This window comes from Streptomyces durhamensis, assembly GCF_000725475.1.
In the GTDB taxonomy this organism is placed as follows: Bacteria; Actinomycetota; Actinomycetes; order Streptomycetales; family Streptomycetaceae; genus Streptomyces; species Streptomyces filipinensis.
This window is the reverse complement of the sequence record NZ_JNXR01000008.1, coordinates 1-57,671: the sequence shown is the minus strand read 5'-3', so window position 1 is coordinate 57,671 and position 57,671 is coordinate 1. Positions and strand designations below refer to the sequence as shown.

General features: G+C 71.7%; 48 protein-coding genes and 3 tRNA genes (1 of these 51 running past the window's edge). 33 read left to right on the top strand and 18 right to left on the bottom strand.

Annotated features, from left to right (window positions below; translation table 11 throughout):
• From gnd to IO33_RS0113775, 7 genes are all read left to right on the top strand, one after another.
• Nucleotides 1-763: the 3' portion of a phosphogluconate dehydrogenase (NAD(+)-dependent, decarboxylating) gene (gene gnd, locus IO33_RS0113805; protein WP_031164323.1), read on the top strand. The gene continues 119 nt to the left of window position 1, outside the view; only the last 763 of its 882 coding nucleotides appear in the window; the start codon falls outside the window, past its left edge; its stop codon occupies nt 761-763.
• Between the two features lie 95 nt (nt 764-858).
• Nucleotides 859-1,980: a DNA replication/repair protein RecF gene (gene recF / locus IO33_RS0113800; protein WP_031164321.1), complete on the top strand. Its 1,122-nt coding sequence runs from the start codon at nt 859-861 to the stop codon at nt 1,978-1,980.
• Complete coding sequence (locus IO33_RS0113795; RefSeq protein ID WP_031164319.1) at nt 1,977-2,552, top strand: DciA family protein; 576 nt, start codon at nt 1,977-1,979, stop codon at nt 2,550-2,552. The genes recF and IO33_RS0113795 overlap by 4 nt, the downstream gene beginning before the upstream one ends.
• Before the next feature lie 375 nt (nt 2,553-2,927).
• A complete protein-coding gene (gyrB, locus tag IO33_RS0113790; RefSeq protein WP_031164316.1) occupies nt 2,928-5,036 on the top strand; it encodes a DNA topoisomerase (ATP-hydrolyzing) subunit B in 2,109 nt (702 codons plus the stop codon).
• A gap of 42 nt (nt 5,037-5,078) precedes the next feature.
• Nucleotides 5,079-7,676, top strand: a complete 2,598-nt coding sequence (gene gyrA / locus IO33_RS0113785) for a DNA gyrase subunit A (protein ID WP_031164314.1) — start codon at nt 5,079-5,081, stop codon at nt 7,674-7,676.
• A gap of 19 nt (nt 7,677-7,695) precedes the next feature.
• A complete protein-coding gene (locus IO33_RS0113780; protein WP_031164311.1) occupies nt 7,696-8,433 on the top strand; it encodes a DUF3566 domain-containing protein in 738 nt (245 codons plus the stop codon).
• 110 nt (nt 8,434-8,543) lie between these two features.
• Nucleotides 8,544-8,620 (top strand) — tRNA-Ile (locus IO33_RS0113775).
• Nucleotides 8,621-8,825: 205 nt separating this feature from the next.
• On the opposite strand, the gene IO33_RS0113770 is transcribed toward IO33_RS0113775, so the two are convergent.
• Complete coding sequence (locus IO33_RS0113770) at nt 8,826-12,890, bottom strand: WD40 repeat domain-containing protein (RefSeq protein ID WP_031164309.1); 4,065 nt, start codon at nt 12,888-12,890, stop codon at nt 8,826-8,828.
• 433 nt (nt 12,891-13,323) lie between these two features.
• Nucleotides 13,324-13,887 (bottom strand): hypothetical protein, encoded by a 564-nt coding sequence (locus IO33_RS44120; protein WP_037685385.1) that lies wholly within the window; start codon nt 13,885-13,887, stop codon nt 13,324-13,326.
• Between the two features lie 175 nt (nt 13,888-14,062).
• On the opposite strand from IO33_RS44120, the gene IO33_RS0113760 reads away from it, so the two are divergent.
• Both IO33_RS0113760 and IO33_RS0113755 read left to right on the top strand, forming a co-directional pair.
• Nucleotides 14,063-14,545, top strand: coding sequence for a hypothetical protein (locus tag IO33_RS0113760; protein ID WP_031164307.1), 483 nt, complete (start codon nt 14,063-14,065; stop codon nt 14,543-14,545).
• Between the two features lie 300 nt (nt 14,546-14,845).
• Entirely contained in the window at nt 14,846-15,034 is a 189-nt protein-coding gene (locus tag IO33_RS0113755; RefSeq protein ID WP_031164305.1) for a ferredoxin, read from the top strand.
• 21 nt (nt 15,035-15,055) lie between these two features.
• Here the strand turns inward: IO33_RS0113755 and IO33_RS0113750 are convergent, their stop codons facing one another.
• A complete protein-coding gene (locus tag IO33_RS0113750; RefSeq protein ID WP_031164303.1) occupies nt 15,056-15,835 on the bottom strand; it encodes a glycosyltransferase family 2 protein in 780 nt (259 codons plus the stop codon).
• 188 nt (nt 15,836-16,023) lie between these two features.
• Complete coding sequence (locus tag IO33_RS0113745; RefSeq protein ID WP_031164302.1) at nt 16,024-16,380, bottom strand: DUF6344 domain-containing protein; 357 nt, start codon at nt 16,378-16,380, stop codon at nt 16,024-16,026.
• 349 nt (nt 16,381-16,729) lie between these two features.
• Between IO33_RS0113745 and IO33_RS51695 the strand changes: the two genes are divergently transcribed.
• Together IO33_RS51695 and IO33_RS0113735 are read left to right on the top strand one after the other, a co-directional pair.
• Entirely contained in the window at nt 16,730-16,858 is a 129-nt protein-coding gene (locus tag IO33_RS51695; protein WP_003999697.1) for a DLW-39 family protein, read from the top strand.
• Between the two features lie 331 nt (nt 16,859-17,189).
• Nucleotides 17,190-18,479 (top strand): hypothetical protein, encoded by a 1,290-nt coding sequence (locus IO33_RS0113735; protein ID WP_245235781.1) that lies wholly within the window; start codon nt 17,190-17,192, stop codon nt 18,477-18,479.
• Here the strand turns inward: IO33_RS0113735 and IO33_RS0113730 are convergent.
• Nucleotides 18,443-19,921 (bottom strand): serine/threonine-protein kinase, encoded by a 1,479-nt coding sequence (locus IO33_RS0113730; protein WP_031164298.1) that lies wholly within the window; start codon nt 19,919-19,921, stop codon nt 18,443-18,445. The genes IO33_RS0113735 and IO33_RS0113730 overlap by 37 nt on opposite strands.
• Before the next feature lie 196 nt (nt 19,922-20,117).
• Complete coding sequence (locus IO33_RS0113725; RefSeq protein WP_031164296.1) at nt 20,118-20,666, bottom strand: helix-turn-helix domain-containing protein; 549 nt, start codon at nt 20,664-20,666, stop codon at nt 20,118-20,120.
• Between the two features lie 182 nt (nt 20,667-20,848).
• Between IO33_RS0113725 and IO33_RS0113720 the strand changes: the two genes are divergently transcribed.
• Nucleotides 20,849-20,921: transfer RNA gene (locus IO33_RS0113720), tRNA-Ala, on the top strand.
• A 52-nt stretch (nt 20,922-20,973) separates the two neighbouring features.
• Here IO33_RS0113720 and IO33_RS0113715 read toward each other — a convergent pair.
• Entirely contained in the window at nt 20,974-22,599 is a 1,626-nt protein-coding gene (locus IO33_RS0113715) for an ABC-F family ATP-binding cassette domain-containing protein (RefSeq protein ID WP_031164294.1), read from the bottom strand.
• 46 nt (nt 22,600-22,645) lie between these two features.
• Nucleotides 22,646-25,774: a class I adenylate-forming enzyme family protein gene (locus IO33_RS45925; protein ID WP_051926700.1), complete on the bottom strand. Its 3,129-nt coding sequence runs from the start codon at nt 25,772-25,774 to the stop codon at nt 22,646-22,648.
• A gap of 459 nt (nt 25,775-26,233) precedes the next feature.
• Between IO33_RS45925 and blsE the strand changes: the two genes are divergently transcribed.
• The 8 genes from blsE to IO33_RS0113670 all read left to right on the top strand — a co-directional run bounded on the left by blsE (nt 26,234) and on the right by IO33_RS0113670 (nt 35,128).
• A complete protein-coding gene (gene blsE / locus IO33_RS0113705) occupies nt 26,234-27,220 on the top strand; it encodes a cytosylglucuronate decarboxylase (RefSeq protein ID WP_031164290.1) in 987 nt (328 codons plus the stop codon).
• Between the two features lie 103 nt (nt 27,221-27,323).
• The gene (locus IO33_RS0113700) at nt 27,324-29,369 is read left to right on the top strand and encodes a hypothetical protein (protein ID WP_031164288.1); all 2,046 of its coding nucleotides are present in this window, start codon (nt 27,324-27,326) and stop codon (nt 29,367-29,369) included.
• A complete protein-coding gene (locus IO33_RS45920; protein WP_157857849.1) occupies nt 29,360-30,601 on the top strand; it encodes an aminotransferase class I/II-fold pyridoxal phosphate-dependent enzyme in 1,242 nt (413 codons plus the stop codon). Before IO33_RS0113700 ends, IO33_RS45920 begins: the two co-directional genes overlap by 10 nt.
• Complete coding sequence (locus tag IO33_RS49330) at nt 30,598-31,647, top strand: GNAT family N-acetyltransferase (protein WP_031164284.1); 1,050 nt, start codon at nt 30,598-30,600, stop codon at nt 31,645-31,647. The genes IO33_RS45920 and IO33_RS49330 overlap by 4 nt, the downstream gene beginning before the upstream one ends.
• Nucleotides 31,644-32,201 carry a non-canonical purine NTP pyrophosphatase gene (locus IO33_RS45915; protein WP_051926696.1) on the top strand — a complete coding sequence of 186 codons (558 nt, stop codon included), beginning with the start codon at nt 31,644-31,646 and terminating at the stop codon, nt 32,199-32,201. The genes IO33_RS49330 and IO33_RS45915 overlap by 4 nt, the downstream gene beginning before the upstream one ends.
• A complete protein-coding gene (locus IO33_RS0113680; protein ID WP_051926694.1) occupies nt 32,198-33,481 on the top strand; it encodes an MFS transporter in 1,284 nt (427 codons plus the stop codon). The genes IO33_RS45915 and IO33_RS0113680 overlap by 4 nt, the downstream gene beginning before the upstream one ends.
• 1 nt (nt 33,482) lies before the next feature.
• Nucleotides 33,483-34,010, top strand: coding sequence for a nucleoside 2-deoxyribosyltransferase (locus IO33_RS0113675; protein ID WP_051926692.1), 528 nt, complete (start codon nt 33,483-33,485; stop codon nt 34,008-34,010).
• Complete coding sequence (locus IO33_RS0113670) at nt 34,007-35,128, top strand: hypothetical protein (RefSeq protein ID WP_031164276.1); 1,122 nt, start codon at nt 34,007-34,009, stop codon at nt 35,126-35,128. Before IO33_RS0113675 ends, IO33_RS0113670 begins: the two co-directional genes overlap by 4 nt.
• 6 nt (nt 35,129-35,134) lie before the next feature.
• On the opposite strand, the gene IO33_RS0113665 is transcribed toward IO33_RS0113670, so the two are convergent.
• Complete coding sequence (locus IO33_RS0113665; protein WP_051926689.1) at nt 35,135-36,178, bottom strand: helix-turn-helix domain-containing protein; 1,044 nt, start codon at nt 36,176-36,178, stop codon at nt 35,135-35,137.
• Nucleotides 36,179-36,336: 158 nt separating this feature from the next.
• Here IO33_RS0113665 and IO33_RS50385 point away from each other — a divergent pair, with 158 nt between their 5' ends.
• A complete protein-coding gene (locus IO33_RS50385; protein WP_157857848.1) occupies nt 36,337-36,495 on the top strand; it encodes a hypothetical protein in 159 nt (52 codons plus the stop codon).
• Between the two features lie 108 nt (nt 36,496-36,603).
• Here IO33_RS50385 and IO33_RS0113655 read toward each other — a convergent pair whose 3' ends face one another.
• On the bottom strand, nt 36,604-37,305 hold the full coding sequence (locus tag IO33_RS0113655; RefSeq protein ID WP_031164274.1) for a DUF5324 family protein: 702 nt from the start codon (nt 37,303-37,305) through the stop codon (nt 36,604-36,606).
• A gap of 280 nt (nt 37,306-37,585) precedes the next feature.
• Here IO33_RS0113655 and IO33_RS0113650 point away from each other — a divergent pair, with 280 nt between their 5' ends.
• Entirely contained in the window at nt 37,586-38,116 is a 531-nt protein-coding gene (locus tag IO33_RS0113650) for a peptidylprolyl isomerase (protein WP_031164272.1), read from the top strand.
• A gap of 121 nt (nt 38,117-38,237) precedes the next feature.
• Complete coding sequence (locus IO33_RS0113645) at nt 38,238-39,128, top strand: rhomboid family intramembrane serine protease (RefSeq protein ID WP_031164271.1); 891 nt, start codon at nt 38,238-38,240, stop codon at nt 39,126-39,128.
• Between the two features lie 280 nt (nt 39,129-39,408).
• Here IO33_RS0113645 and crgA read toward each other — a convergent pair whose 3' ends face one another.
• Nucleotides 39,409-39,663, bottom strand: a complete 255-nt coding sequence (gene crgA, locus IO33_RS0113640) for a cell division protein CrgA (RefSeq protein ID WP_031164269.1) — start codon at nt 39,661-39,663, stop codon at nt 39,409-39,411.
• A 153-nt stretch (nt 39,664-39,816) separates the two neighbouring features.
• Between crgA and IO33_RS0113635 the strand changes: the two genes are divergently transcribed.
• From IO33_RS0113635 to IO33_RS0113610, 6 genes are read left to right on the top strand one after another with little or no spacing between them, the layout of a single operon-like run.
• Entirely contained in the window at nt 39,817-40,602 is a 786-nt protein-coding gene (locus IO33_RS0113635) for a DUF881 domain-containing protein (protein WP_031164268.1), read from the top strand.
• A 21-nt stretch (nt 40,603-40,623) separates the two neighbouring features.
• Complete coding sequence (locus tag IO33_RS0113630) at nt 40,624-41,304, top strand: class E sortase (RefSeq protein ID WP_031164265.1); 681 nt, start codon at nt 40,624-40,626, stop codon at nt 41,302-41,304.
• A 52-nt stretch (nt 41,305-41,356) separates the two neighbouring features.
• Nucleotides 41,357-41,518 (top strand): hypothetical protein, encoded by a 162-nt coding sequence (locus IO33_RS47235; RefSeq protein WP_031164263.1) that lies wholly within the window; start codon nt 41,357-41,359, stop codon nt 41,516-41,518.
• Nucleotides 41,515-42,153 (top strand): aminodeoxychorismate/anthranilate synthase component II, encoded by a 639-nt coding sequence (locus IO33_RS0113620; protein WP_031164261.1) that lies wholly within the window; start codon nt 41,515-41,517, stop codon nt 42,151-42,153. The genes IO33_RS47235 and IO33_RS0113620 overlap by 4 nt, the downstream gene beginning before the upstream one ends.
• Nucleotides 42,150-43,259 (top strand): class E sortase, encoded by a 1,110-nt coding sequence (locus IO33_RS0113615; RefSeq protein WP_031164259.1) that lies wholly within the window; start codon nt 42,150-42,152, stop codon nt 43,257-43,259. The genes IO33_RS0113620 and IO33_RS0113615 overlap by 4 nt, the downstream gene beginning before the upstream one ends.
• 47 nt (nt 43,260-43,306) lie before the next feature.
• A complete protein-coding gene (locus IO33_RS0113610; RefSeq protein ID WP_031164256.1) occupies nt 43,307-44,059 on the top strand; it encodes a class E sortase in 753 nt (250 codons plus the stop codon).
• Nucleotides 44,060-44,128: 69 nt separating this feature from the next.
• Here the strand turns inward: IO33_RS0113610 and pknB are convergent, their stop codons facing one another.
• The 6 genes from pknB to IO33_RS0113580 all read right to left on the bottom strand — a co-directional run bounded on the left by pknB (nt 44,129) and on the right by IO33_RS0113580 (nt 52,352).
• Nucleotides 44,129-46,126: a Stk1 family PASTA domain-containing Ser/Thr kinase gene (gene pknB / locus IO33_RS0113605; protein WP_031164254.1), complete on the bottom strand. Its 1,998-nt coding sequence runs from the start codon at nt 46,124-46,126 to the stop codon at nt 44,129-44,131.
• Between the two features lie 170 nt (nt 46,127-46,296).
• Nucleotides 46,297-47,772 (bottom strand): peptidoglycan D,D-transpeptidase FtsI family protein, encoded by a 1,476-nt coding sequence (locus IO33_RS0113600; protein ID WP_031164252.1) that lies wholly within the window; start codon nt 47,770-47,772, stop codon nt 46,297-46,299.
• Nucleotides 47,769-49,220 (bottom strand): FtsW/RodA/SpoVE family cell cycle protein, encoded by a 1,452-nt coding sequence (locus IO33_RS0113595; RefSeq protein ID WP_031164250.1) that lies wholly within the window; start codon nt 49,218-49,220, stop codon nt 47,769-47,771. The genes IO33_RS0113600 and IO33_RS0113595 overlap by 4 nt, the downstream gene beginning before the upstream one ends.
• Nucleotides 49,221-49,247: 27 nt before the next feature.
• The gene (locus IO33_RS0113590) at nt 49,248-50,801 is read right to left on the bottom strand and encodes a Stp1/IreP family PP2C-type Ser/Thr phosphatase (RefSeq protein WP_209438853.1); all 1,554 of its coding nucleotides are present in this window, start codon (nt 50,799-50,801) and stop codon (nt 49,248-49,250) included.
• 140 nt (nt 50,802-50,941) lie between these two features.
• On the bottom strand, nt 50,942-51,472 hold the full coding sequence (locus IO33_RS0113585) for an FHA domain-containing protein FhaB/FipA (protein ID WP_031164245.1): 531 nt from the start codon (nt 51,470-51,472) through the stop codon (nt 50,942-50,944).
• A gap of 10 nt (nt 51,473-51,482) precedes the next feature.
• A complete protein-coding gene (locus tag IO33_RS0113580; protein WP_031164243.1) occupies nt 51,483-52,352 on the bottom strand; it encodes an FHA domain-containing protein in 870 nt (289 codons plus the stop codon).
• A 438-nt stretch (nt 52,353-52,790) separates the two neighbouring features.
• Here IO33_RS0113580 and IO33_RS0113575 point away from each other — a divergent pair.
• The 4 genes from IO33_RS0113575 to IO33_RS0113560 all read left to right on the top strand — a co-directional run bounded on the left by IO33_RS0113575 (nt 52,791) and on the right by IO33_RS0113560 (nt 56,404).
• Nucleotides 52,791-52,874 (top strand) — tRNA-Leu (locus IO33_RS0113575).
• Nucleotides 52,875-53,345: 471 nt separating this feature from the next.
• The gene (locus IO33_RS0113570) at nt 53,346-54,839 is read left to right on the top strand and encodes a DUF2252 domain-containing protein (RefSeq protein WP_051926687.1); all 1,494 of its coding nucleotides are present in this window, start codon (nt 53,346-53,348) and stop codon (nt 54,837-54,839) included.
• Nucleotides 54,840-55,188: 349 nt separating this feature from the next.
• Nucleotides 55,189-55,995, top strand: coding sequence for a hypothetical protein (locus IO33_RS0113565; RefSeq protein ID WP_031164238.1), 807 nt, complete (start codon nt 55,189-55,191; stop codon nt 55,993-55,995).
• Between the two features lie 79 nt (nt 55,996-56,074).
• Nucleotides 56,075-56,404, top strand: a complete 330-nt coding sequence (locus IO33_RS0113560) for a rhodanese-like domain-containing protein (protein ID WP_031164236.1) — start codon at nt 56,075-56,077, stop codon at nt 56,402-56,404.
• A gap of 28 nt (nt 56,405-56,432) precedes the next feature.
• Here IO33_RS0113560 and IO33_RS0113555 read toward each other — a convergent pair whose 3' ends face one another.
• Nucleotides 56,433-57,575, bottom strand: coding sequence for an acyl-CoA dehydrogenase family protein (locus IO33_RS0113555; protein WP_031164234.1), 1,143 nt, complete (start codon nt 57,573-57,575; stop codon nt 56,433-56,435).
• Between the last annotated feature and the right edge of the window lie 96 nt (nt 57,576-57,671).

Here is a 57,671-nt window from a genome sequence, read left to right as displayed (position 1 = left end):
CCTGGAAGAGCTTGTGGGCAAGCTCAGCGGCCCGCGCGTGGTCTGGGTGATGGTCCCGGCCGGCGAGCCCACCCAGTCGACCATCGATCAGCTCGCCGAGCTGCTGGAGCCCGGCGACGTGGTCGTGGACGGCGGCAACTCCCGCTGGACGGACGACGAGAGGCACGCCGAGGAGCTGGCGGCCAAGGGCATAGGTTTCGTCGACTGCGGTGTCTCCGGCGGCGTCTGGGGCCTGGAGAACGGGTACGCGCTGATGTACGGCGGCGACGCCGAGAACGTCGCCAAGGTGCAGCCGGTCTTCGACGCGCTGAAGCCGGAGGGCGACTTCGGCGCGGTGCACGCCGGCAAGGTCGGTGCGGGCCACTTCGCGAAGATGGTCCACAACGGCATCGAGTACGCGATGATGCAGGCCTACGCCGAGGGCTGGGAGCTGCTGGAGAAGGTCGACTCCGTGGAGAACGTCCGCGAGGTCTTCCGGTCCTGGCAGGAGGGCACGGTCATCCGCTCCTGGCTGCTCGACCTCGCGGTCAACGCGCTGGACGACGACGAGCACCTGGAGGGCCTGCGCGGTTATGCACAGGACTCCGGTGAGGGACGCTGGACTGTGGAGGCCGCGATCGACAACGCGGTGCCGCTGCCGGCGATCACCGCGTCGCTGTTCGCGCGGTTCGCCTCCCGGCAGGAGGACTCGCCGCAGATGAAGATGATCGCCGCGCTGCGCAACCAGTTCGGCGGCCACGCCGTGGAGAAGAAGCAGCCGTAGCGAAGACGTAGTCCACACGGGGGCCCGGCCCGTCCACAGGCCGCCCCCGTGATCCACAGCCCATCAGCACTCTGGGGAAGGCCGGCGAAACGACCATGCACGTCACGCATCTCTCGCTGGCCGACTTCCGCTCGTACACCCGGGCCGAGGTGCCGCTCGACCCGGGCGTCACCGCCTTCGTCGGCCCCAACGGGCAGGGCAAGACCAACCTGGTGGAGGCGGTCGGATACCTCGCCACCCTCGGCAGCCACCGGGTCGCCTCCGACGCCCCTCTCGTCCGCATGGGCGCCGAGCGGGCCGTCATCCGGGCGCAGGTCCGGCAGGGGGACCGGCAGCAGCTGGTCGAGCTGGAGCTGAACCCCGGCCGGGCCAACCGCGCCCGCATCAACCGGTCCTCGCAGGTCAGGCCGAGGGACGTGCTGGGGATCGTACGGACCGTGCTGTTCGCGCCCGAGGATCTCGCGCTGGTCAAGGGAGATCCCGGGGAGCGGCGGCGGTTCCTCGACGAGCTGGTCACGGCCCGGTCGCCGCGCATGGCCGGTGTGCGTTCCGACTACGAGCGCGTCCTCAAGCAGCGCAACACGCTCCTCAAGACGGCGGCTCTGGCGCGCCGGCACGGCGGGCGGTCCATGGATCTGTCCACGCTCGACGTGTGGGACCAGCACCTCGCGCGCGCGGGCGCCGAGCTGCTCGCGCAGCGGCTGGACCTGATCGCCGCGCTGCAGCCGCTGGCCGACAAGGCGTACGAGCAGCTGGCCCCGGGCGGTGGGCCGCTGGCGCTGGAGTACAAGCCGTCCGCGCCGGGCGAGGCCCACGGGCGCGAGGATCTCTACGCCCAGCTGATGGCGGCTCTCGCGGAGGCGCGCAAGCAGGAGATCGAGCGCGGGGTCACCCTCGTGGGGCCGCACCGGGACGACGTGGTCCTCAAGCTCGGTCAGCTGCCGGCCAAGGGATACGCCTCGCACGGCGAGTCGTGGTCCTACGCGCTCGCCCTGCGGCTGGCCTCCTACGACCTGCTGCGGGCCGAGGGCAACGAGCCGGTGCTGGTCCTGGACGACGTCTTCGCCGAGCTGGACGGGCGCCGCCGCGAGCGGCTGGCCGAGCTGGTCGCGCCCGGCGAGCAGGTGCTGGTCACCGCCGCCGTGGACGACGACGTCCCGCAGGTACTGGCCGGGGCGCGGTACACCGTGTCCGGCGGGACGGTGGAGCGCGTATGAGCACCGACGAACCCGCCCCCGGGAAAGCTCCCGGGGAACCCGCCCCCGGGAAGGCTTCCGGGAAGGCTCCGGAGCCCTCCGGTGTCGACCTCGCGCGCGTGGCGTTGCGCGCGGCGAAGGAGCAGGCACGCGCGCGTGGCGACGCGGCGCGGCAGAAGAAGCAGGCGCGGCGGGGCGGTGGTCTGCGCTCCGGCGCGCGCGCCGACGGGCGTGATCCCATGGCGCTGGGCGCCGCGATCAACCGGCTGCTGACCGAGCGCGGCTGGGAGACCCCGGCGGCGGTGGGCGGTGTGATGGGCCGCTGGCCGCAGATCGTCGGCGAGGACCTGGCCAAGCACTGTGTGCCGCAGCGCTACGACGAGGACGAGCGCGTGCTGGTCGTCCAGTGCGACTCGACGGCCTGGGCCACCCAGCTGCGCCACCTCGCGCCCGCGCTGGTCGCCCGCCTGAACGAGGATCTGGGGCACGGCACCGTACGGATGATCAAGGTGCTCAATCCGGGCGGTCCGGCCCGGCGTTTCGGCCCGCTGCGGGCTCCGGGGAGCTCCGGACCCGGCGATACGTACGGGTGACGTACCTCACGTCGAGGGGCGGGCCCGTGCCGTCGGCAGGGCGCCGTATCACAGGTGTGGAGAGCCGCCGTGGCACCGGTGGACCGCCTTCTGACCCCCCAGTAGCCAAGGGTTGACGGCTCGAAGCGCTGAGTGCCGCTGTGAGCCCCTTGGAGCCCCCATCCGTATATCGGGACCCGGCAGAGGCCGGTTCAGGGCGGCACATGGGGACTCAGGTACCGGCAAACCCCCATCGATGTCAGAGCTACCGGTAGACTGGAAGACAATCCCGCCCCACTGTGGGGACCGCCCGGGAAAAGCTGAGCAACGCTGATCAAGGCTTACCAACGCAACATGCCGCAGCCGCTCCGGCAACCCCGCCGACGAGCCCGGCTCGTGCTGTGCCAGAAAGGGCGCTTCGTGGCCGATTCCGGCAACCCCAACGAGAACATCCCGTCCACCGACGCCGGCGTGAACGGCGAGCCCGCCGAGGCTCCCGTGTCCGGCGAGGCCGCAGATTCTGGCGCAGCCTCCGCCTCCTACGACGCCAGCGCCATCACCGTGCTCGAAGGGCTGGACGCGGTCCGCAAGCGGCCCGGCATGTACATCGGTTCCACGGGCGAGCGCGGTCTGCACCACCTGGTGTACGAGGTCGTCGACAACTCGGTCGACGAGGCGCTGGCCGGGTACGCCGACACGATCGACGTCACGATCCTCGCCGACGGCGGTGTCCGGGTCGTCGACAACGGCCGTGGCATCCCGGTGGGCATCGTGCCCTCCGAGGGCAAGCCGGCCGTCGAGGTCGTGCTGACCGTGCTGCACGCGGGCGGCAAGTTCGGCGGCGGCGGTTACGCCGTCTCCGGCGGTCTGCACGGTGTGGGTGTGTCCGTCGTGAACGCGCTGTCCACGAAGGTCGCCGTCGAGATCAGGACCGACGGCCACCGCTGGACGCAGGACTACAAGCTCGGCGTCCCGACGGCCCCGCTCGACCAGCACGAGGCCACGGAGGAGACCGGCACCTCGGTCACCTTCTGGGCCGACCCCGACATCTTCGAGACCACCGAGTACTCCTTCGAGACGCTGTCGCGGCGTTTCCAGGAGATGGCGTTCCTCAACAAGGGTTTGACGATCAAACTCACCGACGAGCGCGAGTCGGCGAAGGCGACCAGCGGTGCGGACGAGGCGGGCGCGGACGAGAAGGCCGAGGTCAAGTCGGTCGCCTACCACTACGAGGGCGGCATCGTCGACTTCGTGAAGTACCTCAACTCCCGCAAGGGGGAGGTCGTTCACCCGACGGTGATCGACCTGGAGGCCGAGGACAAGGACAAGAGCCTGTCCCTCGAGGTCGCCATGCAGTGGAACAGCGGCTACAGCGAGGGCGTGTACTCGTTCGCCAACATCATCCACACCCATGAGGGCGGCACGCACGAAGAGGGCTTCCGCGCGGCCCTCACCAGCCTGATCAACAAGTACGCGCGCGACAAGAAGCTGTTGCGCGAGAGGGACGACAACCTCACCGGTGACGACATCCGCGAGGGTCTGACCGCGATCATCTCGGTCAAGCTCAGCGAGCCGCAGTTCGAGGGCCAGACGAAGACCAAGCTGGGCAACACGGAGGCCAAGACCTTCGTGCAGAAGGCGGTCTACGAGCACCTCAACGACTGGCTGGACCGCAACCCGGTCGAGGCCGCGGACATCATCCGCAAGGGCATCCAGGCGGCCACCGCGCGCGTCGCGGCCCGCAAGGCCCGCGACCTGACGCGTCGTAAGGGCCTGCTGGAGTCGGCGTCCCTGCCGGGCAAGCTGTCCGACTGCCAGTCGAACGACCCCACCAAGTGCGAGATCTTCATCGTCGAGGGTGACTCCGCCGGCGGCTCGGCCAAGTCCGGCCGCAACCCGCAGTACCAGGCGATCCTCCCGATCCGCGGCAAGATCCTCAACGTCGAGAAGGCCAGGATCGACAAGATCCTGCAGAACCAGGAGATCCAGGCGCTGATCTCCGCCTTCGGCACGGGTGTGCACGAGGACTTCGACATCGAGAAGCTCCGCTATCACAAGATCATCCTGATGGCGGACGCCGACGTCGACGGCCAGCACATCAGCACCCTGCTGCTGACCTTCCTGTTCCGCTTCATGCGGCCGCTGGTCGAGGCCGGGCACGTGTACCTGTCGCGTCCTCCGCTGTACAAGATCAAGTGGGGCCGGGACGACATCGAGTACGCGTACTCCGACCGCGAGCGCGACGCCCTGATCGAGATGGGCCGCCAGCGCGGCAAGCGCGTCCGCGAGGACTCGATCCAGCGCTTCAAGGGCCTCGGCGAGATGAACGCCGAGGAGCTGCGCGTGACCACGATGGACCAGGAGCACCGGGTCCTCGGCCAGGTCACCCTGGACGACGCGGCCCAGGCCGACGACCTGTTCTCGGTCCTGATGGGCGAGGACGTCGAGGCCCGTCGCCAGTTCATCCAGCGCAACGCCAAGGACGTCCGGTTCCTCGACATCTGAGTCGGTCTCAGCTGACCGCACCAGGAAGGATCTTCACCAGCAATGGCCGACGAGAACACTCCGCAGAACCCCGAGACCGAGGACGGCGAGATCACCCTGCGTGTCGAGCCCGTCGGGCTCGAGACGGAGATGCAGCGCTCGTACCTGGACTACGCGATGTCCGTCATCGTGTCCCGTGCGCTGCCCGACGTCCGGGACGGCCTCAAGCCCGTCCACCGGCGCGTGCTGTACGCGATGTACGACGGCGGCTACCGCCCCGAGCGCGGCTTCTACAAGTGCGCCCGTGTCGTCGGTGACGTCATGGGCAACTACCACCCGCACGGCGACTCCTCGATCTACGACGCCCTGGTGCGCCTCGCGCAGCCGTGGTCGATGCGGATGCCGCTGGTGGACTCCAACGGCAACTTCGGCTCCCCGGGCAACGACCCGGCGGCCGCCATGCGGTACACCGAGTGCAAGATGGCGCCGCTGTCGATGGAGATGGTCCGCGACATCGACGAGGAGACCGTCGACTTCACGGACAACTACGACGGCCGCTCCCAGGAGCCGACCGTCCTGCCGGCCCGCTTCCCGAACCTGCTGATCAACGGCTCGGCCGGTATCGCGGTCGGCATGGCGACCAACATCCCGCCGCACAACCTGCGCGAGGTCGCGGCCGGCGCCCAGTGGTACCTGGAGAACCCGGACGTCTCGCACGAGGAGCTGCTGGACGCGCTCATGGAGCGCATCAAGGGCCCCGACTTCCCGACCGGTGCCCTGGTGGTGGGCCGCAAGGGCATCGAGGAGGCGTACCGTACCGGGCGCGGCTCCATCACGATGCGCGCGGTGGTCGAGGTGGAGGAGATCCAGGGCCGGCAGTGCCTGGTGGTCACCGAGCTGCCGTACCAGGTCAACCCGGACAACCTGGCGCAGAAGATCGCCGACCTGGTCAAGGACGGCAAGATCGGCGGCATCGCGGACGTCCGCGACGAGACGTCGTCCCGCACCGGCCAGCGCCTCGTCATCGTCCTGAAGCGGGACGCGGTCGCCAAGGTCGTGCTGAACAACCTGTACAAGCACACCGACCTGCAGACGAACTTCGGCGCCAACATGCTGGCGCTGGTCGACGGCGTGCCGCGCACGCTCTCCCTGGACGCGTTCATCCGCCACTGGGTGACGCACCAGATCGAGGTCGTCGTCCGCCGTACGCGCTTCCGGCTGCGCAAGGCCGAGGAGCGCGCGCACATCCTGCGCGGCCTGCTGAAGGCCCTGGACGCGATCGACGAGGTCATCGCGCTGATCCGGCGCAGCGAGACCGTCGAGGTCGCGCGCACCGGCCTGATGGGCCTCCTGGAGATCGACGAGATCCAGGCCAACGCGATCCTTGAGATGCAGCTGCGGCGCCTGGCGGCCCTGGAGCGGCAGAAGATCGTCCAGGAGCACGACGAACTCCAGGCGAAGATCAGCGAGTACAACGCGATCCTCGCCTCCCCGGTCCGCCAGCGCGGGATCGTCAGCGAGGAGCTGGCCGCGATCGTCGAGAAGTACGGCGACGACCGCCAGACCAAGCTGATCCCGTACGAGGGCGACATGTCCATCGAGGACCTGATCGCCGAGGAGGACATCGTCGTCACGGTCACGCGCGGCGGTTACGTCAAGCGGACCAAGACGGACGACTACCGGGCGCAGAAGCGCGGCGGCAAGGGCGTGCGCGGCACGAAGCTGAAGGAAGACGACATCGTCGACCACTTCTTCGTCTCCACGACCCACCACTGGCTGCTGTTCTTCACCAACAAGGGCCGGGTGTACCGGGCGAAGGCGTACGAGCTGCCCGAGGCCGGCCGGGACGCGCGCGGCCAGCACGTGGCCAACCTGCTGGCCTTCCAGCCGGACGAGGCGATCGCCGAGATCCTGGCGATCCGCGACTACGAGGCGACGCCGTACCTGGTGCTGGCCACCAAGTCCGGTCTGGTCAAGAAGACGCCTCTGAAGGATTACGATTCGCCTCGCTCCGGCGGTGTGATCGCGATCAACCTGCGCGAGCGCGAGGACGGAACGGACGACGAACTGATCGGTGCCGAACTTGTCTCGGCCGACGACGATCTGCTTCTGATCAGCAAGAAGGCACAGTCGATCAGGTTCACCGCCTCGGACGACACCCTGCGCCCGATGGGCCGCGCCACCTCCGGCGTGAAGGGGATGAGTTTCCGTGAAGGCGATGAACTTCTGTCGATGAATGTTGTTCGACCGGGTACGTTCGTGTTCACTGCCACCGACGGTGGGTACGCGAAGCGGACCGCCGTCGACGAGTACCGCGTCCAGGGCCGCGGCGGCCTCGGCATCAAGGCCGCCAAGATCGTGGAGGACCGCGGTTCGCTCGTCGGCGCGCTGATCGTCGAGGAGAGTGACGAGATCCTCGCGATCACCCTCTCCGGCGGTGTGATTCGCACGCGAGTCAGCGGGGTCAGGGAGACGGGCCGTGACACCATGGGCGTCCAACTGATCAACCTGGGCAAGCGCGATGCCGTGGTCGGTATCGCACGTAACGCCGAGGCGGGGCGCGAGGCGGAGGAGGTCGACGGCGGGGACGTCGTCGACGAGGCCGCCGAGGACGCCGCGACCACCGGCACGGACGAGGGTGAGGCGCCCTCGGCCGAGTAGGCACGAGGAGTGAGTCATCGTGAGCGGAGCCACGGGCGCCGGATCGGCCGGTACCCCCACGGGTACGGAGACGGACGGCGGCGGCCGTGGCTCCGCCGCGAACGGGACGGGTGCGGGGAGCGTGACCGACCCGCACACGACCAACCTGAAGCCGGTGAAGGTGTCCGGGACGGACTCCGCCGGCACGTCTGGATCCCAGGGGGGCACTGTGACGGACACCCGAGGCCCGGCCGCGGCCGGCGCGGCCCAGCAGCCGCCCTCCCCGCTGCCCGGTGAGCGGCGCCCGGAGCAGCCCGCCGGTCCGTACCACCCGCCGCAGGCCTACCCGGCACAGGCGCCCGCCGGGGCCGTGCGCCGTCCCCGCACGGGTGCGCGCACGGCGCCGCGCACCCGCAAGGCCCGGCTGCGGGTGGCCAAGGCCGACCCGTGGTCGGTGATGAAGGTCAGCTTCCTGCTCTCCATCGCGCTCGGCATCTGCACGATCGTCGCGTCGGCGGTGCTGTGGATGGTCATGGACGCGATGGGCGTGTTCTCGACGGTGGGCGGCACCATCTCGGAGGCGACCGGCTCGAACGAGGCGAACGGCTTCGACCTGCAGGCGTTCCTGTCGCTCCCCCACGTCCTGACGTTCACGACGATCATCGCGGTCATCGACGTGGTCCTGGCCACGGCGCTCGCGACGCTCGGCGCGTTCATCTACAACCTCTCCGCGGGCTTCGTGGGCGGCGTCGAGCTGACCCTGGCGGAGGACGAGTGACCGCCTGCGGGTCCCTGACCTGACAGTCCCCGGACAACCGATTTTGGGACTGACGTGGTCGTGCGCTAATCTTCAGGAGTCAGCGCGCGGGACACACCGCAAAGCGCGGCGGGGCTATAGCTCAGTTGGTTAGAGCGCATCCCTGATAAGGATGAGGCCACAGGTTCAAATCCTGTTAGCCCCACCAGTTCGAAAGACCCTCAGCCGGTATCGGCTGGGGGTCTTCGGCGTTCCGGGGGTCGGACCGCCGCTGCCTTGGGGGCGGTGAACGGGCACAAAAAGGCCCGACCGCTGGCGACGGGGGATGCACCAGCGATCGGGCTGTGGCCAAGGGTAACAAGAGCGGGCGCCTTGTGGGGCGAAGTCAGGCAGGAACGAGTCAGGTTGGCCGATCACCGACCGCACGGAGGGTCGTAGGAGAGGCGGGGGAGGTACTCGTGCCACTTCTGCGGGGTCAGTACGCCCCGGGTGACGGAGCAGATGTGCCCGATCGCCGCGTCGGCGTCCAGCCGCCACAGCCGGACCGTGTCGGTGCCGCTGGAGAGCCCCAGGACATTGCCTCTGCGGCTGAACGACAGGAAGGTGCCCGACCTGGCGTTGGGGTTCATCGACTGGCCGATGGGGCTCGCCGAGGCGGGGTCGGTGACGTTCCACAGCCGGACCGTGTTGTCGTTGCCGCCGCTGGCCAGAACCCGCCCGTCCGGGCTGAACGTCAGCAGTTTGACCGCCTCGGTGTGGCCGATGAGCGGCTTTCCCAGCGCGGTCGCCGAGGCGGGGTGGCCGAGATTCCACAGCCGGACCGTGTCGTCGTCACTGCCGCTGGCCAGAACACGCCCGTCCGGGCTGAAGGCGATCGCGTTGACGGGACCCGAGTGGTCCGTGAGCCGGCCGAGCGCGGTCGGCCGGGCCGGGTCGGTGACGTTCCAGAGGCGGACCGTGCTGTCCGCGCTGCCCGAGGCGAGGGTGCGGCCGTCGGCGCTGAAGGAGATCGCGTTGACATAGCCCCGGTGGCCCCTCAGCGGCTTGCCGAGCGCGGCGGGGTGCGCGGGGTCGGTGATGTCCCACAGCTGGATGGTGGTGTCGTCGTAGGCGGTGGCCAGGGTGCGGCCGTCCGGGCTGAAGGCGAGGGTGCCCGGCCCCGCGAAGCGTGTGCGCAGGGCGATGGGCGCGCCGGCGGCGACCGGGTGGGACGGGTCGCGGACGTTCCACAGGTACACCGCGTGGTCGTAGGTGAGGACGGCGAGGGCGCGGCCGTCGGGGGAGAACCGCAGCGCACGGTGCCCGGCGTCGCCCCGCATGAACGGCTTGCTCAGCAGCACCGGCCGGTCGGGGCGCGTCACGTCCCACAGCCGGAGCCTGCCGTCCCGCGCCGCCGTGCCCAGCACCCGCCCGTCCGGCCGGAACGCGCCGCTGCGGCCGATGATGTCCGAGGTCGGCAGCGACCACAGACGCACCTTGCTGTCGCCGCTGCCGGTGGCCAGGGTCCGCCCGTCGGGACTGAACCCCAGGGCGTACATCTCCCCGCTGCTGCCCGCCAGCGGCTCACCCACCTGTGAGGGGGACGCCGGGTCGCTCACGTCCCACAGGCTCGCCGTGCTGTCCGCGCTCGCGGCGGCCAGCCTGTGGCCGTCCGGGCTGAAGGCCACCGACCAGATCGGTGCGGAGTGGCCGGTCAGCGGCGGGCCCAGCGAGGACGGGCGGGCCGGGTCGGTGACGTTCCACAGGCGGATGGTGTCGTCCGCGCTGCCGCTTGCCAGGGTGTGGCCGTCGGGGCTGAACGCCACGGAGTGCACGAGGTCGGTATGGCCCTTCAGCGCCGTGGGGTACGGCTTCGGACGGAGCGGGTCGGCCATGTTCCACAGCAGGATCGTGTCGTCGTCGCCGCCCGCCGCGAGGGTGCGGCCGTCGGGGCTGAACGCCAGGCTGCGTACCGCGGCGGTGTGCCCGCGCAGCACCTGTCGCTGCGTGGTCCGGCGCGGGTCGGCCGTGTTCCACAGCCGTACCGTGTGGTCCTCGCCGGCCGAGGCCAGCGTGCGCCCGTCCGGGCTGAAGGCGACCAGGTAGATGGTGCCGCGGTGGCCGGTGAGCGGTTTGCCGAGCGGCTCGGGGTGGCCGGGGTCGGTCACGTCCCACAGCCGGACCGTGCCGTCGTCGCCGGCGCTCGCGAGGGTGTGCCCGTCCGGGCTGAAGACCGCGCTGCTCACCCAGCTGCGGTGACCGGTGAGCGGCCTGCCGAGCGGCTTGGGGTGGCTGGGGTCGGCCACGTCCCACAGCCGGACGGTCCGGTCGTAGCTGGCCGTGGCGAGGGTCTTGCCGTCGGGGCTGAACGAGGTGAGGTAGACGGCACCGGTGTGGCCGGACAGCGGGGTGGCCAGCGGCGCGTTCACGATCGAGATCAGCCTGCTGTACGTGCCCTCGTCGTCCGGGCGCAGCCGGTGGGCGACCAGGTCGAGCTGGGCGGCCAGGGACGGATCCGTGTGCTGGACCCGGTCGGCCTCGGCGAGCACCTGCTCGAACACGGCGTCGTCGCGCTGCTGCCAGGCGATCACCGCCGTACCGCCCGCGACCAGGGCCAGCGCCACCAGTGCCGCCACCGCGGCCCGGCTGAGCCACACCGAACGCCTGCGCAGCCGGACGGCCGCGGCCAGGAACTCCACGGCGGTACGGGTCAGATACGTGTCCCCGGCCGATCTCGCCCAGGTGCGCGCCTGCTCCAGCCGGGAGCCCCGGTAGAGCAGCGAGCTGTCCCGGCCCGATTCCTCCCAGGACCGGCCGTCCTCCTCCAGCCGCTGGCGCAGCAGCTGGTCGCCCCGGTCGTCGACGATCCAGTGCCGCAGCCGTGGCCAGGCGTGCAGCAGCGCCTCGTGGGTGATCTCCACGGTGTCCGCGTCCAGCGTCACCAGCCGGGCCCGCACGAGGGCCTCCAGGGACTCCTCCGTCTTGCCGGGGTCCGCCGACTCCTGCGCCAGCTGGCGCCGGGTGCCGCGCCGGCGGGTGGCCTGGGTGTCCTCGCCCAGCCTCACCAGCCGCAGCAGGAGCAGCCGGGCGGCCGTACGGGCCGCGGGGTCGAGCCCCGACCAGGCACGCTCGGCGGTCGCCGCGACGGCCCCCTGGATCCCGCCCGCCGCGCGATAGCCGGCCAGCGTCAGCCGTCCGGCCTTGCGGCGCTGCCAGGTGGCGAGCAGGGCGTGCGACAGCAGCGGCAGCACGCCCGCGTCGTGCGCCCCGCGCGGGCCGTCGGCGCTCACCTCGCGCAGGATCAGCTCGGCGAGCCCCGCCTCCAGTTCCAGGCCCACGGCCTTGGCCGGTCCGGTCACCGCGTCGCGCAGTTCGGCGCTGGTCAGCGGGCCGAGCACCATGTGCCGGTGCTGCAGCGCGTCGGCGAGTTCGGGGTAGCGCAGGCACTGCTCGTAGAAGTCGGCGCGGATGCCGAGGACGACGAGCACCGGGGCGGGGTCGTCCGCGCCGAGGGGCGCGGTGCAGGCGGCGTGCAGGAGCTGGATGAACGTACGCCGGTCCGCCTCGTCGGGACAGAGGGTGAACGCCTCCTCGAACTGGTCCACGATGACGACCGGCCGTATCTCGCCGGGTGCCGTGCGGCGCGCCCACGCCGCCACGGCCTTCCGCGCCGCCCGCGCCACGCGCGGGGAGTCGGACCCGGGAGCCGCCGGATTCTCCGTGGCCTCCTGCTCGGCCCGGCGCGCGTCGGCGGCGACGGCGCTGAGGTCGGGGATGCGGCGCACCAGCTCACCCAGGGGGTCGGCACCGGGGACGAGGTGCAGCACGCAGTCGGCGGTGCCGTCCTCGGCGGCCTGGGACGGTACGCCCGCGCCCTGGCCGTCGCGCAGGGCGCCCCCGCGGACGGCGGGCACCAGGCCGGCGTTGAGCAGGGACGACTTCCCCGCTCCCGAGGCGCCCACGAGTATCACCAGGCCGCCGGTGCGTTCCGCGGCGCGCAGCTGGGCGACGAGCGCGCTCGTGCTCCGTTCCCGGCCGAAGAACCAGCGGGCGTCCTCCTGCCGGTAGGGGGCCAGGCCGCGGTACGGGCACACGCCGCCGGCGACGGGCGGGGCCTGGGCGGGCTGCCGCCGGTCCTCCTCGGCGGGCGGTGCGGGCCGGTCGCCGACCGGGTCGGCCAGCGCGCGCTCCCACAGCCGCTGCCAGTGCACGAGGTCGTACAGACCCGTGGACACCGGCGCGGGCCGCAGCCGCCGCGCCTCCGGGATCAGGATGTGCAGCACCGCGGCGAGAGCGGTGAACTGGGCCGGTACGTTCCTGGCCCGGCGCCAGTCGCTGATCCGCTGCGCGGACACCCGCACGGGCCGCCCGCGCTCGTCGACCCGCTGCAGCCGTACGACCGCCTCGGCGACGCTTTTGAGCGGAGGGTTTCCAGCCTCCTTGTACAGCAGCGCGAGCCGCTCGGCGAAAGCTGTGCGTGTCCCTGAGTCGGAACTCAAGGTCCCACCCCTTTACTTCCCCCCGAGTCTGGACGTCCGGACCGGAAAACCCACCCTATATGCCTGACCTGCGAATAAGCACGGGACGGCAGGTCCGAGGTCTCCTCCGCGCGGGCCGCAGATGGCAGGATCCGGACCCGGTAGCGGAGCCTTCACAACCGTCCGGACAGGCCACGGCCCTGCGTTCGGAGAGCCGGCCCGTGGCGCCGAAGCATCTCGGCCAAGTTCCACCCCCTGGGTGGCCCGGGTGCTTTCCGAACGGCTCGCTGCTTCGACCCGTGCCGAGCCGACATGGCACGAGTCGACGCTCCGCACCGCTCGGCACCGGTCCCCACGAGGGGAGGGACCGGTGCCGGGCGGGCGGGGGCGGTGCGGCTTCCCCGCTGTCCGGCGTCTGCGTCAGCGCGTTTCCGTTCGCTGTCCGGCGTGTGCGTCAGCGGGTGTCCCTGTGTACGTCCGTGCGGATGTCGAGCCAGCCGGCCGCCCGGGCCGTGGCGACGGCGCGCCGCTCGGCTTCCCGGGCGGAGGCGTTGAGCGCCGCGTCCCGCCCCAGGGCACTGCCGCCGGCCGCGAGCGCGGCGGCCCGGGACGCCGCGAGCGCCGCGCGCAGGGCCGCGGCGGAGGCGGTTGCGCCTTCTGTGCCGTTCGTGCCTTCTGTACCGTCCGTGCCGTCTGGGGTGTTGCCGTCCCGGGCCGCGGCCACCTGGGCGGCCAGCGCGGCGGTCGCGGCGGCGTTGCGGGCGCAGCGGGCGTCCGCCGCCGGGTCCGGGGCGCTCGCGTTCAGCGCGGCGAGCGACTCGGCCGACAGGCGCAGCGCGTTGGCGGCCCGGCCCACGGGATCCCTCGGTACGGCCACGGCCGCGTCCTGGGCGACAGCGGCGTACCGGCACGCGGCGACCGCGCGGTCGTAGGCGCTGTGCGCGCGGGCTCCGTGGAGCCTGCGCAGCGCCTCGGCGTCGGTGACCGCTCGGGCCGCCGTTCCTTCCTGTCCGCTCATCCTCGGCCTCCTCGTCCGGGACGACACCGCATCCCCGCTCCGGGGTGCGGGCAGGGTGCCACGCCGGCCGTGAGGAGACCAGAAGCGCGCAGCGGGCCCGGCCCGCCCTGGTTATCTGACGCATCGTCAGATATGGTCCCCTTCACCCGCGTTCCCGAAGGGGAGAGTGACCGACATGCAGAAGCGTCCCTCGTGTCCGCGACCGCCCGGTGCTCCGCGCTGGGTCGCGATGTTCCACCGGCCCGCGCAGGACTCCTGGACGGTGGGCGCCGAGTCGCCCGACCGGGATCCCGTGCTGTACGCCGTCGGGGACATGACCCAGACCGTACGGGCGCGCGGCGAGGAGGTGACGGTCGTGCTGTGGGGGCCCGAGGACGGTGGCTGGCGCCGCTACGACGCCCCGCCCGGCAGGGAATCCGCCCCCGCTCCCGCCGCCCCGGCCGGTGGGCCCGCGCCCGGCTCCGGCGGATCGGCCAAGCTCGCGGAACGCATGACGGACCGCCGGCACCAAGTGCTCATGGCCGGGCTGAGCAAGGCGGGCCTGTACGACCTCGGTGCCGAGGACGGCGAGGCGGTGCGGGCGATGGCCGACCTGCTCGACGAGCCCACGGTCCGCCGGGTGGCCCACTGGCTCTCGGTCGCGGGCGGAGAGCGATAGACGACCGACGGCGGGCGGCGAGGCGATCCGACGGCGGGCGGCGGGCGGGGGGCGGGGGCCGGTGGTCGGGCCGTGGGCGAGGTGGCGACGCAGCCATGCGCTGGGCCGGTGCGTGGGCGCCGGGCGTGGTCGCCGCGGTGGAGGAGAGGCTCTTGCGGTCCGGCTCGCCCTCGGGCCTGGGGGAGGCGGGGCGTGGTCGTCGGTTCGGGGGGTGTCCTGGCGGGCAGTGACTTTCTGGAGATCATCGAGTCGGCCTGCGGCCGGACCTGTCGGCCGGGGTCGTCGACGACGGGAGGACGTATGAAGGTGTCCGTCGACCGCGCCCTGTGCTACGGCTCCGCCGAGTGCGCGCACCGGGCGCCGGCGGTGTTCGTGTTCGAGGACGGCTACGGGGTGGTACAGCCCGGCCGGGAGGGCCGGGGCGACGACCCGCAGGTGCGGGAAGCGGCCGAGAGGTGCCCCTCGCAGGCGATCCTGCTCGGCGAGTAGCGCGGCGGGCGGCCGCCCGGCTCAGGAACCGGACCGAGGGCTGCCCGGACCGGCCGGGTAGGCCCATGCGAGCGCGGCCAGCGCGCGGGCCCGGGCCTCCGCGACCGCCATGCGGGCCTCGCGCTCGACGGGGTCGACGTGCGACGCCTGGCCCGTGACCTGGCCCTCCCACTTGCGGTACAGCAGGCCGACCTCCGCGCGGAACCAGCCGCGGCTCACCGCGTCCAGCGCCAGCAGCAGGCCCGTGTCCTCGGAAGCCGGCAGGGCCATCCAGCCGCCGAGTGCGAGGAGCAGCTCCCGTCGGACGCACAGGCTCGCCGGATGGACCGGTGCGCGGAAGCCGTTGCGCTTCCAGTGGCCGAGCACGGCACCTCGTTCGAGGGGGCCGTCGCCGGGGTCGCCGGGGAAGCCCGCCGTCGAGCCGTCGGGCAGCAGGTCGAGGACCCGGGACGTCGTCCAGCCGACGGTGGGGTCCGCCTCCAGCACGGCCACATCGCGGGCCAGCGCGCCGGGCGTGAGCTGGTCGTCGGCGTCCAGGACCTTCACATACGCGCCCCCCGCGCGCGCCAGCGCGATCGTGCGGGCGACGCCGGGCCCGCCCGGCCGTCCCTGGCGGAAGCTCACGCGCGCGTCGTTCGGGACGCGGGGCCGGACCTGGTCCGACGTGCCGTCCTCCTGGATCACCCACTCCCACTCCCAGCCCTCGGGAAGCCGCTGCCCGCACAGGGAGGCGTAGGCGTCCGGCAGAAACCGTGCGGAGGGGCCGTGGACAGCGGTGACGACGGTGACGAGCCGGGTCATGGCGGCGCGCGCCACCTGATGCGGAGGCGTGCTGGGGGTGTCGGTCATGGTCCCAGGTAACTACAGCTCACCGGGGGGAACAGCGCGAGACCCCCGGCCGATCCCGGCCGGGGGTCTTTCCGTTTCGACTGGTGCGTACGCAAGTCGCCTTGGTGTCGAGACGTTGCGGTACTGCGGGGGCCGGAGCCTCAGCAGTCGAGTCTGGCCGCCGATGCCTGTTCGGGGATGGTCACGGTCTCCGCCTGTCCGTCGGCGAGGGGCCGGTGCCGGCAGCTCGGGGACTTTCCGTGGGCCTCGGCCCGGATGCGTTGCTTCATCGTGGGGGGCAGGGCCCTGCCGTGGGACCAGGCCCAGTGATGTGTCGCCGGAATCGTGGGGGCCGCCGGGATGGTCCGGTGCGCGGTGCCGGTGCGGGGGTTCTCGTTGCGGGGTGCGGCCGCCGCGGTGGCGGCGGACGAGGCGGCGACGAGTCCGAGCGCCGAGCAGAGCGCGAAGAAGGCGGTGACGATGGCGGTCCACAGCTTCATGACCTTGTTCTCGGCCATGGCCCCTCACTTTCGGGTTGGGCGATTTGCGTACTTTCCTCATGATGTGTATGCGCGCTGTGAAGTGGTGGACCGACGCCCGTGGCGCGGCGATGTTCCGATGAACACCACCCGGATGGACGCAAGGGGGTCGGAAAACCCGCAAAGCCTCGTGAGGGCGTGCGAAAAGGGAGCAAAGTAACCGTCCGTGGGGGTGTGATCACCCTCCGATCGGAACGGCGCCGGACCTGGGCTAATGCGCTGCCGGAGGCGGGAGTTGAGGCCCGGCGCAGGTCACCGATCGATATCGGTCGGTGTGTATAGTCGGGCGCCAGAGGTCCCCTACGTCAAGGAAAGACGAGGTCGCGCGGTGAAGAAGCTGCTCCTGGTCGCACTGGCCGCCATCGGCGGGCTCCTCGTGTACCGCCAGATCCAGGCGGATCGCGCCGAGCAGGATCTGTGGACGGAGGCGACTGACTCCGTGCCCACGGGTTCGTGAGTGCCGACAACAGCGTCTGAACAGACCCCGACCGCCCTCGCGGTCGGGGTTTTTGTGTTGCTCCCTCCTCGTGTTGCGGGAGCCGGAGGGGTGCGGTAGGCGTTTCGGGGAGCGCCCGGCCGGCGCGCGGACGCCCCGGGGGCGTTGCCGGGCGTTTCGGACGGCCGTACGCGTTGCCCGGATGGCGCGGGCACGCTCGGGGCAGGATGGGACGCGATCCGGCACGGCGAGCGCGCCGGCCGCACGGTGACGACGGGGAGGGCGGCAGGTGCGGGGGCGAGGGCGGCGTACGGCGTGGTGGCAGCGGTACGGTCGCGGGGCGGTCCCCGGCGTGCTGCGAAGGGCCCTGGTGCCGGGGCTGTGCGCACTGCTCGTCCTGCCGGCGGCCACCGCGGCCGCGGCCCCGTACACGGTGACGCCGTCGTACGCCTTCGCACCCGGCGCCCGTACCGTCGCGGGCGCGGCGGGCACCGCCACGGCCGAACGGCTGGACCCCGGCCGTACCTACCGAAGCTCCCTGCCGAGGAACGGCAGCCTCTATTACCGGCTCGACCTCACGGCCGCCGACACGGCGTACGTCCCCGTCACCGCCGTACCCCCGCCGCACAGCACCGTCTCCGCCACCGACGGCATCAAGGTGTCCGTCCGGGACGCGCGCGGCACCCCCTGCTCCTTCGCCTCCGCCCGCTTCGGTGCCGGGCTCAGCGCGCGCCCGGTCACCGCGCTGGGACAGCGGGAGGCCGGCAAGGGGCTGTGCCGGGGCGGCGGGACGTACTACGTGCTCGTCCAGCGCCTGGACGCCGACGGCTCCGGTACGGCCGCCCCGGCCCGGCGCTGGGCCCTGGAGATCGCGCCCGTCACGGAACCGCGCCCGGCCCGGGCCGGCACCGGCTCCCCGCCGCCGGCCTGGGACTCCGCCACGCCCGAGCCGCTCGCCGGTGCGGCCCTCGACCGCGTGGGCGGCACCGGGTTCGCCGCGGCCCGCCCGCTGGGGCAAGGGGTCTGGCGCACCGCGCTCGTGCCCGGCGAGACGCGGTTCTACAAGGTGCCGGTCGACTGGGGCCGGGACCTGAACGCCTCCGTCGAACTGAGCGGCGCCCAGGGCCACGGTTATGTCGGCGGGGCCCTGGACCTGTCCGTCTACAACCCCGTCCGCGGTTATGTCGAGGACGTCGCGCTCGGCTACACCGGCACCCGTAAGTCCGCCGTGCTCGCCCCGCTGCCGCCGGTGGAGTACGCCAACCGCGACGCCGTGCCCGCCGCCGTGAACTCCGTCCGTTTCGCCGGCGACTACTACCTGGTCCTGCACCTCAGCGAGCAGCTGACCGGCACGTTCGGGCAGGGTCCGTTCGGTGTGACGCTGCGGGTCCGGGTGGCCGGGCGGGCCCACGCGGGGCCGGAGTACGCCGGGCGGCCCGTACCGGGTGACGTGTTCAGGGTCACCGAGCAGGACCGGGCGGCGGTGCTCACCGGCGGCACGGGGGGCGCAGACCGTGTGATGCGGCTGGTCGCGATCGGCGGGATCGGCCTGGGGACCGTGCTGCTGGTGGTGCTCGCCGGCTGGACGGTGGCGGCCCGGCGGACTCAGACGCGGGTCAGCGCCCAGAAGCCCACGGCGTAGCAGGCGAGCGCCAGCAGCAGCAGCGGGATCGCGGCCCCGGCCGGTGGCCCGGCCCGGCGCCGCCGGCTCGCACGGCGTGCCCGGTGTCTCCGGGCGGGGGCGGGCGGTGCGAGTACGTCCGAGGCTGGAGCGGCCGGGGCGGGGACGTCCGAGGCGGGAGCGGCCGGGGCGGGGACGCTGTAGAGCGGTGGGGCCGAAGGCGGGACCTGCGCGTCCTGAGCGGTGTACGAAGCGGTGGAGGCGTCGGCGCGGTGCCCGGGCACCGGGCTCCCGGAGGGGGCGCCGGGGGAGAAGTACGGCTGGTGGAGCGGAGGTTGAGCGGGCGGCGGGGGCTGCTGGACCTGCGGCGGGTGGGGGGCGGGAGCGGCGGTCCGGGACGGGGGGTACGGCTCGGGGGCCGAGGGTTCCCGGGGCGGCGGCAGACGGAAACTGCCGGTGTCCGAGAGGGAGCCGGTGCTGTCGGCGTCCGCCCGCCCGCCGGCCGCGTCCCCGGCATCGGTACCCGTGCCGGCACCGGGATCCGTGTCCTCGGCCAGCTCCAGCGCCACGCCGGACGCTCTCCTGAGGGGGCCTTCGGCGGCGAACCCGGGCGGGATCGGCGGGGGGTGGTCGAAGATCTCGATGGACTCGTCGTCCGGTTCCGGCTCCGGCAGGAGTTCCGCCGCGGCGGCGAGGGCCTTGCGCGCACCCGTGGCGGTGCGGAAACGGGCGGCCGGGTCGGGCTGGAGCAGCGTGGCGACGACCTGCCAGAGCGGTTCCGGTATGCCCTGGGGCGGGCCGGGCGTCCCCTGCTCCACGAAGTACTGCACGAGCGCTTTGACGTCGGGTTTGGCGCCTTCGAGGAGATACAGCGCGACCAGGCCCACGGCGAACAGGTCGGCCGGGAAGTCGGGTTCGGCGCCGAGCATCTGCTCCGGCGCCAGATAACCGGGCGTGCCCACCACGAGGTTGGTCTCCGTCAGCCGGGGTTCGCCGAGCCGCATGGCGATGCCGAAGTCGGACAGCCGCAGCCGCGGCCTGCCGGTCCCGGTGGCTTCGAGGAGGATGTTGGCGGGCTTGATGTCCCGGTGGATGACGCCCTCGGCGTGGACGGCGGCGAGGCCGGACAGGAGCTGGTCGAGCAGGGTGCAGACGAACGCCGGCGGCAGCGGGCCGTAGTCGCCGACGAGGTGGACCAGCGAGCCGCCGGCGACCAGGTCCATGGTGAACAGCACCTTGTCGTCGTCCGCGGCCCAGCTGGCCGGGGCGAGGACGTGCGGGTGATCGATCCGCAGGGCCTGCTCCCGCACGAAACGCAGCAGGGAGTGGGCGTCGCGCTGCTGGAGCACCTTCGCGGCCACATAACGCCGCCGGCGGTGGTCCCAGGCACGCCATACGGCGCCCACGCCGCCGCGTCCGATCGGATCGGCCAGCTCGTAGCGTCCGGCGAACACCTCACCCATGGCAGCCCCTCGCTCCTCCCCCTGAACCCGCGGCTCGCCCCCGGCCCCCTGCTTCCCCCTACCCCGCCGTTCCCCCCTGTCACGCCGGTCCCACGCGGTCCGTGCACCGGTGCCGCGCGGCCGGGAGCCCGTCCCCCTCGTGGTGCGGCACCCCGGCCCGGCGCCCGCACCCCTTCGGTGCGCCGGGCCGTGGGCCTCAGCTCTGGTGGGACTGGTAGTGCGCGACGGCGTCGGAGGTGCGGCCGGCGCCGTAGACCCGGAGGAACTCCGCCAGTTCGGGATGGCTCGGGGCGAGGCTGTCCGCGGCGTCGATGATGTCGCCCGCGGCGGCCACCGAGCGCAGCAGCGACTGGATCTCGCGGACCACCCGCTTGACCGTCGGCGCGCCCGAACCGCTCGTGGTCTGGGTGGTGTTGCTGAGCACGGAGCCCCCCTGTGACTTCTTGATCTCGTCCATGCGATCGGTCGCCTCGGCGGCGCTGACGCTGCCGTCCGCGACCTGGGCCGCCAGCTCCTGCAGCAGCTGCACCCGCTGCACCACAGCGGGATTGCCGATCTTCGCACGCTGGCCGCTCATCAGCTGCGAGAGCATCGGAGCGGACAGCCCCAGGACCGCAGCGAGCCGGGCCTGGTTCAGCCCGAGATCGTCGATGAGCTTACGGAAGAGCGCCCCCAGCGGCTCCCCGTACCAGTTCCGCTGCAGCTCCCGCGCTCTCGCGGTGGCTTCCTGCTGTGCGGCGTCCATTGCGTCTCCCCATCGCTTCCCCTGAAAAACCGCGGTTCGCTGTAGCGAACCACGCCGAGCATCTTACGGAGAGTGGTCATCCGCGGGGACCCCCAATCTTTTTGCCGGATACCGGGGGTGACCCGGTACTCTGGTCTGCGGCGCCGCCGGAAGACGATTCCTCCGGCCGGCCGCTGCTTTCCGGGGCCTTAGCTCAGTTGGTAGAGCGCCGTCTTTGCATGGCGGATGTCAGGGGTTCGACTCCCCTAGGCTCCACAGCCCGGACCCCGCCTGTCCTGCGAAAACGCAGGACAGGCGGGGTCTTTTCTCAGCCCACGGGCCGCAGCTGCCTCCGTGCGCGGGCGCCCTGGCCGGTCCAGACCGGTTCCGTGGACTCGTACACGGTGCCTTCGGAACCGAAGACCAGGAAGCGGTCGAACTGTCTGGCGAACCAGCGGTCGTGGGTGACCGCGAGTACCGTCCCCTGGAACTTCGACAGTGCCTCCTCCAGGGCCTCGGCGCTGTCCACGTCCAGGTTGTCGGTGGGCTCGTCCAGGAGCAGCAGGGTGGCACCGCTCAGCTCCAGGCACAGGATCTGGAAGCGTGCCCGCTGCCCGCCGGAGAGCACGCCGAAGGCGTCGTCGGCCCGTTTGTGCAGGCCGTAGCGGCGCAGCGCGGACAGGGCCTGGCCGCGCTGGCACGAGTGCTCCGCCCAGAGGATCTCCGCGAGGGTGCGCGCGGCGAGGTGCGGGTGTTCCTGCGTCTGCACGAACAGGCCGGGCGCGACCCGGGCGCCGAGCCGCCAGTCGCCGCCGTGCGCCACCTCCGCGCCGCCCAGCAGACGCAGGAAGTGTGACTTGCCGGAGCCGTTGGCGCCGAGGACGGCGACCCGCTCGCCGTAGTGGATCTCGCAGTCGAAGGGCCGGGTGAGGCCGGTGAGTTCCAGGCCCTCGCAGACGACCGCCCGGACCCCGGTGCGCCCGCCCGCCAGCCGGATGGACAGGCTCTCGCGCACCGGGGGCGCCTCGGGCGGTCCCGCGGCCTCGAACTTGTGCAGGCGGGTCTGCGCGGCCCGGTAGCGCGAGGCCATGTCGTCGGAGATACGGGCCTGCTCGCGCAGCGTGTGCACCAGCGTCCTCAGCTGCTTGTGCTCCTCCTGCCAGCGCCGCAGGAGCTCCTCCATGCGTGCGTGGCGCCGGCGGCGGGCGTCGTGGTACCCCTCGAACCCTCCCCCGTGGGACCAGACGGAACCGCCTTCGACGGTGACGATGCGGTCCGCGGTCCGGGTCAGCAGCTCCCGGTCGTGGGAGATGAACAGCACGGTCTTCGGCGTCTCGCGCAGGGCCTGCTCCAGCCACTGCTTGGCGGGGACGTCCAGGTAGTTGTCGGGCTCGTCGAGCAGCAGCACCTCGTCGCGGCCCCGCAGCAGCGCCTCCAGGGCCAGGCGTTTCTGCTCGCCGCCGGAGAGCGTGGTCACCGAGCGGTGGCGCACCTCCTGGAAGGACCTGCCGAGTGCGGCACGGGTGCAGACGTCCCAGTGCACCTCCGCCTCGTACCCCCCGATGTCCCCCCAGTCGGACAGGGCCTGGGCGTAGCGCAGCTGGGCGCTCTCCGTGTCCTCCAGGATCATCGCGTCCTCGGCGTCCGCGAGGCTGCGGGCGGCCTGTGCGACGGCCGGCGCGGAGACGGAGACCAGCAGGTCCCCGACCGTCACGTCGTCGCCGAGCGCGCCGATCATCTGGGGCATGTAGCCCAGGGCGCCGCTGCGCACGACCGTCCCCTCGTGGGCCTGCAGTTCACCGGCCATGATGCGCAGCAACGTGGTCTTACCGGATCCGTTCGATCCGACGAGCGCCACTTTGGCGCCCTCGCCGACCCGGAAGGAGGCCTCCGACAGCAGGGGCGTGCCGTCCGGCAGGAGATGGGCGATGCGCGAGGCTTCGAGATGTCCCACGTGTTCCTCGTATGCAGACAGAAGTGGTTGGTGCGGGGGCAGGGGGTCAGACGCCGGCGGGGTGCCAGGCGTCGACGGCCGCCGCCCGGGCCTCGGACAGCTTGCCGAGCGGGGAGCGGGTGACGAAGGCCAGGACCGCGTCGAGCGCGCGCAGGAACGCGGGGCCGTCGGGCAGGACCCGGCTGTCGTGGCACAGGTCGAACAGGTGGCTCTCGCGGCCGTCGGCGTCGGTCCGCCGGCCCAGGTGCGCGGCGAGCGCGCAGCCGGGCCAGCCGTCCTCCGGCAGCTCCCCGCCGGGCCGGGACCCGTCCGGGGCCGGAAGCACCCGCCGGTCCCCGAAGTCGGGGTCCGACACGTCCTCGGCCAGGCTGACGAACTGCATCGTGCCGAGCTGGTCGATCTCCACACCGGCCGCGCCGCGCAGGGTCGGCAGCAGGTTGTGCTGCATCTCGACCAGGCGGTCGCGCACGTTCCCGACGAGGTCCTCGACCGAGTCGTCGGCCCCCGGCGTGAACCGGAGCGCGCTCTGTGCCGCGCAGGGCCCCGCCACCTCGTCGGATCCGTTCCACGGGCGGCCGAGGACCGGCACGAAGAACGAGACGGGGGCGGCCGGCGTCCAGGCGGTGAGGACCACCGCGTAGGCGGCGACCCAGACGGCGTACGGCGTGGCTCCCAGGAAACGGGCCAGCGCCTTGACCTCGTTGACCCGGGACGGCTCCAGTTCGAACGCGCTGCTGCGGTCCATGAGCAGGGGCGCGTCGGTGCGGCCGCCGGGGAAGGCGGGCAGCGCGACGGCGTCGGCGAGCGACCGCGACCAGTGGGTGCGGCGCCGCTCGCCCTCGGGCGAGGCGAGCAGCCGCTCCCACGCGGTGATGTGGGCGCCGAAGGACGGCGCGGGCACGGGGTCCCGGTCGGGGTCCCGGTAGAGCTCGGCCAGGTCCCGGGTCAGCAGGCCGGTGGTCCATCCGTCGGCGACGCTCGCGCTGAACACCCAGCGCAGCAGGGCGGTTCCGTCGCCGAGGAGGAACACGGCGAGCAGGGCGGTGGGGCCGGCGGTCAGCTCGAAGGCGGTGGCGTCCGCCTCGGCCACGGCCGCGGCCAGCGCCGGGTGGCGGGCGTCCGCGGCCTGCGGCAGCGCGGTCGTGCGCAGGGTCAGCCGCGCGGTGCCGGTGACCTGCTGCCGCACCCGGCCGTCGCGCTCGGCGAACACGGTGCGCAGGATCGCGTGCCGGTCGCACAGGCGGTGTACGGCGGCCTGGAGCCGGGCCGGGTCGAGGGGACCGTCCAGGAGCACCGAGTGGTGGACGTTGGCCGCGGGCGGCGAGATGCGTCCGCCCGCGCCGGTGATCCCGGCGACCTCCCAGACCTTGGTCTGAAGCGGCGAGCAGGGCAGGTCCGCCCCGTCCGGCTCCGCGGCCGGGGCGTCCCCGGGGTGCGGCGTCCGGCCGGCGGCCTCGACGGCGGCGACGGCCAGCGCCTCGGGCGTACGGCTGTCGTAGAGGGCCGACAGGGCGAGCTCCACCCCGAGGCGCTCCGCGAGCAGGGCGGTGGCGCGGACGGCGGTGATCGAGTCGCCGCCGATCTCGAAGAAGTCGTCCTTGCGTCCGACCCGGTCGACCGGCAGCACCTGCTGCCAGACCGCGCAGACGGCCTGCTCCGTGGGGCCCACCGGGGGCTCGTACAGCGGACGCAGCGCCTCGTAGCGGGCCCGCAGCGCCCGGACGTCGACCTTGTCGCCCGCGGTCAGCGGCAGCCGGTCGAAGGTGAGGAACCGGTGCGGCACCTTCACCGGGGACAGCCAGGCGGCCACGTGGTCGCGCAGCTCCCGCTCGCCGGGGGGTGCCGTGAAGCCCGCCGCCGGGTCGGGGACGACGGCGGCGACGAGCAGCGCGCCGAGCACCGGGTGGGGGATGCCGAACACCGCCGCGTCGGCGAGCGCGGGGTGCCGCAGCAGGACCTCCTCCACCTCCTGCGGGGCGATCTTGAAGCCCCCGGAGCTGATGATCCTGGAGGAGCGGTCGACGAGGTACAGATACCCCTCCTCGTCCAGGCGGCCGAGGTCTCCGGTGTGCACCCAGCCGTCGTCCTCGGCGAAGCCGTCGCCCTGCCCCAGGTAGCCGCGGCCGGCCCCGGCGCCTCCGCGCAGCATGACCTCGCCGGTCTGTCCCGTGGCCGCCGCGGTCCCGTCCGGCAGCCGGACGAGCAGGGTGTCCGCGTCGCCCGGCCGGCCCACGGAGTGCGGGCGCGCCGGGTCGTACTCGGTGTTGACGCCGACCGGCCAGGCCTCGGTCGAGGTGTAGAAGTTCTTGATCGTGGCCTGGGGGCACAGCGCGGCCAGCCGGGCCAGGGTCGGGGGCGGGGTGGCCGCACCGGTCAGCCCGAGGACCCGCAGGGACGCCAGGTCGTCGCTGTGCGGGCCGGTGAAGGACAGCAGGGCGTGGGCCATGGCCGGCACCATCAGGGTCCCGGTGGCCCGGTGGGTGCGTACGGCCGTGCAGAAGGCCTCCGGTTCGAAACCGTCGAGGACCACCGTGACGTCGGGTTCGGTGAGGCAGGTCAGGAGCATCGACTGGGCCGCGTTGGTGCCGAGGGGCAGCGCGTGCACGAACACCTCGCCCCGCGCCAGCTCCGCCGGGTCGTCCACGACCCGGTCCCGGAAGGCGTCCACCAGATTGCGGTGGGTCGCGGCGACCGCTTTGGCGCGGCCCGTCGTCGCGGAGGTGAACAGGATCTGGGCCAGGTCGTCGGGTCCGGCCGCGTCCCGCAGTTCGGTGCGGCGGCCCTGGGCGATCAGCTCCGGCGTGGTGCAGTGCCAGGCGTCCGGCAGTTCCGGCCGGGGCAGTCCGGCCGAGGTGATCGCGCCGGTGGCGTGCGCCTCCCGCAGCAGGCCGGCGAGTTCATGGGCGGACCAGCGCGCGGACGCGATCACCGGGACCCCGCCGGCCAGCTGGACGGCCAGGTAGGCGACGGCGAAGTCGAGGATGTCCCGGTCCCTGATCACCAGGGCGACGCGCCGGCCCGGGGTCAGGCCGCGGGTCAGCAGGGCGTCGGCCGCGCGCAGTGTGCGGTCGTACCAGTCGGCGTAGGTGAGCGTTTCGCCGTCCGGCGTGACGAGCGCGGTCCGGTCCGGGGCGGCCGCGGTACGCCGGGCGAGCAGATCAGGGACGACACGCATGGGAATTACCTCGATGACGTGGGCAAGAGCGGTGAAAAGGGGGCCGGAGCACCGCTGGTCCCGCCGCTGATGCGCGGCGGGACCGGCGAAAAATGTCGCTTCCGCGGAAGCGATGTCGGGACGGTGAGTCCTCAGCTGTTCATCTTGGTCATGGCGCTTCATCTCCTTTCTCTGCCGCCGTTTCCCGGGTGGTCGTATCCGGGTTTTCTCAGGTGTTCATCTTGGTCATGTCACGCTCCTGACTTCTCGCTGCCACCGGCGTTTCCGGCGATGTCCCAGACGCTACGAGAGCCCGTGCCCGCCGGTCCAGAGCCGGCCGGTGGCAACAAATGACCTGGCCACTCCTGCGCAGTGTCCATGCGGTCAGGCAACTACTGGCCACCGTGTGGATATGGCACTGCGGGAAAGGACTCGCCTAGCGTTCAGGCATTCCCAGCCGAATCCACAGGACAGTTCGTAATGACGACGCTTCCCGAACGACCCAGATACCTGTTCATCCGCATACTGGAGGCCTGTAACGCGGGCTGTTTCATGTGCGATTTCGCCCACTCCCGGGATACCTACCGGTTCACGAACGAGGACCTTTCCGAGCTGGTTCCGAAGGCTCTCGAAGAGGGGGTCCGCTACCTTCGCTTCACCGGTGGCGAGCCGCTGATGCACCGGGAGATCCTGCCCATGGTGCGCACCGCCGCCGAGGCCGGCCTGCAGGTCAGCCTCATCACCAACGGCATGCTGCTGCCCCGGATGGCCGACGCGCTCGCCGAGGCCGGCCTGTCGCTGGTCGTCGTCAGCATCGACGGCATGGACGCGAAGAGCCACGACCTCTTCCGGGACGCCAGGAACTGCTTCGACCGGGCCGTGGAGGGCCTGAAGCTGGCCAAGTCCCTGGGAATCATGTGCCGCGTCAACAGCGTGGTCGGGCCGCACAACTACCGCGAGATGCCCGCATTGCAGGAGTTCCTGGCCGACCTGGGCGTCGACCAGTGGGACCTGTCCGCGCTCAAGCTGTCCCAGATGCCCACCTATCCCGACGAGGACGACGTACGCCGCGTCGGGGAGCGCATCTACGCCGACGAGCGGCTGCGGCCCATGGGAAAGCGGTGGTACGGGGAGACCGCCGAGGAGCAGCACCGCTACTTCGTGCAGGGCGTGACGCCCCGGGTCTCCCAGGACCGCTGCTTCGCCGCCGAGGACGTCGTCTATCTGGACGCCAAGGACGGCAGCGCCTTCGTGTGCGCGTGCCTTCCGCACCGCACGGACGGCGGCAGCAACAGCGCACGGTTCCGTACCGGCGGCGTCGTCGACCTCGGTACACCGCGACTGCGCGAGATGCAGCAGCACTTCGCGGCGCACGGCCCCGCCTCGTGCACCGGCTGCAACGCGGCGTCCGCCCGCTACAGCGATGTCGTGGCGGCCGGCTCCGACGTGCCCGCCTGGGCCTACTGACGCCCACCGACCGGCCCACCCGGCCCGGTCACCCGGCCCGGACCCGGCCCACCCGGCCCCTTCCCCGGTTCACGACTCATTCCCGGTTCAAAGGAGACACGCAATGTCCGTCATGACGGCCGCCCCCCGCGCCGCTCTCTCAGCCGCCGCGGTGTCGGCGCTGCTCGGCAACTTCACCCCCGTCGACGCCGGCGTCCTCGCCGACCTTCCCGCGGAGACGGTCGAGGAACACGCGAGGGACCTGCTCAAGCGCCTCCACGTGGCCGCCGAGATCACCGCCCCGGGCCGCGGAGCCGCGCTGATCGAGGAGGTCCTCGCCGCGGACCCGGACGAGGAGCGGCTCCTCGACTGCCTCGACGCGATCCTGGAGTTCGGCCGTCTGCCGGAGGACCTGAGCGCCGACGAGGCCGAGAAGGCGGCACGCGCGGAGATCCGCCAGGAGGTGCTGCACTTCGACCGGATCATGGACCTGGAGTCGCTGCGCGAGGGCCGGATCACCATCAAGGCCCGGCGGGACCTGCTGCACGGCGGCACGCTGGGCGCCGCCGAGCGCCTGCTCGTCCTGCTCCAGGAACGGCTCATGATGCGCGGGGCGCGCCCGCTGCACTGGCAGGACCTGTCCTCCGTGGAGCAGAAGCTCGTCTCGGCCAGCGGTGACGGCGCCCGCCTGGAGCGCAGCCAGTACCCGGTAGCGGTCGCCTGTGCCGCCGGCGCCGACAGCGCGCAGGCGGCCGACGTCCTGGCCGCGCTGGAGCGCAACCTGGTGCGCCACCCCATGCCGGTGTCGCTGGGGCTGCTGGACTACGCCGCCTTCGTCGAGGGCGCCGCCCCGGCGTCCGTGATCGCCTCGACGCTCCATCTGACCGAGGACGGCGAGGTGCTCGCCGACATCTGGGCGGCCGGCAGCGGCTCGTGGGCCGTCCTGACCCGGGACGGATTCCGGCAGCGGGTGGTCGACCAGGGCACCCTGCAGGCGCAGTCGCTGGGGCAGGACCGGACCCGGCTGGCGCACGCCACGGTCACGATGCCGGAAGGCGCCTGGCTGCTGCTGACCACCGAGCCCGGCATCGGTGCGCTGGCGAACCTCGCCGACGAGCTGAACCGGCCCGGCCGCACCGGCCGCGTCGACCTCGGCTCCAGCCTGGGCCGGCTGTGCGGCGACGCCCCGTACGCCCTGGGCAAGAGCGGGGCGCTGACCCGCCTGGCCCAGCCCACCTCGCGCGACTACGACGACACGCTGCGGGAGTTCGCCGGCTCGCTCCTCGACGGCGCGAGCGGCCTGCACCTGTCCATCGAGTGCGGCCATGTGCACGCCGACCGTGAGATGGGGCCCGCGCAGCTGCGCGGCCTCGACCTCGGCGCCCGGTTCGTCGAGCTGCTCGGCGACGCGGCCGAGCGCGCCGCCACGCCGCTGTCCGTCGACGTGGCCGCGATGGTCGACGACGACCACGTCCTCAACCGCTTCGCCTTCGGCCGCTACCGAGAGCTGTTCGCCGAGCGGAACATCCCCGTGGACGACCTCATCCTGGAGTCCAGCCCGCTGCCCCGCGCCGTCGCGCACGACGTGCTGCGGCGCGCGCTCCAGCGGGACGGCCAGGGCTACCGGCTGAACCAGGTGGGCGGCAACCTCTACCTGGAGGCACCGGACCTGCGCCTGGAGCTGATCGAGGACCTGCACGGCGAGATGCGCAACGGCTGCGTCCTCTTCGAGGTCGGACTCGTCATGTACCGCGCGGCCCGCCGGCAGCTGACCGACGTGTTCTGGCAGGAGACCGGCGCCGAGCGGGACGACCTGCACGGACGCATGGCGGCGGCGTACGACGCCGCCCCGGACCCCCTCACGCGTGAGCAGCTGCGCACCGGGTTCGAGCGGATGTACGACGACCCGTGGACCAAGGTGGTCGACGAGCCCGGCCGCACCCCCTTCCTCGACGCCTACACGGAGGTGCTCACCGAGCGCTTCCAGCGGGGCGAGACCACCGCGGTCTTCAACGTCATCGAGGACTACTACCGCCCGCAGCAGGAGAAGGTGGTCCGGCTCGCCGAGCTGCTCGACATCCCGCTGCCGCTGCACGCCCTCTTCTTCGGCCCCTACAGCCGCGGCGTGGAGCGCCTGGCCGCCGGGACGGGGTGCGCGCCGTGCAACTGACCGCCACCCCCCGGGCGCGCACCCCCGAGGCCGCGCTCGCCGACCCGGCGCTGGCCGTCAACGGCGGACCCCGCGCCGTCACCGCGACGCCGGCCCCGCCGCTGCTGGACCGGGACGCGCTGGCCGACGACATCGGCCGGATCATGCGGGAGGACCGGGCCTTCGTCTGGTACGGCGGGCCCCGCCAGAAGGCCTTCGAGGCCGCCTTCGCCGAACTGGTCGGAGCCCGGCACGGGGTGATGTGCTCCTCGGGCACCGCGGCGCTGCAGCTCCTGCTGCACGCGGCGGGGGTCCGGCGCGGCAGCGTCGTCGCCGTACCGGACTTCACCTTCCACTCGGTCCTCAGCTGCGTGCTGTCCATGGGAGCCGTACCGTTCCTGATGGCGGTCGACGCGCAGACCCTGATGACCGACGTGGACCGGGCGGTGGCCGAGGTCCCCCGGGGCGCGGTCCTGGTCGCCGTGCACGCCACCGGGCGCGCCCTCGACGTGCCGCGCATCCTCGCCGAGCGGCCGGACCTCACCGTGGTGGAGGACACCGCCGACGCCCAGGCCACGCTGCTGCGGGGCAGGCAGGTCGGCACGGACGGCCTCGGCGCCTGCTGGTCGTTCACCACCTCGCACAACGAGGTGCACACCGCCGGCGTGGCCGGGATGGTCACCACGGACGACCGGCAGCTCGCCGACCGGCTGCGCCGCCTCGCGCACTACGGCAAGGAGCACCGCAGCGTCCACCCCGGCACCCCGCTCAACCCGATGCCCGCGGAACCCGGCTACAACTTCATGACCACCGAGGTGGAGGCCGCGGCCGGACTCGCGGCGGCCCGGGTGGCCCCGCAGGCCTGGGAGCGCCGCCGCACGGCGGGACGCGACCTGGCCGGGCACCTGGCGGCGCTGGACCTGAGCCCCGTGCCCGAACCAGCGGACAGCACGCAGAACTTCTACGACGTGCTGTTCCGGCCCGGCCCGCAGTGGACCGCGCACGAGGAACGCCTGCTGGACGCCCTCGTGGCCGAGGGCTGCCCGGCCTGGTCGTACCACACGCTCTCCCAGTTCCCCTGGGTCGCCGCCGAGTTGGGCGCGCTGGGGGTCTGGGGCGAGCGGGAACGCCGTATCGCCGAGGACGCCGACGCACTCGGCCCGGTCCTCGGTATCCGCCCCGCGCCCGGCGAAGCCAGGACGCGAGCCGTCGCCGAAGGCGCGGCGAAGATCTTCAGGGAGGGGAACACGTGACGACCGCACCGTACGAAACCACCTCGGTTCAGGGCCAGTTGACGATCAGCGAGCGGATACGGCCCGATGAGGCGGAGCTCTTCCGCTCGCTGCTGCTCGACTCGCTGCCGACCCACTACGACGAGGTCGACGCCTCCTTCCCCGACTCGATCGTGGACACCGCGACGGCCGGAACCGACCGCCACGGCTACTTCACCCGGACCAAGCGGCTGTTCGTCGGCCGTGTGGACGGACGCACCCAGGCCTTCACCGTCGCCTCCTACAAGCGGGGCGGCGCGGTGAAGATGGGCCCCACGGTGGTCCTTCCGGAGCTCCGGCGCACCGGCCTCGGCACCGCCTTCCGGCGGCTGGTGGAGGACCGCATCCTCGACGACCAGCACATCCGCAAGCTCTACCTCACCGTGACCTCGGGCAACACCCGGACCCTGCTGTTCAACCTCGGACTGGGCTACCAGGTCGAGGGCGTGCTGGCCGGCCAGTACCGCAAGGGTTCGTCCGAGCTGGTCCTCGGCAAGGTCGTACGCGGCGGACGGCTGAGCGACCTGCCGTACGCGCGGCGGCTGGCCCCGGCGCCCGCGGGCGGCGTGGAGGTCAGCGAGACCCCGCCCGGTGCTCAGGAGCTGGAGGCCTATCTGACCCCCCGGATGCGGGAGGGGTTCGCGGGCATCGACGGCACCTTCGTGCACTCGATCCTCGACGCCCTGGCCGAGGACCGGCAGACCTACGCCTGCAAGGGCAAACGCCTGCTCGTGGCCCGGCAGCCGGACGGCGCGCTGTGCGGCGCGGCCGTCCTGGTGCCCAAGCGGGGCGGGGCGGCGAAGATCTCCCCGCTGGTCGCGGACCACCAGGGCGCCCTCCTGGAACTCGTCGAGCACGCCGTGCACGCGGCCCGGCAGATGGGCCGGCACCGGCTGTACGCGATCGTCCCCGAGCTGGAGCGCGACACCGTGGAGCGGCTCACCGCGCACGGCTTCCACCTGGAGGCACAGCTGCGGGAGGCGTACAAGGCCGGGGTGGACTCCTTCGTGCTGGGGAGGACGCTGTGACCAGCGGTCCCGCCCCCGAGCTGCCGTTCGCGTCCGGGAACGCCACCAAGGTGGCCAGGATCCAGTCCCTGGCGGGTCCCGGCTGGCGCGTCACGGGCCACGACCCCGGCGATGCCGAGGAACGCGCCGAGCCCGGATACCGCAGTGCGGCCGTGGCCAAGGCCACCGCCGTCGGTCTGCGCCACGGCCTGCCGTTCGCCCTGGCCCACGACTGCGGCTACGAGTTCAGCTGTCTGGACGGCGCACCCGGCGCGCTCACCCGGCGCTGGCTCGCCGCCGGCGACCCCGCGCGTCAGGTGGCCCGGCTGACGCCCGGCTCCGCGGTCACCGTGGTGCACTGCCTGGCCCTGTGGACCCCCGACGGCACCACCACCGTGCTGCGCACCGACCGGCGCACCGTCGTCGGCGACCCGCTCGGCGCGCTGTGCTCCGACGGCCTGCCCCTCACGGACCTCGCCGCCGGCGAGCAGACGGCCCTGCGGCGGTGCCTGCACGACCTCCTGCCGCTGGCCGCGGACCGGGTGACCGATCTGCTCCAGGAGGCCGTGGCGTGATCAGGACCCTGTGGAGACTACGGGACTTCCGGCGGCTGTTCTCCGCCTACACGATCACCTCCGTGGGCGACGGACTGCAGCCCGTCGCGCTGGTCTTCGTGGTGCTGGAAGCCGGCGGCTCGGCCGCCGACCTCGGGCTCGTCCTCGCCGCCGGCACCATCCCGACCGTGGCGCTGAGCCTGCTGGGCGGGGTGTGGGCCGACCGGTTCGAGCGCCGGCGCCTGCTCGCCGTCTCCGACCTGGCCCGCGGCCTGTGCCAGGCACTGCTCGCCGTGTTCCTGCTCACCGGACACGCCACCCTGTGGGAACTGGTCCTGCTGAACGTCCTGTACGGCGTCTTCCGGTCGGTGTTCGTGCCCTCGGTGTCCGCGTTGGTGCCGCAGACCGTCGGCGACGGCGACCTCCAGGCGGCCAACTCCCTCATGGGCACCGTACGCAACGCCTGCTACCTCGCGGGTGCCCCGCTCGCCGGCATCATCGTGGCCCTGCTCGACGCCGGCGTGGTCGTCGCCCTGGACGGCGTCTCGTTCTTCCTCAGCGCCGCCTGTGTGCTGCGCATGACCGTCCGCTCGCGGCCGGACTCCGGCGCGGGGCGCGGCTCGATGCTGCGCGACCTGCGCGGCGGCTGGCAGGAAGTGCGCTCCCGGCGCTGGCTGCTCGCGGAGCTGCTGCGCTCCGCGCTCGAACTCCCGCTGGCCGTCGCCCCGTTCTTCCTGCTCGGCCCGGTCGTCGCACAGGACCGCCTCGGCGGCGCTCCGGCGTGGGCCGCCATCAGCACCGCGTTCCTCGTGGGCACCCTGCTCGGCCCGGTGATCGCCGCCCGGTACCGGCCCCGCCGGCCGATGCTGGTGTGCACCGCGATCATGTACACGGGCGTGCTGCCGCCCCTTCTGCTCGGCCTGACCGACTGGACCGCGGCGATCGCGGCGGCCGAACTCGTCAAGGGCTGCGCCGTCGGCTTCTTCGGCACGGTGTGGTCCACCCTGCTGCAACGCCATGTCCCCGACGAGGCCCGCGGCCGGGTCAGCGCCTGGGACTTCACCCTGACCAGCGGACTGACGCCGGTCGGCTATCTGCTGGCCGCCCCCCTGACGGCCATGTTCGGAACGGAGGCTCTTCTGGTGTTCGGTGCGGCATGGGTGGCCCTGGGGGTGACCGGTCAGCTCTGCGTGCGTCAGGTGCGCACCCTGCGCGACGGCGCGGACGAGCCGGCCACGGCGTCCGCGCCCGAGACCCCCGTCGGCGAACCCGTCCTCGTGGCCCAGGCAACGGAGAACTGACATGACCGTACTCGCCCCGGCACACCCCGCCGGCCCCGCACGGCCGCTCGCGTCCCTGACGGTCTTCGTCGGCGGCCCGATCAAGGCCGGCTTCACCGACGGCACCTTCGATCCCGTGCTGCGCCACCGCGTGGACAGCGTCGTGGGCCATCTGACGGCCGCCGGCGCCCGCGTCATCAGCGCCCACCAGGAGGAAGGGTTCGCGCCGCTGCCGCCCGGGGCGCAGCAGGGCATCGTGGGACGGGACTTCGGCTGGCTGCGCCAGTGCGACATCTACGTGCCGCTGCTCCCGCTCGACCCGCAGGGCACCCTCGTGCCGTCCCTCGGGACCGGGGTCGAGGTCGGCTGGGCCACCGCCCTCGGCACCCCGGCCGTCCTCCTCGTCGAGACGGCGCGGATCGACCGCTACAGCCCGTTCCTCAGAGGACTGCCGGACGCCTTCCCCGTCCAGCTCATGGACCTCACGGAGGCGGTGGAGTCCCCCACGGCCCTCGCCGGGCGCCTGGCGGCGCTGAGGAGGACGGCATGACCGCGTCGCCGCGACGCCCCGGCCCCCGCGTGCGCATCGCCCCCGTGGCCTACGGCTTCGGCCCGGTCGGCAAGGCACTGCACATCGCCCGGGCGATCCGCGCCGCCGCACCCGGCGGCCTCCACCTGGAACTGACCGCCCCGGCGCACTTCGCCGCCACGGCCGAACCCGGCCTGTTCGACGCCGTCCACGACAGTGCCCCGAAGGACCGGGCCGACCTCGTCGTCTGCGTCATGAACCGGGCGGCCGCCGCCACCGCCGCGGCCCGCGGCGAACGGGTCGTCTTCGTGGACTCCCTCGCCTGGCTGTGGGACGAGCCCCTGCCCGTCGGCGACTTCTGCGACTGCTACCTCTACCAGGACCTGCCCGTCCTGCCGGTACCGGAACGCAACATCGCCCCCATGCGCGAGGCGATACCGGTCGGCGCCATCGCCGACGCGCCCCCCGCCCCGGCGCGGTCCGCCCGCCCGCCGGCCGGTCCGGTCCCGGACACCGCGGTGGTCTCCATCGCCGGGGTGGAGAACTTCGAGGTCAGCGTCGCGGCCGGAAACGCCTGGTACGCCCGCCTGGTCATCGACGCGCTCCGCGACTTCGCCCGGCGCAGGCCCGGGCAGGCACGGCAGGTGGAGGTCTTCGGCAACACCGAGGCGATCGCCTGGGCCGGCGGTCTTGCCGCGCCCCTGCGCATCGGTTCCGGCGCGCAACGCGACTTCCTGGCCGCCACCGCGGCCTCCGGCCGGACCCTCGCCTCGCCCGGCCTCACCACGATCATCGAGCTGCTCTCCACCGGAGTCCCGCTCGCCTTCCTGCCCCCGCAGAACTATTCGCAGGTGCGCATCGCCCGCGCCTTCGCCGAGACCGGGATCCCGGGGCTGAACTGGGACTCGGAGGCGCTGGACTGGCTCGCCGGGCACGACGTGCCCGAACGCGTCGGCTCCCAGATCGTCCGCAACACCGTCGCGGAGGCCTATGCCTCCGGGCGGACCCCGGACCCCGACGCCTTCGACGCGCTGCTCCTGGAGCGCACCGAGCCCCTGCCGCAGGACCGGGTCAGGCGGCTGCTCGGGGCACTGGACGGTGCCGCGGACGTGGCGAAGGCGGTCCTGGCACGGCTGTAGCCCGGCTCAGAGGTCGAACGCGTCCCGGTCGTCGCCGTCGCCGAGGAAGCGCGAGCGCATCGCGAGGGCACCGGCCTGGAACCGGCTCTCGGCCCCCATGTCCCGCATGATGTTGCTGATGTGCCGGCGGCAGGTCCGCAGCGACATCCCCAGCTTCCGGGCCACCACCTCGTCCTTCGCGCCGGTGGCCATCAGCCGCAGGATGGACAGCCGCAGCTGGTCGGACACGCCGTCGTACCCCTCCGCCTCGACCTCGAAGGGAGTGGCGCCGCTCCACATCTGCTCGAAGACGCCGTAGAGGAACGCCACGAGGTTCGGCTCGCGCACGATGGCCGCCGGGGGCACCCCCTCCGCCTGACGCGGCCCCGGCACGAAGGCGACCTTGCGATCGAAGATCAGCAGACGCTGCGAGATCTCGTCGACGGTACGCACCTCGGCCCCGGCCTCGCTGATGGCACGCACGTACGACCGGGTGTGCAGATTGGCCCGCGCCGGATGCTGGTAGAGCACCCGCATGTGCACCCCGCTGCCCAGGATCGCGAGATCCCGGGGCAGCGCCTCGGCGAGCGTCTCCGCCGGCCGGGCACCGCCGGGCTGCACGGTGACCAGGTCCTCGCGGCAGTCCCGGGCCGCCGCGTCCAGCATCCGCCCGATGTCGGAGGGATCGCTGACGACGTCGATCACCGACTCCGTCCCCTGGGCACGCCGCCCCTCCAGATACAAGGGCATCAGGGACACCAGCTGGTTGCGCAACTGGGAGATCAGCTGCTGCTGGCGCTGCACCATCGCTTCCGCGGGCCCGGTCAGCTGGGCCGCGGCGACCTGCGGATTCGAGGGACGAAGGCGCGCCGGGTCCGCGGTGTCGGCATGCAGCAGCCGGAGCCGGACCAGCGTGTCGCGCGCCGAGACCAGCTGGTCTCGGCGCAGCGCGCACTGGTCGATGAGCGCGTCCTCGTCGAACGAGCCCAGAACCAGCGTCTGCTGATACACGCGAGCAGAGGTCTCGTCGAGGGTGAACGCTTCCAGTTCACCGGGATCGTTCTGTTCCATCTGTCCGTAAATAGTCATGTGCCCTTGTGGTCAGGCAACTTTAAGCCACCGGTAAACGATGGATTCCAGTCGCCCTCGGCAGCAAAGTGACGTCTGTCGCCGCACCCGGCCGCTCCGCACCGGCGGGCCACGGCGCACCGACCACTGGAGGGGAAACCATGAAGAAGCTTCTGACGACCGTTCTCACCGCGGTGACCTGCGCCCTCGCCCTGTTCGGCGCGGCGGGTCACGGCGCGGTGCCGAGCCGGTCCGCCGCGCACACCGTCGCGTCGGACACCGGCTGGAACGCGGTCGCGCGGACCTCCGGGGGTCACTGACCGAGAACAGGCCGGCGTCGCCTGTCCGAAACCCACAAGGCCCCTCCGGCCACCGAGAGGTGGCCGGAGGGGCCTTGTGCTGCTCCTGGGTGCGCACGGGCCGGTCCGCTACTGGTCGTCCTGGTCCGCCGCCTCCTCTTCCGTCTGCTTCGCCTGGACCTCGGGGTCCAGGACCGAGGTGCCGCTGCCGTCCACCGAGCCGAGCCGGCCACCCGACTCGGGCACCTCCGTCGCGGCCGGCGGTTCGACCAGCCAGTCGGGGTTGGCCTGCTTGTCCCACCACTTCCAGGCCGCGAAGGCACCACCGGTCAGCACGGTCAGCAGCGCCAGCACCTTCACCGCCCGGCCGGCCCTGGAGCGGCGCTCGTTCCTGCGGGCCAGCTTCTGGATCTCCTCCGCCGAGACATGGCCGCGCAGCGCGGCCAGGGCGGCGGCGCCGCGCGCGGCCGCCTCGTCGCGGACCGGACCGGCCGCGGCCACGGCCTGCTCGATCTTGGGACGCGAGTACTCGGCGGCGTGCCGGGCCGCCTTACGGGCGCGCAGGGCGGCCTCCTGCGCCGCCAGGTCCACCTTCGGCGGCACATGCGCGAGAGCCTGTTCCAGACGCGGGGCGAGCCGGGCGTCGTACTGCACGCGGGCCTGTTCGGCGGCCTGCGAGACCACGGGCGCCAGCCGTACGCGTGCCTCCTGCGCGTAGAGCGCGGCACGCTCCTTGGCCGTGTCGGCATAGGGCGCCACCACTTCCGCGGCGTGCAGCACGCTGTCCTTTGCCGAGCCGGTCGCGGCGCGCACGCTGTCGATGCGGGTCACGGGTTCCTCCTCCTCGGTGGCGTACGGTATTTCGACTTTCCACCCTTTTACGGATCATGCCTGTCCGCGGTCCGCGCGGCATGCGAGGGCGGGCATATGGGTGCCGATCGCTCCCTTCGGCTCGATCCAGGTGATTACCGGGCAACCCGATCCTGTCTCGACCCTGCCACGAATCACCGCCCAGCGCTGCCTTCCGGGCGGAACTCGTGGCCGTCGGACGACGTACGAGCCGGGTCGTGCGAGGATCGGGGAATCACAGGAAGACAACGGAAGGCAGATCGTGGCCGAGCAGCTTTACGCCACCCTGAAGACGAACCACGGCGACATCGTGGTCCACCTTTTCCCGAACCACGCGCCCGAGACGGTCAAGAACTTCGTCGAACTGGCCCAGGGCGAGCGCGAGTGGACGCACCCCGGCACCGGTGAGAAGAGCAAGACGCCGCTCTACGACGGCACGATCTTCCACCGTGTCATCAGCGGCTTCATGATCCAGGGCGGCGACCCGCTGGGCAGCGGCATCGGCGGCCCCGGCTACAAGTTCGGGGACGAGTTCCACCCCGACCTGTCCTTCAACAAGCCCTACCTGCTCGCCATGGCCAACGCCGGCCCGGGCACCAACGGCTCGCAGTTCTTCATCACCGTCGCCCCGACGACGTGGCTGAACCGCAAGCACACCATCTTCGGCGAGGTCACCGACGCGGCCAGCCAGAAGGTCGTCGACGCCATCGCCGGCCTGCCCACCGGCCGCAACGACCGCCCGGCCAAGGACGTCGTCATCGAGTCGGTCGTCGTCGAGAAGCGCGAGGGCTGAGCCCCCCACCGCACCCCGGCCGGTACATCCCGCAGGGAACCAATCGCCCCGCTCGTCCGTACCAAGGATGAGCGGGGCGGGGCATTGCCGGGGGCAGCACCACGACGAGCAAGGGGATCAGATGGAAGAGGCCGCACCCGGCACGCACGAGGCCCACGGCGTGCCCGTGTGCTACCGCCACCCGGACCGCGAGACCGGTGTGCGCTGCACCCGCTGTGAGCGCCCCATCTGCCCCGCCTGCATGGTCAGCGCCTCCGTCGGCTTCCAGTGCCCCGAGTGCGTACGCGGCGGCAGCGGCACCGGACACCCGCCGGCCGCCTCCCGGCCGCGCACGGTCGCGGGCGGCACGGTCACGGCCGACCCGCGGCTGCTCACCAAGGTGCTGATCGGCGTCAACCTCGCGGTGTTCCTGGTGCAGATCGCCGTCGGCGACCGCTTCACCAACCGCTTCGAGCTGATCGGACAGGCCTACACCCCCCTGCTCCCCGGGGTGCAGGGCATCGCCGAGGGCCAGTACTACCGCCTGCTGACCGCGATGTTCCTGCACGGCGGCTACGCCCACATCCTCTTCAACATGCTCAGCCTGTGGTGGATCGGCGGCCCCCTGGAAGCGGCCCTCGGCCGCGCCCGCTATCTCACCCTCTACCTCCTGTCGGGTCTCGCCGGCAGCGCGCTCACCTTTCTGCTCGCCGCGCCCAACCAGCCCTCCCTCGGCGCCTCCGGTGCGATCTTCGGCCTCTTCGGCGCGACCGGCGTGCTGATGCGCCGGCTCAACTACGACCTGCGCCCGCTCGTCGCCCTGCTGGTGATCAACCTGGTCATCACCTTCAGCCCCGGCTTCAACATCGCCTGGCAGGCCCACATCGGCGGCCTCGTCGCCGGCGTCGCCATCGGCTACGCGATGATCCACGCCCCGCGCGAGAGGCGAACCCTGGTGCAGTACGGCGCCTGTGCGCTCGTCCTCGCGGTCGTGGTGGTTCTCACGCTGGTCAGGACCGCACAGCTCACCTGATACCGAACCGTTGTCCACAGCGCGTGGCGGATCTTGTGCATCCCGTGCGGACACAGCTGCGCCCCCTGTCGCTCGGATGTGTTTCCGCAGCTCAGACAGGGGGCGAACAGATGTATGGGGGACGCTGGGCCAGTCACACCGGCGTCAACGCCCGATGAGTTATCCACAGATGGTCGTTCTTTTTCCCCATGTGGAAAACGGCTGTGGATAACTCAGTGGATAGCCCTGGGCAGAGGTGTGCGCAGGGGCCGCAGCGGTGCCGCGGCGGCGCTGACGAGGGCTACTTCCACTGCGTGGAGACACCGAAGCCGGCGGCGATGAAGCCGAACCCGATCACGATGTTCCAGTTGTCCAGCGCGTCGATGGGCAAGGAGCCGTCGGTCACGTAGAAGACGACGATCCAGGCCAGGCCGATGACGAACATGGCCAGCATGACAGGGGCGACCCAGCCACGGCTGTTCAGCTTGATCGCCTGCGCCTGCCTCGCCGGCGGCGGCGTGTAGTCGGCCTTCTTGCGGATACGTGACTTCGGCACGAGGGTCTCTCCTGTCGATGCGCTGCGTGGCCGCGCAGGGAACTGGGTCAGGGCTCGGGGCAGCGTACAAGGGGCCAAGATGACGACTCTGTGTGCTCCCCCGGGCGTCCGTTAGCGTAGTGCTTCCGCGGCGCCGAAGGAGATAAGGGTACGTTGAGCAATTCTGCCGACTCCTCCAGCACAGAGGCAACGGGCTCCGGCCCCGGCCGCCGGCGTTTCCGCCCGGTGCGGGTACTCACCGCGGCCGTCTTCGCCCTGGCGGGCCTCATCTTCTTCACCAGCTTCAACACGGCCAAGGGCACCGACATCCGGCAGGACGGCTCCCTGCTGAAGCTGTCCGACCTGATCCAGCAGCGCAGCCGTAAGAACAAGGAGCTGGACGAGTCCAACGCGGCCCTGCGCGGCAGCGTGGAATCCCTCGCCGAGAGCGACGACGGCAGCACCAAGGCGCAGGACCGCAAGCTGAACGGGCTGGAGAGGAACGCCGGGACCCAGCAGCTCACCGGCCGGGCCGTCACCGTCACCCTCAACGACGCCCCGCCCAACGCCACGGCCAAGCTCCCCGGCTACCCCGAGCCGCAGCCCGACTATCTGGTCATCCACCAGCAGGATCTGCAGGCCGTGGTGAACGCGCTCTGGCAGGGCGGCGCCCAGGGCATCAAGGTCATGGACCAGCGGCTGATCTCCACCAGCGCCGTGCGCTGCGTCGGCAACACGCTGATCCTCCAGGGCCGCGTCTACTCCCCGCCGTACAAGATCACCGCGGTCGGGGACCCGGACAGGCTGCAGCAGGCGCTCGCGGCGAGCAAGGCGATCCAGACCTACATGGTGTACGTCAACGTCTACGGCCTCGGCTGGAAAGTCACCGACGACGGGACGGTGACTCTTCCCGGCTACTCCGGCACAGTGGATCTGCACTACGCGAAGCCCGTGCAGTAGGTCCCTTCCCAGGAGCCGCCGGTGCGCGTGATCGTCCGGACCGCCAGCGAGCTGTGCATCACCGTCGGCACCCTGATCGTGCTCTTCGTCGCCTACCTACTGCTCTGGACGGGTGTGCGGGCCGAGGGCGCCATGAACGACCAGATCGACCAGCTGCACCGGCAGTGGTCGCACGGGAACGTCCGGGCCACGGCCGGGGCCCCGGCGGCCGCGCCGAAGCCGGCGGCGTACCACTACGGCAGACCCTTCGCGATCATGTACATCCCGCGGCTCGGTTTCACGTGGAACAAGCCGGTCCTGGAGGGCACCGGCCGGGACGTGCTGGCGAAGGGGCTCGCCCACTACCAGGGCACCGCGCGGCTCGGCGAGGAGGGCAACTTCGCGGTGGCCGGTCACCGGCGCACGTACGGCGATCCGTTCGAGGACTTCCCGCGACTGCGGCCCGGGGACGCGGTCGTGCTCACGGACGGGACGACCTGGTTCACGTATCGGATCGACAAAGGGCCCTACAAAACCGTGCCGACGGACGTTGAGGTGATCGACCCTGTGCCACGTAAGTCCGGGTACACGCGTCCGGGCCGGTATCTGACGCTGACCACCTGCGATCCGGAATGGGGGCACAGTCACCGGCTGATCGTCTGGGCGCACCTGGACTCCACACAGTCTGTGGAGGCAGGCGAACCGAGAGCCCTGCGCCGTTAGTCTGGTGGCGTACGGCGTGAGTCCGGTGCCGTGGGGACATGGAAGGAACGGCATGTACGGCTGGATCTGGCGGCATCTGCCGGGGAACGTGTGGGCGAAGGCGGTCCTCTCGCTCGTACTGGTCCTGGCCGTGATCTACATCCTCTTCCAGTACGTCTTCCCGTGGGCCGAACCGCTGCTGCCCTTCAACGATGTGACGGTGGACAACCAGTGAGTGCGCGGATTCTCGTCGTCGACAACTACGACAGCTTCGTCTTCAACCTCGTCCAGTACCTGTACCAGCTGGGTGCCGAGTGCGAGGTGCTGCGCAACGACGAGGTGTCGACGGCGCACGCCCAGGACGGCTTCGACGGCGTGCTGCTCTCGCCCGGACCGGGGACGCCGGAGCAGGCGGGCGTGTGCGTGGACATGGTCCGCCACTGCGCCTCGACCGGGGTGCCGGTCTTCGGGGTCTGCCTCGGCATGCAGTCGATGCAGGTGGCGTACGGCGGTGTGGTGGACCGGGCCCCCGAGCTGCTGCACGGCAAGACCTCCCTGGTGGAGCACGAGGGCAAGGGCGTCTTCGCGGGCCTGCCCTCCCCCTTCACGGCGACCCGCTACCACTCCCTGGCCGCCGAGCCGGCGACGGTCCCGGCCGAGCTGGAGGTGACGGCCCGCACGCACGACGGCATCATCATGGGCCTGCGGCACCGGGAACTCCTGGTCGAGGGCGTGCAGTTCCACCCGGAGTCGGTGCTGACCGAGCACGGTCACCGGATGCTGGCCAACTGGCTGGTCGAGTGCGGCGATCACGGTGCCGTGGCGAGGTCGACGGGGCTCGCCCCGGTGGTGGGCAGGGCCACGGCGTGACCGCGCTGCGCCCGGAGCGCGAGACCGATGCCTCGTACGGGGATCAGTCGTACGAGGCTTCCGGTGCGCTGGCGGACTGGGGCGCGGGGGGCGCGGCGTACCAGGAGCCTTACGGGCAGCAGCACGGGCAGCCGTACGAGGCGCGGCGCGGGCAGCCGTACGGTCCTCCCCTGGACGACGAGACGATGGCGCTGCGGATCCCCGATCCGCCGCCGGGCCCGGAGAACGGGCCCATACGCGCCTCTGCGGCCTCTACAGGCCCTTCCGGCACCTCTGTCACCGGATCCCCGGTCGGCGGCCGTGCCGCCCGCAGAAAGGCCGCCAAACGGCGTGGCGGACGCCATGGCGGCTCCCGGGAGACGGCGCCCCCGGGAGCACCGGAGGCCGGCCCGCTGTCCCGGATGGAGGCGCGGCGGCAGGCACGACGGCGCAAACCGAGCCCGGCCGTCATCGCGAGCCGGGCGATCGGCGAGGTGTTCATCACCACCGGCGTGCTGATGCTGCTGTTCGTCACCTACCAGCTGTGGTGGACCAACGTCCGCGCCCATGCGCAGGCGGGCAGCGAGACGCACCAGCTGCAGGACGACTGGGCCAGCGGCAAACGCAACCCGGGTGTCTTCGCGCCGGGGCAGGGCTTCGCCATCCTGCACATCCCCAAGCTGGACGTGGTCGCGCCGATAGCCGAGGGCGTCAGCAACGCGAAGGTGCTCGACAAGGGCATGGTGGGGCACTACGGCGAGCCCCCGCTGAAGACGGCGATGCCCGGTGACAAGACCGGCAACTTCGGGCTCGCCGCCCACCGCAACACGCACGGTGAGCCGTTCAGGTACATCAACAGACTCACGCCCGGCGACGCGGTCGTGGTGGAGACGCAGGACACGTACTTCGTGTACAAGGTGACCTCGACGCTGCCGGTGACACCGCCGGCCAACACCAGCGTGCTGAAGCCCGTCCCGAAGGGATCGGGTTTCACCGGACCCGGCCGCTACATCACCCTCACCACCTGCACGCCGGAGTTCACGAGCAAGTACCGGCTGATCGTCTGGGGCAAGATGGTCGAGGAACGCCCGCGCAGCAAGGGCAAGCCGGACGCGCTCGTCGAGTAGGGCATCGAGCAGGGCTGAAGCGAGTAAGGGCAAAGGCAGAGGAAACTGTGGCAGCGACCGCCGACGACACCGAAGAACACACGGACGCGTCCGACTCGAACCCCGCCCCGCCCGGCCGGCGCCCCGGCCGCATCGCCACGGCGGTCAGCGTGTTCGGTGAACTCCTCATCACCGCAGGCCTGTTGCTCGCCCTGTTCGTCGTCTACTCACTCTGGTGGACGAACGTGATAGCGGATCGCAAGGCGGACAAGCAGGCCCACCAGGTGCGCGACCACTGGGCGCACTCGACGGATGCCGGGCCGGGCGCGCTGGACACCAAGGACGGCATCGGCTTCCTGCACGTGCCGTCGATGAGGAACGGTGAGGTGCTGGTCGAGAAGGGCACGGGCACGGACGTCCTCAACGACGGCGTGGCCGGCTACTACACGGACCCGGTCAAGGCGGCCCTCCCCATGACCGGCAAGACGGGCAACTTCACCCTCGCCGCCCACCGCGACGGGCACGGCGCGAAGTTCCACAACATCGACAAGGTGCGGACGGGCGACCCGATCGTCTTCGAGACCCGGGACGACTGGTACGTCTACAAGGTCTACTCGATCCTGCCGGAGACCTCGAAGTACAACGTCAGGGTTCTCTCCCAGGTCCCGAAGGAGTCCGGCAAGAAGAAACCGGGCCACTACATCACCCTGACGACCTGCACGCCCGTCTACACCTCGGAGTACCGCTACGTGGTCTGGGGCGAACTGGTCCGGGTCGAGAAGGTCGACAGCAAGCGGACACCGCCGAAGGAACTGCGCTGACCTGACCGTAGACGTGAGTGGGCCCCTGCCGGTGCGTTCCGGCAGGGGCCCAGTCGTGTGTACGGGGCGTCAGCCGGTGTTGCCGCCGAGGAAGCCGCCGCCGTTGTCGTTGTTGCCGCCGCCGCCGAAGTCCAGGGTGGTCAGAACGATCTGGGTGCTGCCCGGATCGGCCTGGGTCCCCGCCGGCGGGGTCTGCTGGAGGACCCGCGCCTTGTCGTCGTTCGGCCCGTTGACCTGGATGTTCGTGTAGCCGTTCTGCTGCAGGATCTGCTGGGCCTGCTTCAGCGTCTGGCCCGTGACGCTCGGCACCTGGCCCTGCGTCTGCTGGCCCTGCTGGAACTGGCCGACGGTGAGGGTGATGGGCGTGTTCTTGTTGACCTGCTCGCCCGGCTGCGGGTTGCTCCCGGTGACCTTGCCGTCCTCGGCCTGGTTGGTCGTGGGCGTGTTGCTGCAGGTCGGCGCGAGGCCCAGCTGGGTCAGCTCGGCCTTGGCGTCGTCACAGGACTTGCCGACGAGGTCGTTGGGAACGGTGACCTTGTCCGCGGGCTTGGCGACCGTGAGGGTGATCGTGGTGCCCTTCTCCCTGCTCGCGCCACCCTTCGGGTCCTGGGCGATGACCACGTCAGGCGTCCGGTCCGACACCTGCGTCTGCTTCTCGACGTTGAACCCCTTCTCCTTCAGCTGGGACTCGGCGTCGGAGAACGGGGCGCCGCGGACGTCCGGGACGGTGACCTTGGGCGCGCCGGTCGACACGGTCAGGTCGACCGTGGTGCCCTTGGCCACATCTGTCTTGGCCGGCGGGTTCTGGTCGCAGACGTTGCCCTTGGCCTGGTTGTCGCAGGACTTCCTGGTGACCGACACCTTCAGGCCGACGTTCTCGGCCATCTTCCTGGCCGTCTTCTCGGGCTGGCTGACGAACGACGGCACCGGCACCTTGTCGTCCCCGGTGTTGTGGTCGCTCGCCACCCACTTCCCGATCAGGATCGCGCCGATCAGGACCAGGATGCCCGCGACCACCAGCAGGATCGTGGAGGTGTTGGACTTCTTCTGCTGACGGCCACGGCGGCCGGGGCCGTCGTCGTAGCCGTAGCCACCGTCGTCCGGGTTCATCGGCGGCAGCATGCTCGTCGCGCCCGCGCCGGCGTCCTGGCGCAGGGCCGTCGTCGGCTGGTCGTCGGGGTAGCCGCCGTAGCCCACCGCACCCATCGCGGCCGTCGCGGCGACCGGCTGGCCGTCCAGGCAGGCCTCGATGTCGGCGCGCATCTCGTCGGCCGACTGGTAGCGGTAGTTCGGGTCCTTGACCAGCGCCTTCAGGACGATCGCGTCCATCTCCGGGGTGATTTCCGGGTCGAAGACGGACGGCGCCTGGGGCTCCTCGCGGACGTGCTGGTAGGCCACCGCCACCGGGGAGTCGCCGACGAAGGGGGGGCGTACCGTCAGCAGCTCGTACAGGAGGCAACCCGTCGAGTACAGGTCCGAGCGGGCGTCCACCTGCTCGCCCTTCGCCTGCTCCGGGGACAGGTACTGGGCCGTGCCGATGACCGCCGCCGTCTGGGTCATGGTCATGCCGGCGTCGCCCATGGCGCGGGCGATGCCGAAGTCCATCACCTTGACCTGACCGTTGCGGGTCAGCATCACGTTGGCCGGCTTGATGTCGCGGTGGACGATGCCGTTGCGGTGGGCGTACTCCAGACCCTGGAGGATGCCGATGGTCATCTCCATCGCGCGCTCGGGCAGGAGCTTGCGGCCGGAGTGAAGAAGCTCACGGAGCGTGGAGCCGTCGACGTACTCCATGACGATGTACGGGATCGAGACCCCGTCGATGTAGTCCTCGCCCGTGTCGTAGACCGCGACGATCGCGGGGTGGTTGAGCGAGGCGGCCGACTGGGCCTCCCGGCGGAACCGGGCCTGGAAGGAAGGGTCGCGTGCCAGGTCGGCGCGCAGGGTCTTCACTGCCACGGTGCGGCCGAGGCGGGTGTCATGCGCGAGGTAGACCTCGGCCATGCCACCACGGCCGAGCACTTGGCCCAGCTCGTACCGGCCGCCGAGGCGACGCGGCTCTTCCATAGCTACCTACCAGCCCTCTCCGTCGGTCCCGGCCGCACAGGCATGTGCGGCCGGAGGCTGCCGTCCGGGCCTACCGTACCCGGCTCGCTTTGTGTGACCTGGCCAAGCCCGTAACCCGATACAGGACCGGTATCGCAACGTGCAGCGATGTGAAGGGGACGTGATGGGGGTCACTTTTTGGAGTTGATGACCGCGTTCATGACGTTCTTCGCGATCGGCGCGGCCAGGCCGCCACCGGAGATGTCGTCGCGGTTGGCGCTCTCGTCCTCGATCACCACGGCCACGGCGACCGGCGAGCTGCCGTCCGGCAGCTTGGCGTAGGAGATGAACCACGCGTACGGGTTGGCGCTGTTCGCCACACCGTGCTGCGCGGTACCGGTCTTGCCGCCCACGACGACGTTCGGGATCTGCGCCTTCGTGCCCGTACCCGACTTGACGACCGTCTCCATCATGCCCTGCAGGATCTGCGCGTTCGCCGGCGACAGCGGCCGGCTCAGCTCCTTCGGCTGGGTCTTCTCGACCGGGTCGACGTTGGAGGACTCCAGCTCGTCGACCATGTACGGCTGCATCAGCTTGCCGTCGTTGGCGACCGCCGAGGCGACCATGGCCATCTGCAGCGGGGTGGCCGCGGTGTTGTACTGGCCGATGGAGGACAGTGCGGTCTGCGACTTGTTCATGTTGTCGGAGAACACCGACGCGTTGGAGCGGACCGGGGTGAACTGCTCCGCGTCGAAGCCGAACTTCTTGGCCTCCTCCAGCATCTTGTCGTTGCCGAGGTCGGAGCCGACCTTGCCGAAGACGCTGTTGCAGGACAGCCGCAGCGCCTCACGCAGGCTCACGTCGCGGCACTGGATGTTGCCCTCGTTCTTCAGCGGGGTCGTGGTGCCCGGCATGATCCACGGCAGCGGCGAGTTGGTCTTCTCGTCGGCCGACTTGTACAGCCCGTTCTCCAGCGCCGCCGCCGCGGTGACCACCTTGAAGGTCGAGCCCGGCGGGTAGGTCTCGCGCAGCGCCCGGTTCAGCGTCGGATCGGCGGGGTCGTTCTTCTTCTGGACCTTGTTCCAGTTCTTGGCGTCGGTGTTGGTGTTCCCCGCGAACGACGAGGGGTCGTACGACGGGTAGGAGGCCAGCGCCAGGATCTTGCCGGTGGACGGCTCCAGGGCGACGACCGCGCCCTTGCCGCCCCGCGACTTCAGCCCGTCGTACGCCGCCTTCTGCGCGGCCGCGTTCAGCGTGGTGACGACGTTGCCGCCCTGCCGCGGCTTACCGGTGATCATGTCCAGGGTGTTGCGGAAGAAGAGCCGGTCGTCGTTGCCGGTGAGGATGCCGTCGTCGATCTTCTCCAGCTGGTTGCCGTCGAAGGCCTGCGAGGAGTAACCGGTGACCGGGGCCCACATGGGCCCGTTCTTGTAGGTCCGCTTGTACTTGAAGTCGCCGCTCTTGGACTCGACGGAACCGGTTATCGGGTTGCCGTCGACGATGATGTCGCCGCGCGGGTGGGCGTAGCGCTCGATGGCGACCCGGCGGTTGTCCTTCTGGCCTGCCAGCTCGTCGGCCTTGACGTACTGGAGGTAGTTGTCACGGATCAGCAGGGCCAGCACGAGAAGGCCGCAGAAGATCGCGATCCGGCGCAGGGGCTTGTTCATGACGGGCGGACCACCTGGGTCATCTCGGCGTCGGGGTTGGTCGCGGGGGTGGGCGCGGGGCGCCGGGCGGTGTCGCTGATCCGGATGAGGATGCCGATCAGCGCCCAGTTGGCCAGCACGGAGGAGCCGCCGTAGGCGAGGAACGGCATGGTCATACCGGTCAGCGGGATGAGGCCCATCACACCGCCGGCCACGACGAACACCTGCAGGGCGAACGCACCGGACAGGCCGACGGCGAGCAGCTTGCCGAACGGGTCGCGGGCGGCGAGGGCGGTACGCAGGCCGCGCTCCACGATCAGGCCGTAGATCAGCAGCATCGCCATGATGCCCGCCAGGCCCAGCTCCTCGCCGAAGGTCGCGAAGACGAAGTCGGAGTTCGCGGCGAACTTGATCAGGTCCGAGTGGCCCTGGCCCCAGCCGGTGCCCAGGGTGCCGCCGGAGCCGAACGCCCACAGGGACTGCTGCAGCTGGTCGGAGTGCAGGACGCCGTCGTGGGTGATCTGCCGGCTGAGCTGGTACTCGCGCATCGGGTTGAGCCAGGCGTTCACACGCGTCTGGATGTGCGACTCGAAGCTCGCCACGCCGACGGCGCCGACCGCGGACATCAGCAGACCGAAGACGATCCAGCTGGTCCGCTCGGTGGCGACGTACAGCATGATGACGAACATTCCGAAGAACAGCAGCGAGGTGCCCAGGTCGGTCTCGAAGACGAGGATGAGGATCGAGATCGCCCAGACGACCAGGATCGGACCGAGGTCACGCCCGCGCGGCAGGTACAGGCCCATGAAACGGCGGCTGGCCAGGGCCAGGGCGTCGCGCTTCACCATCAGGTACCCGGCGAAGAAGATCGCGAGGACGATCTTGGCGAACTCACCGGGCTGCAGGGAGCCCAGGCCGGGGACCCGGATCCAGATCTTGGCGCCGTAGATGTCGGCCCCGAGGCCCGGCACCAGCGGCAGGATGAGCAGGACCAGCGCACAGAACATCGAGATGTACGTGTAGCGCTGCAGGACCCGGTGGTCCTTGAGGAAGATCAGCACCGCCGAGAACATGGCGATGCCCAGCGCGGTGTACAGCAGCTGCCGGGGCGCGGACGGGGCGAAGTGGGGCAGCGACTGCAGCAGTCTCGACTGGTCCAGCCGCCAGATCACCACGAGCCCGAGCCCGTTGAGCAGCGTCGCCAGCGGCAGCAGCAGCGGGTCGGCGTAGGGCGCGAACTTCCGTACGGCGAGATGGGCGACGCCGGCCAGCAGACCGAGGCCGAGGCCGTACTCCAGCAGCCCGGCGGGCACATGACTGTTGATGGCCAGGCCCACGTTGGCGTAGGCGAACACCGGGATGGCCACGGCGAAGACCAGCAGGGCCAGCTCGGTGTTGCGGCGGCTCGGTGCGCCGATCGCGCCGATCGTGGACGTGTGGTGCGTCGGCGAGTTAGTCGTACTGCTCATCGTGTGATGGGGCCTCTCGCGGCTCGGCTACTGCTTGCCGCACTGATCGACGACCTTCTGCTCATTCTCGGAGAGGCTCGGGCCGGGGTTCGGAGTGGGCGACGTGGACGGGGGCTTCGTCGGCGATGTCGGGGGCGTCTTGGACGACGTACCCGTCGACGGGTTCGGCGTCGGTGATGCCTTGGACGTGAAGGCCGTACGGGTGGTTCCCGTGGTGCCTCCCGCCTCGCCCTGGCCCGTCTTCGCGTTCCGCTCGGACGCGGCGGCCTGGCGCTCCGCCTGCTTCTTGCACGCGGAGGCCTGCACGGACAGTGCCTCGATCTTCGCCTGCGCCTGCGGCAGACCACCCGCGGTGATCGTGGCCTTCACCTGCTTCTGCTGGTAGGGCGGCAGGTACTTGAGTTCGATCTCGGGGTGGTCCTTCTCCACCTTGGACAGCGACACCCAGGCAAGGTCCTGGCTGATCCCCCGGTACAGCGCCACGTGCTCGTCCTTGGTGCCGACGTAGTACTGCGTCTGCGTCCAGCGGTAACCGCCGTAGAGGCCGCCACCGATGACGGCGAGGGCGAGGACGGAGTAGAAGGATCTCTTCAGCCACCTGCCCCGACCGCGCGGCTTGGTCAGCTCGCCGTCGGCGTAGTCGCCGAAGCTGCCGGCCGGGACGTAGCCCGTGGTGTCGCCGGAGCCGGGCGGCCCGAACTCGCCGCCGCCGTGCCCATGGCCCTGCCGGCCCAGGTGCGAGGCGCGGCCGGCCGGCGTCTGCATGATGCCGTTGTCGTGCAGGTGGAGCTGGTTCTCCGCGACGGCGCCGACCACCAGCGGCTGGTCCGACAGCTGCCCGGCCATGGTGTCACCGGTGTCCAGGTCGAGGACGTCGGCGACGATGACCGTGATGTTGTCGGGGCCGCCGCCGCGCAGCGCGAGCTGGATCAGCTCCTGCACGGTCTCCTGCGGGCCCTGGTAGCTGGCGAGGGTCTCCTCGATCGTCTGGTGGGAGACGACGGCGGACAGACCGTCCGAGCAGATCAGATAGCGGTCGCCGGCCCGGACCTCGCGGATCGACAGGTCGGGCTCGACATGGTCGCCGCTGCCGAGGGCGCGCATCAGCAGCGACCGCTGCGGATGCGTCGTGGCCTCCTCCTCGGTGATCCGGCCCTCGTCCACCAGCCGCTGCACCCAGGTGTGGTCCTGGGTGATCTGGGTGAGGACGCCGTCACGCAGCAGATAGGCGCGCGAGTCGCCGACGTGCACCAGGCCGAGCCGCTGTCCGGTCCACAGCAGCGCGGTGAGGGTGGTGCCCATGCCCTCCAGCTGCGGGTCCTCCTCGACCATGGCGCGCAGCTGGTCGTTGGCGCGCTGCACGGCCTGGCCGAGCGAGGTGAGGATGTCGGAGCCGGGCACGTCGTCGTCGAGCGTGACCAGGGTGGAGATCACCTCGGAGGAGGCGACCTCGCCGGCGGCCTGGCCGCCCATGCCGTCCGCGATCGCGAGCAGCCGGGGACCGGCGTAACCGGAGTCCTCGTTGCCCTCGCGGATCATGCCTTTGTGCGATCCGGCGGCAAAGCGCAGTGACAGACTCATGCGCACCTCGCCCGTCGGCTCCGAATGCAGCCGGTCGTGTCGAGCCACACTGCCCACCCTCCGGTCGGGAGCGCGCCGGCGGCCGGGTGGCGGCCTGCCGCTGCGTGCTCGCTCCGCTCGCACTCACTCATGATGTAGCACTACTTCCGCAGCTCGATGACGGTCTTGCCGATGCGGATCGGCGCGCCCAGCGGGATCGGCGTGGGAGTCGTCAGCCGGGACCGGTCCAAGTAGGTGCCGTTGGTGGAACCCAGGTCCTCGACGATCCACTGGCCGTCGCGGTCCGGGTAGATCCTGGCATGCCGGCTGGAGGCGTAGTCGTCGTCCAGCACGATCGTGGAGTCGTGCGCGCGGCCCAGGGAGATCGTCTGGCCCTGCAGCGCGACCGTGGTGCCGGTCAGTGTGCCTTCGGTCACGACCAGCTTGGTGGGGGCGTTGCGACCGCGTCGGCCGCCGCCCTGCTGGCCGCGCTGCTGGCCGCGCTGCGGCGGGGGCGCGGCGGCCTGCTGCCGGGGCGCCTGCTGCTGGCGCCCGGCGTCCCTACGCGATCCGCGCTGGGTGACGCGCGTACCGAACAGGTCGCTCCGGATGACCTGCACGGCCACGATCACGAACAGCCACAGTACGGCCAGGAAACCCAGCCGCATGACCGTGAGGGTCAGCTCTGACATTGCCCCCGCTTCACCCTTCGGCTTGCCTATAGATAACGGTGGTGCTGCCCACGACGATCCGCGAGCCGTCGCGGAGCGTAGCGCGGGTGGTGTGCTGCCCGTCCACCACGATGCCGTTGGTGGAGCCGAGATCCTGGATCGTCGAGGGCGTTCCGGTCCGGATCTCGCAGTGTCTGCGGGACACGCCGGGGTCGTCGATCCGCACGTCGGCGTCGGTGCTGCGGCCCAGCACCAGCGTCGGGCGGGAGATCTGGTGGCGGGTGCCGTTGATCTCGATCCAGTAGCGGGTGCGCCCGCCGCTCATCGGAGCGGCCGCGGGCCGCTGGGTGGCGGGCTGCGGGTAGCCGTAACCGCCCGGGCGGGCGCCCGGCGGCGGCGCGGACGGCATCGGGGGTGCGCCGGCGGGCGCGCTGGGCGCATAGCCCGGGCCGCCGCCCTGGCCGCCGCCCGGGGCACCCTGCGCGGGGCGGCCCGGAGCCGGGGCCCCGGGGTCCTGCTGGCTGCTGGAGGAGGCGAGGGTGCGCGAGCGCACCCGGTACAGGCCGGTGTCCAGGTCGTCGGCCTTCTCCAGGTTGACCTTGATGGGGCCCATGAACGTGTAGCGCTGTTGCTTGGCGTAGTCGCGCACCATGCCGGCCAGCTCGTCGCCGAGCTGTCCCGAGTAGGGGCTGAGGCGCTCGTGGTCCGGCGCGCTCAGCTCCACGATGAAGTCGTTGGGTACGACGGTCCGGTCGCGGTTCCAGATCGTGGCGTTGTTGTCGCACTCGCGCTGGAGCGCGCCGGCGATCTCCACGGGCTGGACCTCGGACTTGAAGACCTTGGCGAAGGTGCCGTTCACCAGACCTTCGAGACGCTGCTCGAACTTCTTCAGGACTCCCATGGGGCACCTCCTCCGTCCCTGCCGTTGACTTGCCCTGTTGTGTGCGCTGCCTTGCCCGGTGGTGCTGGTACTGCTTACTGATCGTATCTACGCGCCCGGCAAACAGCCGGTTCCCCCAGCGACTCCCCTTCGAACTCCCGGCGGGCACTCCTGCTGCCATGGATCGTAGAGGCGGGCGAAGACCAGTGTCCCGCACCCGGCTGTGGACCCGGCCCGCCTCCGGGGGAGATGCCCGGGACCGGTACGAGGTTGATACGCGAAGCAGGTCTCCCTGATACCTGGGAGGCGGATGCGGTGGTCCGGGGCCGGGCGCGGCGGGCTCGGGGCCGCCCGGCGGCGGGCGGGAAGGGATGTGAACCCACCCCGTACGACGTGCTAATGTTCTGGGTGTCGGAAGGGGCCAGCCCGAAAGGGACGGAAACGGAAGACACACCCAATGCGCGGGTGGCGGAATAGGCAGACGCGCTGGATTCAGGTTCCAGTGCCCGCAAGGGCGTGGGGGTTCAACTCCCCCCTCGCGCACAGAGAAACCGATGAACGGGTCTCTGCTGGTGACGGAAGTCACCGCAGGGGCCCGTTTCTCGTTGTGCACGGTTTTGTGGTTGTGTACGGGTTTGTGAGGGATCGCACAGCGCGGACAGCCCTGCGGCCACCTGGTCCGTGAGGTATGTCACGGGCGGGGCCAGGGGTTTTGCTCCCGGCGCTGCCGTGCCGACCACGTCGTGACTCCCCCTTCGCAACACGACGCCGCACACACGGCCGGGGGGTTCAGGGACCACCAGCCGGACCTGACCCGACGTCGGCCCGACGTCGCGCATCGTTTCCCGGCGTCGGCCCAGCGTCTTCCGGGCGCCGGCCAGGTGGCAAGGGCGGTGCGGTGAGGGCGATGCCGCGAAAACGCTGCGACGAGGCGCCGCGGGCTTTCCCCAGGCGGCGAGTTGTCCACAGGGTCTGACACGTCTTCGTGACCGGCTGTACGGTCTCCCCGAGTTGATGTTCAAGCCGGTCTGCGGACAGGCGTGGGGTTCGGGGGAGGCGGTCACGGTGACCGAAGCCGGTGCGCACGAACGAGTGGCCGAGGCGGAGGACGACGGCGCGGTGGCACGCCGGCTGCCCCGGATGCGCGGATTCGCCGCATGGCCCGCACACGGCACACCCAAGGACGAGGGCAAGGCACTCCGGCAGAGCGTGCCGCGCAGCGCCCACCACACCCTCGACCCCGACGCCTCCCGCCCCGACGCGGTGACCGCGGTCGAGGAGTCCAACGCCGGCCGCATCCCCGAACTGACACCGATCCGGGTGGGCCGGATGGCGGCCACCCCCTTCGCCTTCCTCCGCGGCTCGGCCGGACTCATGGCCTACGACCTCGCCCGCACCCCCATGACCCGGATCGCCGCCCAGATATGCGGTGACGCGCACGCGGCCAACTTCGGCCTCTACGGCGACGCCCGCGGCGACCTCGTCATCGACCTCAACGACTTCGACGAGACCGTCCAAGGCCCCTGGGAATGGGACCTGAAGCGGCTCGCGACCTCCCTGGTGCTCGCCGGACGGGAGGCCGGCGCCGACGAGGACACCTGCCGCGCGGCAGCACACGACACGGTCGGTGCCTACCGCCGCACCATGCGCCTGCTGGCCAAGCTCCCCGTGCTCGACGCGTGGAACGCCATCACGGACGAGGAACTCGTCTCCCACACCGACGCCCACGACCTGCTCGGCACCCTGCAGCGGGTCTCGGAGAAGGCCCGCGCCAACACCAGCGGCCGGTTCGCGGCGAAGGCGACCGAAGTGGTCCAGGACGGCGGACGCCGCTTCGTGGACGCCGCCCCGGTACTCCGCCGCATACCGGACGCCGAGGCCCACACGGTCGCCGCGTCCCTGGAGCCGTACGTCCACACCCTCAGCGAGGACCGGCACCCCCTGCTCGCCCGCCACGCGGTGCACGACGTGGCCTTCCGGGTCGTCGGCACCGGCAGCGTCGGCACCCGCTCCTACGTCGTGCTGCTCCTCGACCACCGCGAGCAGCCGCTGGTGCTCCAGGTGAAGGAGGCCCGGCCCTCAGCCCTCGTCCCGCACCTGGCCACGGCCGGGTTCGAGACACCACCGGTGGAGCACGAGGGCCGCCGCGTGGTCCTCGGACAGAAGCGCATGCAGGTCGTCAGCGACATCCTGCTCGGCTGGACGACCGTCGACGGGCGCCCCTTCCAGGTCCGCCAGTTCCGCAACCGCAAGGGCAGCGTCGACCCCGCCGCCCTCGCCGCCGACCAGATCGACGACTACGGCCGCATGACCGGCGCCCTGCTGGCCCGCGCCCACTCCCACAGCGCCGACCCGCGGCTGATCGCCGGCTACTGCGGCAAGAACGAGGAACTGGACGAGGCGATCGCCACATTCGCCGTCGCCTACGCCGACCGCACGGAAGCGGACCACAACGAGCTCGTCACGGCGATCCGCGCGGGCCGGATCGAGGCGGAGCACGGCGTGTGAGGTGCCGGCCGGTGTGTGAGGTGACGCCAGGGATGTGAGGTCCGCTCGGGATGTGAGAGGCCCGCTCGGCGCTGGGCGGGACCGGAACCGCAGGCCGGAGGGGTGGGGAGCCGGACCAGCGGTGCGGCTCCGCCTCCGCTACCCGGCGGAACCGGACCCGATGCGCGGAGCCGGACCCGACGTGTGGAGCGGACTCGATGCGCGGAGCCGGATCCGACGTCCGGCTCTGCCGTGCGGCGGAACCGGACCGGCCCACGGTTCCGCCGCGCGGCCGCCGGCCACCACCGCCCCGCACCCGGGCGGCCGCGCCCCCGGGCCGGGCCGGCGCAGCGGCTACGCTGGGCGCGTGGTGGACACTCCGGAAGCCGAACAGGCCCCGCGGCCCGAGGAACGGCTTGAGCAGGCCGTCCGGGCTGCCGAGCAGGCATTGATCGAGTACGAGATCGCCGTCGAGACGTTCCGTGTCGAGGTCGAGAACTTCTCCCGGCTGCACGAGCAGAGACTCGGCCCGCTCTACCTCCGCATCGAGGAGCTCGACGCCGAGATCGCCGAGGCGAAGGCCGCACGCACCGGCGACCCGGAGGACATCCGCCGGGCCGAGGAGGCCCGCGCCCGGGTGCTGCCGATCCCCGGCGTGGAGGACGTGCTGCACGGCTGGATGGACGGCCACGGCCTGTTCCCCGAAGCCGCCGCCATGCTGACCGACCAGGCCGTACGCCCCCCCGAGCGGGTCCGGCCCAGCGAGGAGGCCCGCAAGCTCTACCGCGAGCTGGCCCGCAAGTCCCACCCCGACCTCGCCCAGGACGAGGACGAACGCCGGCGCCGTGAGGAATTCCTCACCCGCGTCAACGCCGCCTACGCCCGCGGTGACGAGACCCTGCTCACGGAACTGGCCGAGGAGTGGGCGGCCGGTCCGGTACCGCCCGAGCGGCACCCCAGCCCCGCCGAGGAGCTGTACGCCCGCCTCGAATGGCTCGCCCAGCGCAAGGAACTGCTCACCCTCGTCGCCCGCGAACTGGAGGAGGGCGCGATCGCCGGCCTGCTCCGGCTCGCCCCGGACGACCCCGACGGGCTGCTCGACGAGATCGGCGCCAGACTGCGCGCCGACATCGCCCAGCGGGAGTCGGAACTGGCGGCCCTGTCGGCGCAGGACTGAGCAGGACCGAGCAACACCGCGCCTCCGGTCACGCCCAGGACCTTCAGGTAGCGTCGGAGACATGAACTTCGCAGCTCGTGTGCCCACGGTCGAGATCACGGATCTCAAGGACGGCGACTTCCTGCTGGACGTCCGCGAGGACGACGAGTGGCAGGCAGGCCACGCCCAGGGAGCACTGCACATCCCCATGAGCGAGTTCGTGGCCCGCTACGGCGAGCTGACCGAAGCCGCCCCGCAGGACGGCCGCGTCCATGTCATCTGCCGCTCCGGGGGCCGCTCGGCGCAGGTCACCATGTATCTGGTCCAGCAGGGCATCGACGCGGCGAACGTCGACGGCGGCATGCAGGTCTGGCAGGCCGCCGGCCGCCCGGTGATCACGGAAGACGGCCAGCCCGGCTTCGTGCTGTAACCCACCCCGGCGGCCCGGGACCGCGCGGTCAGCCCAGCGGATGGGCGGCCAGCAGATCCCCGAGCCTCTCCTCATGCGCCGCCGCCGGGCCGAGCGCCAGCTCCAGGTGCTTGGCCCAGGCGTGATAGCGGTGCAGCGGACAGTCGGTGTCGGCACCGAACCCGCCATGCAGATGCTGCGCCGTCTGCACCACCCGGCGCACCCCCTCCGCCGCCCAGATCTTCGCCACCGCCACATCCCCGGCCGCGGGCAGCGCCCCCGGCGCCCCCGAGGCGATCCGCCAGGCGGCCTGCCACAGGGTGGCCTCCATGGCGCGCAGATCGATGTACCGGTCCGCGGCCTGCACGGCCACCCCCTGGAAGGTCGCGATCGGAAACCCGAACTGCTCCCGCTTGCCGGTGTACTCGGCGGTCATACGCAGCACCCGCTCGCCCAGACCGAGCGCCAGAGCGCAGACACCCGTGGTGAGCACCGCGTGCAGCCACTCCCAGGCACCCTCGGCCTCGATGACCTCGTCCGCCCCGACCCGGACCGACGCGAACCGCACTTCGGCCAGCCGCTCCCCGCTGGTGGACACCTGCTCGGCGAGGACCACCCCGTCCCGCTCGCGCGGTACCAGCGCGAGCACGGTCCGCTCGGCGGCCGTTCCCCCGACATGGGCCGGTACGACGACGAGATCCGCGTCGTACGCCCAGGGCACCGCCGTCTGCACCCCGTCCAGCACCCAGGCCGAGCCGTCCCGGCGCGCGCCGACGGCCAGTTCGGCCGGATCGTGGCCGGTACGGCCGTGCGCCGCGACGGTCAGCACCAGCTCGCCCCGTCCGGCCCGGGCCAGCACTCGCCCCGCCAACTCCGCGCCACCGTAGGTCTGTACGGCCGCTGCCGCCGCGCTGTGCTCCAGCAACGGCACCCGGGCGAGGACCTTGGCGGACTCACGCAGCACCAGGCACAGCGCGACCGCGTCCAGTCCGGAACCGCCGTGCGCCTCGTCGAGCAGCAGGCTCAGCAGGTCCGCCTCGGCCAGCCGGGACCACAGCTCCTGGTCGAAACCCTCGGCCACGGCACCGGTGGTGAGCGCCGGGCTGGGCACCGCGTCCGGCACCACGCCCGCGAACACCCCGCGGGCCGCCTCGGCCGCCGCCCGCTGCTCCTCGCTGAAGGTGAAGTCCACGGCCTGTCCCTCCGACGGTGCGGTCATCCATCTGACGGGGCGTCAAGATAGAACAGGTTCTAGGAGAAGGGAACGGGTCGGCGGCGGTGTTCCTGG

Excerpts from the sequence above, each read along its gene's own strand:
- recF (WP_031164321.1), top strand. The coding sequence starts at position 859 with ATGCACGTCACGCATCTCTCGCTGGCCGACTTCCGCTCGTACACCCGG.
- IO33_RS0113795 (WP_031164319.1), top strand. The coding sequence starts at position 1,977 with ATGAGCACCGACGAACCCGCCCCCGGGAAAGCTCCCGGGGAACCCGCC.
- gyrA (WP_031164314.1), top strand. The coding sequence starts at position 5,079 with ATGGCCGACGAGAACACTCCGCAGAACCCCGAGACCGAGGACGGCGAG.
- IO33_RS44120 (WP_037685385.1), bottom strand. The coding sequence starts at position 13,887 with ATGAGCGGACAGGAAGGAACGGCGGCCCGAGCGGTCACCGACGCCGAG.
- IO33_RS0113760 (WP_031164307.1), top strand. The coding sequence starts at position 14,063 with ATGCAGAAGCGTCCCTCGTGTCCGCGACCGCCCGGTGCTCCGCGCTGG.
- IO33_RS0113755 (WP_031164305.1), top strand. The coding sequence starts at position 14,846 with ATGAAGGTGTCCGTCGACCGCGCCCTGTGCTACGGCTCCGCCGAGTGC.
- IO33_RS0113750 (WP_031164303.1), bottom strand. The coding sequence starts at position 15,835 with ATGACCCGGCTCGTCACCGTCGTCACCGCTGTCCACGGCCCCTCCGCA.
- IO33_RS0113745 (WP_031164302.1), bottom strand. The coding sequence starts at position 16,380 with ATGGCCGAGAACAAGGTCATGAAGCTGTGGACCGCCATCGTCACCGCC.
- IO33_RS0113730 (WP_031164298.1), bottom strand. The coding sequence starts at position 19,921 with ATGGGTGAGGTGTTCGCCGGACGCTACGAGCTGGCCGATCCGATCGGA.
- IO33_RS0113725 (WP_031164296.1), bottom strand. The coding sequence starts at position 20,666 with ATGGACGCCGCACAGCAGGAAGCCACCGCGAGAGCGCGGGAGCTGCAG.
- IO33_RS45925 (WP_051926700.1), bottom strand. The coding sequence starts at position 25,774 with ATGCGTGTCGTCCCTGATCTGCTCGCCCGGCGTACCGCGGCCGCCCCG.
- blsE (WP_031164290.1), top strand. The coding sequence starts at position 26,234 with ATGACGACGCTTCCCGAACGACCCAGATACCTGTTCATCCGCATACTG.
- IO33_RS0113700 (WP_031164288.1), top strand. The coding sequence starts at position 27,324 with ATGTCCGTCATGACGGCCGCCCCCCGCGCCGCTCTCTCAGCCGCCGCG.
- IO33_RS0113675 (WP_051926692.1), top strand. The coding sequence starts at position 33,483 with ATGACCGTACTCGCCCCGGCACACCCCGCCGGCCCCGCACGGCCGCTC.
- IO33_RS0113670 (WP_031164276.1), top strand. The coding sequence starts at position 34,007 with ATGACCGCGTCGCCGCGACGCCCCGGCCCCCGCGTGCGCATCGCCCCC.
- IO33_RS0113665 (WP_051926689.1), bottom strand. The coding sequence starts at position 36,178 with ATGGAACAGAACGATCCCGGTGAACTGGAAGCGTTCACCCTCGACGAG.
- IO33_RS50385 (WP_157857848.1), top strand. The coding sequence starts at position 36,337 with ATGAAGAAGCTTCTGACGACCGTTCTCACCGCGGTGACCTGCGCCCTC.
- IO33_RS0113645 (WP_031164271.1), top strand. The coding sequence starts at position 38,238 with ATGGAAGAGGCCGCACCCGGCACGCACGAGGCCCACGGCGTGCCCGTG.
- IO33_RS47235 (WP_031164263.1), top strand. The coding sequence starts at position 41,357 with ATGTACGGCTGGATCTGGCGGCATCTGCCGGGGAACGTGTGGGCGAAG.
- pknB (WP_031164254.1), bottom strand. The coding sequence starts at position 46,126 with ATGGAAGAGCCGCGTCGCCTCGGCGGCCGGTACGAGCTGGGCCAAGTG.
- IO33_RS0113600 (WP_031164252.1), bottom strand. The coding sequence starts at position 47,772 with ATGAACAAGCCCCTGCGCCGGATCGCGATCTTCTGCGGCCTTCTCGTG.
- IO33_RS0113595 (WP_031164250.1), bottom strand. The coding sequence starts at position 49,220 with ATGAGCAGTACGACTAACTCGCCGACGCACCACACGTCCACGATCGGC.
- IO33_RS0113590 (WP_209438853.1), bottom strand. The coding sequence starts at position 50,801 with ATGAGTCTGTCACTGCGCTTTGCCGCCGGATCGCACAAAGGCATGATC.
- IO33_RS0113585 (WP_031164245.1), bottom strand. The coding sequence starts at position 51,472 with ATGTCAGAGCTGACCCTCACGGTCATGCGGCTGGGTTTCCTGGCCGTA.
- IO33_RS0113580 (WP_031164243.1), bottom strand. The coding sequence starts at position 52,352 with ATGGGAGTCCTGAAGAAGTTCGAGCAGCGTCTCGAAGGTCTGGTGAAC.
- IO33_RS0113570 (WP_051926687.1), top strand. The coding sequence starts at position 53,346 with ATGTTCAAGCCGGTCTGCGGACAGGCGTGGGGTTCGGGGGAGGCGGTC.